The following is a 55771-nucleotide window of genomic DNA, read 5'->3' as shown; positions in this document are numbered from 1 at the left end:
ATCGATGTTCGGGGAGTAACTCTGCCCCCGGCATTGCCGGGGGAGAATGGTGCGGTCGAGAAGACTCGAACTTCCACGGCCTTTCGGCCACAACGACCTCAACGTTGCGCGTCTACCAGTTCCGCCACGACCGCACGTGAACACCTTGGGGCTGGCCCCTTGGCTGGCAGGAGCGTGCCCCTAGCAGCGCGTTTGCGGTCGTGCAAACGCTTTTATCGATTATTTGCCGCGGGCCGCCGCGCGGGCGATGGCGATGGCTTCGGCGGCGGTCATCACCTCGCCCAGACCGCTGCCCGACAATGCCGCCCGCTCGGCATCGCGGACCCGTTCGAGCGCGCGGGCAAGCCGGGTTGCGTCCCAGCGGCGCAGCGCGGTCGCAATCGCCGCCTGTTCCTTGAAGAACACGCGATGACGCTCCATCACCCGGTCGACGCTCTCGCCATCGTCGATATCGGCGCGCATTTCGGCCAGCGACAGCAGCCGCCGGGCGACCGCGCGCAGCACGGGGATCGCGCCGCCGGGCATTTCGGGCAAGGCAGCCGCCGCCGCATCGCCAGCGATCATCGCGCTGACGATCCCGCCCAGTTCGGCATCGGCGATCGACGCGCCGATCGCATCGAACGCATCCCCATCGGCATCGCGCGGCCGGTCGGGCGCGGCGTCGAGATACAGCGCCAGCTTCTCGATCTCGCTGGTCAGCACCGCGCGGTCGCCCGCCGTCACCGCCGCCAGCCGGTCGGGCACGTCGCCCAGAAGCCGCAAGCCCTGCTCGCGCGCCATGGCCACCGCCAGCTTCGCCGCCTGTGCCGCGTCGGGCACGTAGCAGGCGACGGCTACGGCGTTGAGCGACGCGGTGACCAGCTTCACCAGCTTCGACGTGCCCTTGACCGTGGGTGCAATCGCGGCGACCGGATTGCCGGCGCGTTCAGCAGCGAGCAACAGCGTCACCGCCTCGACCGATTCCTCGCCCATGGCGGTCACGCGGATGCAGCGGGCATCGCCGAACAGCGACATCGACGCGGCTTCGTCAGCCAGCACCCCCGGCCGGCCCTTGAGCGTCGCACCGTCCAAGTCGACGCGCTCGGCTCCCTCGCCCACCCCCTTTGCCAGCCGCGCGGCCAGCGCCATCGCGCCCGCCGTATCAGGGCCGTGGAAGAGATAGAGGCGGATATCCGGGCCGGGCCGGTCGAGCTTGGCCGCGACCTGCTCGGGCCGGAGCTTCACGATCCCGACTTGGGAAGGGTAATTGCGATCCGGGTGACGATCTGGTCGGCGACGATCAGCGACAGCCGTTCGAGCGCGGTACGCTCGGCAGCGATGGTCGCATATTCGGAGCGGACCACGTCGATGCCCGCGTCCGATCCGGCGGTCGCGTCGAGCGTCACCGCGCCGTTGGCGAGATCGATCAACTGATAGCGCGCGCGCAGCGTCCGCCGCTCCCGCGTGATCGAATCGTCACGGCGCACGCCCAGACCGGTAATGTCGTCGTCGAGCTTGATTTCCAGCCGGTAGCGCGCCGGCCCTTCCGCCCGCAGCCGATCACGCAGCGCGTTGGCGACCAGCCAGCCATTCTGCCCGGCGATCGGCGCGACCTCGACCCCGGCCAGCGTCTGGCGCACCACGCCGCCCTCACCGCCGGCATAGAGCGGACGCAGGCCGCACCCGCCCAGCAACAGCGCGGCGCCAAGGACGGCGGCGCGGATCATGCGACGATGTTCACGAGGCGGTCGGGCACGACGATGACCTTGCGCGGCGCCTTGCCCTCCAGCGCGCGGACGATCTTCTCGCTCGCCAGTGCCGCCGCTTCGGCGTCCTCCTTGGAGATCCCCTTGGGCAGGACGATCGTATCGCGCAGCTTGCCGTTGACCTGCACCGCGATCGTCGCTTCGGCATCGACCAGCATTGCCGGATCGACTACCGGCCATGGTGCATCGGCGATCAGACCGCTGCGCCCCAGCTGCGACCACGCCTCCTCGGCAAGATGCGGAATCATCGGGCTGACCAGCAGCAGCAGCGCGTCCATGTCGGCGTCCGACATGCCTTTGGCCTTCTCCGCCTCGCCCAGCAGCGTGTAGAGCTTGGCCACCGCCTTGTTGAACTGTAGCGCGGTGATGTCGTCGGCGACGCCGGCGATGGTGCGATGGACGGCGCGGGTCAGGCTTTCCGGGCTGGTGCCGCCCGCTACATGCGCCGCTACCAGCTTCCACACCCGCTTGACGAAGCGTTCGGCGCCTTCGATGCCGGCTTCGCTCCATGGCAGGTCGCGCTCGGGCGGGCTGTCGGACAGCATGAACCAGCGCGCAGCATCGGCACCGTAGCGATCGAGAATCGGTTCGGGATCGACCGTATTCTTCTTCGACTTCGACATCTTTTCGATGCGGCCGACGGTGATCGCGTCACCGGTCGCAGTTTCGATGCCGTCGGTCACTTCGGACGGGGCAAGCCAGCGGCCATCCGCCGACTTGTACGTCTCGTGCGTGACCATGCCTTGCGTGAAGAGGCCCGCGAACGGCTCCTTCAGGTCGATCAGCCCGACATGGTTGAGCGCCCGCGTCCAGAAGCGCGCATAGAGCAGGTGCAGGATCGCATGTTCGACCCCGCCGATATATTGCCCGACCGGCAGCCAGCTTTCGGCGACCGCCCGGTCGAAGGGCTTGTCGTCGGGCTGACTGGCGAAGCGGATGAAATACCATGACGAATCGACGAAGGTGTCGAGCGTGTCGGTCTCGCGCCGCGCCGGTGCGCCGCATGCCGGGCAATCGACATGCTTCCATGTCGGATGGCGGTCGAGCGGATTGCCCGGAATGTCGAACGACACGTCCTCGGGCAGTTTTACCGGCAACTGGTCGGTCGGGACCGGCACCACGCCGCATGCCTCGCAATGCACGATTGGGATCGGTGTGCCCCAATAACGCTGGCGGCTCACCCCCCAGTCACGCAGGCGCCAGACGGTCGTGCCCTTGCCCCAGTCACCCGCCTCGGCCCGTTCGATCACCGCGCGCTTGGCGGCGGCGACGTCCATGTCGTTCAGGAAGTCGGAGTTCACGAGGCGACCCGGACCGGTATAGGCTTCGGCCCCTTCGAATACCGGATCGGTCAGGTCGCCATCGGCAACGACGCGGCGGACCTGCAACCCATATTTCCGCGCGAAATCGAGGTCGCGCTGATCGTGCGCCGGCACGCCCATCACCGCGCCGGTACCGTAGTCCATCAGCACGAAGTTCGCGATATAGACCGGCAGTTCGACCGCCGCGTCGAACGGATGCCGCATCCGATAACCGGTGTCGAAACCCAGCTTCTCGGCAGTCTCCAGTTCGGCGGCGGTGGTCCCGCCCTGCTTGCACAGGTCGATGAATGCCGCCGCGTCGTGGGTCGCGTCCGCCAGCGCCCGCGCGATCGGATGATCGGCGGCGATCGCGACGAAACTCGCGCCGAAGATCGTGTCGGGCCGGGTCGAATAGACCTCGATCGACTGGTCGAACGGGGCGACCGGCGCAAAGGCGAATTGCAGCCCTTCCGACTTGCCGATCCAGTTCTCCTGCATCAACCGGACCTTGTCGGGCCATTGATCGAGGCTGCCCAGCCCGGCGAGCAAATTGTCGGCGAAATCGGTGATCTTCAGGAACCACTGGCTGAGCTTGCGCTTCTCGACCAGCGCGCCCGACCGCCATCCGCGCCCGTCGATCACCTGTTCGTTGGCCAGCACCGTCATGTCGACCGGGTCCCAGTTGACCGCCGATTCCTTGCGATAGACCAGACCGCCCTTCAGCAACTCAAGGAACAGCGCCTGTTCATGGCCATAATATTCGGGATCGCAGGTCGCAAATTCTCGCGACCAGTCGAAGGCGAGGCCGAGGCGCTTCAACTGCGCCTTCATCGCCGCGATATTGGCATAGGTCCACGAACCTGGATGGACCTTCTTTTCCATCGCGGCATTTTCGGCGGGCATGCCGAATGCGTCCCATCCCATCGGGTGGAGCACTTCGTGACCGGTCATCCGCAGGAAGCGGGCGAGCACATCGCCCATCGTATAGTTGCGGACATGGCCCATATGGATGCGCCCCGATGGATAGGGGAACATCTCAAGGACATAGCGCTTGGGCTTGGTCGACGCGTCGTCGGCGACGAAGGTCCGGGCATCGTCCCATGCCGTCTGCCAGCGTGCGTCGGCCTCGGCGGGCGAAAAGCGAGGGGTCATCGGCGCGTCGCTCAGCCCGTCACCGCCCCGCGGCGCAGGTCGCGCGCCCGCGTCAGGATGATATCCTCCAGCTTCTGCACCGTTGCCGCCTCGACCGGGGCCTCGACCCATTGACCGCCGCGATTGATCTGGCGCAGCGCCGCGACGCGCAGCGCATCTGCGCGCAGGTCCTGGTCGAGGATCGTGACCGTCACCTTGGTCCGCTCGGTCGGCGTGGCCGGATTGACGTACCAATCGGTGACGATGACGCCGCCATTCGAATCGGTCTGGGTCAGCGGCATGAACGACAGCGTGTCGAGGCTGGCGCGCCACAGATAGCTGTTGACGCCGATCGTCGTGACCTTCGACGCGGCGAGATCACCGGCGACGCGCCCCTTGCCGCCGCTGCACGCGGCCATCGGCAGGGCAAAAGTTGCCAGCAACGCGATCAGCAGCGGGCGGTTCATTGGCGGTTCCTTGACTACAGGCCATTAAGGCAGTTCGCGCCGCTTCTATAGGAGGTGGCGCGGACGCGGCAAGCGGGTTGGTGATCGGGCGCGGAACCGGACGGACGCGATCGATTGCCGTTCCGATTTGATGCGGATCAGCGTCTGGTCGGACAAATATGTGGGTTCGATGCAACAGGTCGCCGGAAAGCGACCGGAGCCGGTGGTGCCACGCAACCGAATCGTGATAGCGCCATTGGCGGGGAGTGAGGGACATGATGACGGGCAGCAGGATCTGGGCTGGCATAGGATTGGGGGCGATGATCGCCGCCGGTCTCGGTGCGTCCCCTGCACTCTTCGCGCAGGAACAGCGCGCGCCGCGCGTCCTGAAGCGGATCAATCCCGAATCGATGCCGCTGGTCGCCTTCGGTTCGTTCACCCCGGCATCGGCCGACCCGCGGCTTGCCGCCGCGTTGTCGCGCACCGCGCTGAACGCGCCGGGCTTTCAGTTCACGCCGTCCGAAGGCGCGGTGATCGGCAACCGTTCGGTCAAGGTCGCGGTGCGCACCCGTACGCTGCAGCCGAACCGCCTGCCCGATCGCGTCGCCGCGGCGGCGCCGGTGCAGACGCTGAACCCGGTCGCCTATAATCTCGGCATGTCGGTCGGCTGGAAGCGGCTGGCGGTATCGGGCGACGTGACCCGCCTCGACCTTGCCGGACAGCCGGGCAGCCGCGAACAGATGGGCGTCGGCGTCAGCTATTCTGGCCGCAAGTTCACCGGCCGCGTCGGCGCGAGCAGCGACCGTCCGCTCGCCGATCAGCCCGCGCTGATCGCCGATCCGTCGGGCTATTCGCTCGACATGGGCGGGTCGTACAAGCTGACCCGCAACCTTGATGTGACCGCCGGCGTCCGCTACCGCTCGGAGCGCGAACGCATGCTGCGTATCGCTCCCGATCGTCGCGACAGCCAGGCGATCTACGTCGGAACCGCCTTCCGCTTCTAAACCGATCGAGATGCAGACAGAGATGTCCCTCTCCCCCCTGGAAGGGAGGGGTCGGGGGTGGGTAGGCCGGTTGCGGCGCGCTTTCGTTCCCTCGTAGGCCGACCCAGCCCCAGTCCATCCCTGGTCAGGGAGGGGAGCCGAACGGTCACGCCGCCGAATGTCGATCGGCTTCAACGCAATGCAAATCCTCCCCGCTCGCGGGGAGAGGGACCGTTCGCGAAGCGAATGGTGGAGGGGGATCGCCGCAAGCGCACCCGTTCCGTTTGCCGACACCCACCCTCCCCCAGCTTCGCTGGTCCCCCTCCCCGTGCCGGGGAGGATTTCATGCGCTCCATGCCGGGACTACCCCAACCGCCGCTACCGCACCCAAGGTTGCACCGCCCACCGATGCGCGTAAGCCGTTGCGATACATGGGAGAGATCATGGCGGCGGTCGACATTGCAGGACTTGGAAAGCGCTTCGGCGATACGACTGCCCTATCGCCCAGCGATCTGCGGATAGCCGATGGCGAGTTCGTCGTGCTGGTGGGGCCATCGGGCTGCGGCAAATCGACGCTGCTGCGGATGATCGCCGGGCTGGAAACCGCCAGCGAAGGCCGCATCCTGATCGGCGGGCACGACGTCACCAACGTGCCCCCCGCTGAACGCGGCGTGGCGATGGTGTTCCAGTCCTATGCCCTCTACCCCCATCTGACCGTCGCCGGGAACATCGCCTTCCCCCTGAAGGTCGCCGGCCTGCCGAAGCAGGAGATCGCCGAGCGCGTGGCCGAGACGGCGGCGATGCTCGACCTGACCGACCTGCTCGATCGTCGGCCGCGTGCGCTGTCGGGGGGACAGCGGCAGCGCGTATCGATCGCCCGCGCGGTCGTTCGCCGGCCGCAGGTGCTGCTGCTCGACGAACCGCTCTCCAACCTCGACACGTCGTTGCGGGCGCGGATGCGGCATGAATTCGCACGCCTCCATCAACAACTTGCCGCAACGATGATCTATGTCACGCACGACCAGCTGGAGGCGATGACGCTCGCCAACCGCATCGTCGTGATGAGCGCGGGGCGGATCGAACAGGTCGGCGCCCCAATCGACGTCTATCGCCGTCCGGCCAGCATCGCCGTCGCCGCCGCGATCGGATCGCCGGGCATGAACCTGTTGCCGGCGATGCTGGCCGCCCTGACCCCGACCGGCGCGACGCTGCGCCTGACCGACGGCGCGCTGGTCGAGACCGCGGCACGGGCGGGCATCGACGATATCGGCACCGCCGTCACGCTGGGCATACGGCCCGAACATCTGGTCGCCGATGAAGACGGTCCGTTCGCGGGCGCGGTCGAGCTGTTCGAACGGCTGGGGCCGCTGTCGTTCGCGCATCTGGGCGCGCGTGGCGATGCCGACACCATCGTCGCGCAACTGCCCGGCGATCGTTCGGTGACGTTGGGCGAGGTGCTGCACTTCTCGATCGCGCCGCACGACGCGCATGTCTTTGCCGCCGATGGCCGCGCCTATCCCTTGACCCCGCCACCGAGTAGCCCGGTCAGGTAATAACGCTGGAGCAGGAGGAAGATCAGCAGCACCGGCATCGTCGTCACCACCGATGCCGCCATCATCAATTCGCCATCGGCGGCGTGTTCGCGGGCGATCGCCGCGACCGCGACCGGCAGGGTGTAGCGCTGCTGATCGGCGAGGATCACCAGCGGCCACATGAAATCGTTCCAGCTGGCAAGGAAGGTGAACAGCGCCAGCGTCACCACCACCGGGGTCAGCAGCGGCAGGACGATCGTGCGGAAGATGCGCAGCTCACTGGCCCCGTCCATCCGCGCCGCATCGATCAGTTCGTCGGGGATCGCCAATGTCGCCTGTCGCACGAACAGCACGCCGAAAATCCCGGCCAGCCCCGGCAGGATCACCCCGGCATAGCTGTTGACCAGCCCCAGATGGCGGAAGATCAGGAACAGCGGCAGCATGGCGACCTGTCCCGGCACGACCAGCGCCGCGATCAGCAGTTTCAGCAACCGTTCGCGCCCGCGAAAGCGTAATTTGGCAAAGGCATAGCCCGCCGGCACGGTCAGCAGCAGCCCGAACAGCGTCGATAGCATCGCGACGCCGATACTGTTCCTGAGCGCCGGCAGGATGCGATAATCGAACCACGCCCCGTCGATCTGCCGCCGGACCAGCAGTTCGTGATAATTTTCCAGCGACCAGCGCGACGGCCAGAGCGGGATCGGCAGCGTGCCCGATTCCCCGCGCGGCATGAACGACACGATCACCATATAGACGAGCGGCGCGACCGTCAGCGCGACCAGCGCGACGACCGCGGCATTGGCTATGAGCGCGCGCAGTTTCCCTACAGCCATTCGTTCCTCCTGCCGATGCGGGTCTGGACCCAAGTGAGCAGCAGGATCATGACGAACAGGACGAAGGCGACCGCGCTCGCCTGTCCCAGGTTCCACCATTTGAACCCTTCCTCAAACATGAAATACAGCACCGTCGTCGTGCTCTGCGCCGGGCCTCCGAGCGTCATCACATAGGGTTCGGCAAAGATCTGCAGGAACCCGGCGACGCTCATCACCGCCGCCAGCAGCAACGTCGGCCCGATCGCCGGCAGCGTCACATGGCGGAAACGCAGCCAACGCCCCGCCCCGTCGAGCCGTGCCGCCTCCATCAGATCCTGCGGCACCCCCGACAGCGCGGCGGTGAAGACGATCATGTTGTAGCCGAAGATCTTCCACGTCACGAAGATCAGGATCGCGGGGATCGAACTGTCGGGATTGCCCAGCCAGTCGACAGGCGGGATGCCGAACAGCGCCAGCCCCCGATTGAGCAGGCCGAAGCGTTCGTTGAACAGGAACCGCCACACGACGGCGGTCGCGACCACGCTGGTGACATAGGGCGCGAACAGCGCGACGCGCCACAGCGGCTTCCACCGCACTATCGCGTCGTTCAGCAACAGCGCGGCGAACAGCGACGTCCCGATCGCCATCGGCACGCCCAGCACCGCAAAGATCACCGTGTTCTTCAGCGATCGCCAGAACAGCGGTGTCGCCAGCAGTTCGACGAAATTGTCGATGCCGACGAAACGCACATTGGCGGAATCCGCCAGTGCATAGACCGAATAGTCGGTGACCGACAGCGCCAGCGCCGCGATCGTGGGGATTACCAGCACGATCAGGATGATGGTCAGCACCGGCGCGGTGAACAGCCATGCGGCACGCGACTGGCGGGTCATGCGATCCGTCCCGCATCGACCAGCGCGCGCCGCTTCGCCAGTAACTGGTCGACCCGTTCGTCGAGCGCGGTCAGCGCCTGTTCGATCGTCTGAAGCCCACGCACCACCCGTTCGGCGGCAAGCTGGATCTCCCCCTGAATGCGTTCCCATTCGACGACCGGCGGGATCGGTGCCGGCTGGTCCATCTGTTCGCGAAACGCGCGCAGCACCGGCAGCGCCAGTTGCGGCGAATCCCATGCGTCCAGTCGCGCGGGCAAATTGCCGATCATCCGTTGAAACGTCAGTTCGCTGTCGCGCGACGTCATGTGCCGGACCAGCGCCCATGCCTCGGTCGGGCGGTCGGTCGTGGTCGACACGCACAGGCTGGCGCTGTCGCCCGATACCGGTCCCGGCCCGTTCGGTCCGGCCAGCCGCGCCGTCGACCAGCGATCGGGCGGAATGTCGGCGGCGCGGCGGCGCAGGTCGAGCAGCGTCGTCGGCGAACTTGGCCAGATCGCGAAATAGCCTTGCGCGAACGCCGCCAGCGGGTCCTGTACCTCGGTCGATGCCGCGCGCGGGGCGAGGCCCTCGGCGAACAGACTGGCGTAATAGGCAAAGGCTTCGCGCACCGGATCGGACCGGAAATTGCCGCGTGTCGCATGGTCGCGCAGCATCGTCGCCCCCGCCTGCGTCATCATCGTCAGCAGCGCGCCGGGCCAGTTGAGCAGCATCAGGAACACATAGTTGTCGGGTCGACGCCGTTTGATCGCACGCGCCATGGTCAACCACCCGTCCCAGTCGAGCGGCGGCGTCGCATAGCCCGCCTCATGCACGATATCGGTGCGATAATATTGGACCTGCGGCGCGACCGACCACGGTACCGCATAATCGCGCCCGCCGATGCGCAGCGCGTCGCGGATGCCGGGGAACAGCCCGGCGGTCAGCGCCGGCGACGGCACCGGCGCCACCGCGCGGATCATCGCGAATTCGCGGATCCACCCGTTGAACAACATCAGGACGTCGGGAAGCGCTCCGCCGGCATGTGCCGTCAGCAGCTTTTCGTGCGAAGCGGTGGAGGGCAGCGACTGCACCTCGACCGGAATGCCGGTCGCGGCGGTGAAGCCGGGCATCAAATGCGGCGAATAATCGCCCTCATAGCTCATCGCCCAGACGCGCAGCGGCGGGACGCCGGTCGGCCGCGCACAGGCGCCGATCGCCAATCCGGGGAGCATGCCGAGCATCGCCCTGCGGGTCGGCCCGCTTCGTTCGTCCCGGCTTTGCATCGCGCGACGATGCCGGATCGCGGCGGCGCACACCAGCGACCCGGTCAGTAAATACTGGCGGAACCGCCATTTATTACGGTCCAATACGTACGCACCCGAACCCTTTCGGGCGTCGGACCGTTTTGACGTTCGACCGGAATCGACGTCGAACGGGCGCGCTGGTCAGGGGGAACTTACATCATGCCGATCGTCATCCGTCGTCGCCTGCTCGCTGGAGCGGCGCTGTTCGCCGCCGCGTCCGCGCAGGCCCAGACCGCCCCCGAGACGCCGCCGGCGAGCGACGAAGGCGGCGAAATCGTCGTCACCGGATCGCGCATCGCCCGCCCGGACTATGCCGCGCCCAATCCGGTCGTGTCGCTGGGTGCCGAGGAACTGCGCCAGTCGGGAACGACCAACGTCACCAGCTTCCTGCAACGCGTCCCCGCGCTCACCAACTCGCTCGACAGCACCCGCACCGCCGGCCGCAACCAGGCTGATGGTGCGCTGGGGCAGGTCGGGCTGAACCTGCTCGACCTGCGCGGCCTTGGCCCCAACCGGACGCTGGTGCTGGTCAACGGCCGTCGCCACGTCGCCGGGCAGCCCGATACCGCCGCCGTCGATATCAACGCGATCCCGACCGACCTGATCGAACGCGTCGACGTGCTGACCGGCGCCGCCTCCGCCATCTATGGTGCCGATGGCGTGTCGGGCGTCGTCAATTTTGTGCTGCGCCGCGATTTCGACGGGATCGCCGCGCGGGCGCAGGCGGGCATTTCGGAACGCGGCGATGCCGGCAACCGATTTGCCTCACTGATTGCCGGGCGCAATTTCTCGGACGGGCGCGGCAATCTGACCCTCGCCTATGAATATAACGCCGACGATCCGCTGGCGAACGACGATCGCGACTATCTGACGCTCGCCCAGCGGCAATATTTCGTGAACCTTGACGGGTACGACCCGACCCGCCCGGGCAGCTACAAGATCGGCCCGGTCGGCGACCTGCGCTATCCTTATGGGTCGAACCAGGGGTATGTCGTCATCGGCGATCAGGTGTTTCGCGGCGACGGCGCGCTCTATACCCCCGGCCGCTTCCTGCAGAATGACGGCTATTCGATCGGCGGGGACGATACGCCGGTCGCTGGCTATGTCGGCGATATCCTGCCGCGTACCGAACGCCACGCCGTCAACGCGCTGGCCCATTTCGACTTCTCCGACGCGTTCAAGCTTGCGGTAGAAGGCAAGTTCGTCCAGAGCGAAGTGACCAGCTTCAGCGGCTATGGCGGCAATTATCCAGCGACCATCGCGCTCGACAATCCGTTCATTCCGGCATCGATCCTGACGGCGGCGCGTGCCGCCGGCCTCACCTCGGTCGATATCAGCCGCAACAATTTCGACATTCCCCGCCGGGGCGAACGCGACCGGCGGCGGACGTGGCGCGGCGTTGTCGACGTCAGCGGGCGGCTGACCGATCATGCCAGCTACGACGCCTCCTACACCTATGGCCGTACGGACGTACGCGCGACCAAGCTGAACGACCGGCTGAACACCCAATTCCTGAACGCACTGGATGCGGTGCGCGACGGCAGCGGCGCGATCGTGTGCCGTTCGGCCGAGGCGCGCGCGGCGGGATGCGTGCCGGTCAACACCTTTGGCGGCAACACCGTCGATGGCCGCTCGTTCGGCTATTATCTCAGCAACCCGGTCAGCAATGCGCGCATCGAACAGCATGTCGCGACCGCATCGCTGACCGGCGATTTCGGCCAGTTCTTCGAACTGCCCGGCGGCCCGATCGCCTTTGCCACCGGTGGCGAATATCGCCGCGAATCGAGCCGCTTCCGTCCGGCACAGGCGCTGATCGACAATGCCTTCTACCAATATGACGAATATATCATCCCGACCCCGTCGGACGGCAGTTTCGACGTCTGGGAAGCATTTGGCGAGGTCAATGCCCCGTTGCTGAAGGAGGTCCCCTTCGCCCATCTGCTTTCGGTCGGCGCGGCGGGTCGCCTGTCCGATTATTCGACGATCGGATCGACTCGCGCCTATCAGTTCAACGCGATCTATGCGCCGATCGCGGCGATCAGCGTCCGGGGATCATACGGCCGATCGGTCCGCGCGCCCAATATCGGTGAGATCTTCCGGGCGCAGACCGGCACCAGCAATTTCTTCTCCGACCCATGCTATGTCGCCAATCGCAGCCTCGGCACGTCGTTCCGCGCCGAGAATTGCCGGACGCTGATCGCGGCTGCCGGCGGCGATTTCGCGAACTTCACCGCCGCCAACAATCCTGATGCGACGATCTTCATTCCGGGCACGCAGGAGGGCAATCGCAACCTGCGCCCCGAAGTCGCCCGGACCTGGACCGCCGGCCTGGTTCTGCGTCCCGATTTCGTGCCGGGCCTCTCGATCGCGCTCGACTGGTACGATATCGACCTGCGCGATGCGATCAATACCCCCGACGCCAATACCATCGCCGAATTGTGCGTCGATCAGCCGAGCCTCGACAACGCCTATTGCGGGTCGATCACCCGCCGCGCCGGCAGCGGCTTCATCAACGGCTTCATCGTCCAGCCGCAGAATGTCGCCGCCTTCCGAACCGCTGGCGCCGAGTTGAACCTGACCTATCGCTTCGCGACCGCATCGGCGGGCGATTTCGACCTGCGGCTGGTCGGCGGCTATCTCGACCGGCTCGAACAGGTGGCGACGCCGGGTGCCGTGACCGAGAACAATGTCGATCAGCTGTTCCGCCCGCGCTACACACTCGCCTTCTCGCCGACATGGAACAGCGGGGTGTTGACGCTCAGCTATAATCTGCGCTGGCAGAACGGCGTGCGCCGCTTCACCCGGATCGACACCGACAGCAACCCCAGCCTCGTCGATCCGCGCTATTTCCGGTACAAGGAATTGTGGAGCCACGACGTGCAGGCGCAGGTCGCGGTCAACGACGATTTCTCCTTTTATGGCGGCGTCAACAATCTGGGCGACCAGCGGCCCGATATCGGGTTCGAAACCAACGTGCCGATCTCGCCGGTCGGGCGTTATTTCTACGCTGGCGCAAGGCTGCGGTACGGCGGCGGGCGCTGAGCGGGTACGGTTGCGGCGCTTGATCGTGGGCGCAGTTCTGGCATGGGGCGGGGATGCTGCAATCCGCCGATCCGTTCGTCGCGTCGTACGACGTCGTCATCCCATGCCATAATCGCGCGCACGTCGTCGCCGATGCGGTGGCGAGCGTGCTGGCACAGGTGCCGGCACCCGAGCGGGTGATCGTGGTTGATGACGGATCGAGCGACGACAGCGCCGCCGTCATCCGCGCCCTCGCCGCCAGCGACCCCCGTGTCGTAGCAATGATCCTGCCGCGCAATGTCGGCGCATCGCAGGCGCGCAACAGCGGTGTCTCGCTCGCTACAGCCGACTGGATCGCGTTCCTCGACAGCGACGATGTGTGGCTGCCCGGTGCGGCGCGGGCATTGCTGGGCAGCGTGCCGAGCGCCGCCCACGACATCGTCGTCGGCTATTTCGCGCGGGTCGAGGGCGATGCCGATCCGACCGATCCCGAGTGCGGCTGGGACGGCGACTGCATCCGCGCCGGTCTGGCCAGCGGCGGCGTGATCGGGCCGAGCTGGTCGGTGGTCCGCCGGGCGATGGTCGAGCGGGTCGGCGGGTTCGATCCCAGCTTCCACAATTGCAACGACTGGGACTTCTATACCCGCGCCGGGGCGGCAGGTGCGCGCTTCGCCCGGATCGATGCCTGCGTCGCGCAATATCGGACCGTGGCCGGCAGCCGCCTGGTCAACGACACCGCGATCGGCGAACGCAATGCGCGCCGCGTGCTGGCGCACCCCTATCTGGCTGGCTTCGCGTCTGTCGAAGCGGAACCCGTCGCCGCCGCCGGCTGATCGGGCCGCGCCGGGTCGATCACCAGCACCAGCCGCCGCGCGCCGGTGCCCACAATCGGCGGCGATCGGTGGACGATCGGCGTATCCGACCGGTCGCGCCCCTTGAACAGCGCGACGTCGCCGGTCGCGATCGAGCGGATCGTCGCGGCTGGCGGCTCGGCACCGGGCGCCAGTGCCGCCGCATCGTCGTTCGCCAGCCACTGGGTTCCCGGTCCGGCATAGGTGCAGATCAGCCGCACCGCGACGTAATCGGCATGGAAGCGGCGACAGGCATCGGTTTCGACCACCTCGAGCCGGATCGCCACCCGTTCGATCCGCAGCAGCGCGGCAAAACGCCCGGCCAGTTCGCCGATATCATGCGCCAGCAGCACCGCCAGCGCATCGTCATACCCCGCCGCCGCCAGCGCGTCCGATATCGCCGCCCCTGCCCCGGCGGGCACGACGACCGCGATATCCTCCACGGTATCGAGACCGCCGACATCGATCACCGGCGCATCGCTGCGTTGCCAGACGGCGAGGTTGACCGGATCAGCAAGGATCGCGTCGAGCGCCTGCCCCCGAGCCGCTATCCGGGCGTGGCCGGGCCACGCCAGATCGGCGAGGAACGGGGCGGGCGGCGGGGACGGATTCAATCCTGCTATCTGCAACATACGTCATGTGATAACATATCTCTTTACGACGTCCAGTCCCTCGCGACGTTGCGCGGCGAATGCGATCGGCTCGTACCCGTGCCGGCCGTGGTGTCGTGTGCCGGTCCGGTGCGGCGGGCGTTGGCGACGATCGCCACCGGCGGGCTTGTCGTCGCTCCGCTGCTGCCGTCGTACATGCTGTCGGCGCTACCTGCCCGCTGCGGCGAACGATGGACGACCCGCAGCATGGTCGCGGTGGTATGAATCGTCCTGTTTTGGGAACTTTTTCGCAAGTAGCAGTTGGCAACTTAATTTGCGGTTGCGAGTTTGCACGCCATGACGACGGTTTCCTCCGATAGCGCCGACGTAGCTTCGACGTCACGCGCACTTCCGCTGGTCTGCGCGGTGGCGCAAATCCTGACGCCGTTCCTGCCGATGATCGGCTTCGGACGCACCATCGGCGAACAGTCGAATGCGGTGCGGACGCTGGTCACCCCGGCGGGCTGGGCGTTCGCCATCTGGGGCGCGCTCTATATCGGCGCGCTGGTGTTCGCGCTGTATCAGGCATTGCCGTCGCAGCGCGACAATCCGCTACTCGCCCGGCTGCGCGGCCCCGCTGCCGGTGCGTTCTTCGGCAACGCGCTATGGGCCGCCTATACCCAGATCGCGGGGCTGGGCGTGCCCTCGGTCGCTATCATCCTGTTCACGCTGCTGTGCCTGCTCAAAAGCTATCGCATCCTGGCGACATGGCCGATCGCCTTCACCGCGGGCGAACGCTGGTGCGCGGTCCTGCCGCTGACTGCGCTGGCCAGTTGGCTGACGGTCGCATCGATCGTCAACATCGCCGCGACGCTGCGCGCGCACGGCGTCTATTTCGGCGGGGAAACGCCGATCATCGCGGCAGCGGTCGTGGTGCTGGGCGGCATGATCGCGGCGGCGACGCTGGTCGCCGGTCGCGGTTGCCCGCCTTATGCGCTGGTGTTCTTCTGGGCATTGTCGGCGATCTGGTCGTCGGGCGGACAGCGTTCGGCGCTGGTCGCGATCGGGGTCGTCGTCGCCGCGCTGCTGGTGCTGATCGGTACCATCACCGGCCTGCGCCACGGTGGTTTCACCCATTGGTTCGGGCGCGGCGTCCCGCGCCCGACGGACGGAAGCCGAAGCCAAGCCCGAGCCTGAACTGCGCCCGGCCCGCCCCGCCGCTCCAGAGTGGTGAACAGCGTGATCGAAAGACCTGCCCCAAGCGGTCCCTCGATACACGACTTCAATACCCGTCCCGAGCGAAGTCGAAACGGCTACCTGGCACGAACGGACGAGTTATCGCTCAACGCGCTTCGTAGTCCGGGTACCGTCATCCCCCCGCGCGCAACGGCCCCAGATCGCCCAGCCCCACCGTCCCGCTCGCCATCGCCAGCATCCGGTCGAGCGACACCTTCGCCCGCTGGCGCAGCCCTTCCTCGATCTCGATCCGTGGGCTGAGGTCGCGCAGCGCGATGTAGAGCTTTTCTAGCGTGTTGAGCGCCATATACGGGCAGATATTGCAGTTGCAGTTGCCGTCCGCCCCCGGCGCGCCGATGAACGTCTTTTCCGGCACCGCCTTTTCCATCTGGTGAATGATGTGCGGTTCGGTCGCGACGATCAGCGTGTCGCCGGCCATCGCCTTGGCATAATCGAGGATGCCGCTGGTCGACCCGACATAATCGGCATGGTCGAGGATGATCGCCGGGCATTCGGGGTGCGCCGCGACCGGGGCGCCGGGATGCTGCGCCTTCAGCTTCAGCAACTCTGTCTCGCTGAACGCCTCGTGCACGATGCACACGCCCGGCCACAACAGCATGTCGCGCCCGGTCTTGCGCATCAGATACCCGCCCAGATTGCGGTCGGGACCGAAGATCACCTTCTGATCGGCGGGCAGTTGCGCCAGGATCTTTTCGGCCGACGACGACGTCACGATGATGTCGGACAGCGCCTTCACCTCGGTCGAACAATTGATGTAGGTCAGCGCGATGTGATCGGGATGCTGCGCGCGGAACGCGGCGAACTGTTCGGGCGGACAGCTGTCCTCCAACGAGCAGCCGGCATCCATGTCGGGCAGGATCACCGTCTTGTCGGGCGACAGGATTTTCGCTGTCTCCGCCATGAAGCGCACGCCGCAGAATGCAATGACATCGGCATCGGTCGCCGCCGCCTTCCGGCTGAGGTCGAGGCTGTCGCCGACGAAATCGGCCAGATCCTGGATCTCCGGCTTCTGGTAATAATGGCCGAGGATGACGGCGTTGCGCTCACGGCGCAGCCGGTCGATCTCGGCCAGCAAATCGGTGCCGGTGGGCAATTCGGTGCGCGCGTTCATCATCGTCTCCTGTGCCCCCGCCCCTAGGTGGGTCCCGACTGTACCGCAAGCGGCACGTCCGCCCCTCCCTGACAAGGGAGGGGAGGAATGTCTCACCGCCGATTGGCGATCACCTCGGCCGGGTCCGCCGAAACATCCCAGCGCTCGCCATTTCGTGCCCCCCGTTCGGCCGGAAAAGTCACCACGACCCGCACATTCCCCTCATCCGCCGCCGCCAGCGGTGCCGCCAGCAACCGCGCCAGTCCGGCCCGCGCCATTTCGCGCGCCTGCGCCAGCCGTTCGGGACTACGCGCCTCCCGCTCGGCGCGTGCCTGCGCCACCGACGACACACGCTGCGACAGGGCCGCCGCCGCCTCGCGCGTGACATACAACCCGTTGGTCTGCACCAGCGTTCGCGCCGCTTCGTCGACATTCGGTCGCGCCACCGTCACATCGGGCGCATCGACCACCAGTGTCCGCGTATCCGCCGACCAGCTCAACTGCCCCTCGCCGATTCCGCCGACATCGACAAAATAATCGACCGAATAGGGCATCTTGACCACCTGGTCCGATCGCAGCCAGCCGAAGCCGCGAACGTCGCTGGCCGTCGCCTGCAACGTGCCCGACAGCGCCGCGACCTTCAGCGCGCTCGCGCCCGACAGGCGCGCGGAGATGATCCGCGTCACCGCCTGCCCGCTCTCCGTCTCGGTGGTAACGGTATATTGCTCTTCGTACCGCTGCCACAGCACCCAGCCGCCGACCGCCAGCGCCAGCAGTACGACGACCGCCACCGCCAGCCGCATCGCCTGCGGCCTCACATGCGATGCCATGTGTCCCCCTCCTGTCGCACGATGCCGCGCCGTTCCATATCGATCAGATGCGCCAGTACCGACCGCCGCGCCGCGCCGACCAGCCCCGCCGCCAGCCCGACATACATGCCATCGACCATCGTCGGCACGTCATGCGTGCCGCGCTCGATCGCCCGTGCAATCTGTCCCTCGCGCTGCTTGCGATGGCCGAGCATGCTGCGCACCAGCCGCTGCGGCGTCGCGATCAGATCGCCATGCGCCGGATAATAGATCCGGTCATCGCGATCGAGCAGCTTCGACAGGCTCGCCATATAGTCGCCCATGTCGCCATCGGGCGGCGACACGATCGTCGTCGACCAGCCCATGACATGGTCGCCGCTGAACAACGCCCCGCTCTCGGGCAGCGCAAAGGCCAAGTGGTTCGACGTATGCCCCGGCGTCGCCACCGCGACCAGCGTCCAGCCATCGCCCGCCACCGCTTCGCCATCGCCCAGCACCCGGTCGGGCCTATAATCGACATCGAACGCCGCGTCGGATCGCGGGCCGGCGTCGTCCATCGTCAGCGGCGCACAACCGATGATCGCCGCCCCGGTCCTCGCCGCCAGCGGGGCCGCGCCCGGACTGTGATCGCGGTGAGTGTGAGTGCACAGGATCGCCGCGACCTCGCGCCCGCCGACCGCCGTCATGATCGCATCCAGGTGCACGTCGTCGACCGGCCCCGGATCGATCACCGCTACCGCGCCCTCGCCGCCAACGATGAAGCTCTGCGTGCCGCTATGCGTATAGGGGGAGGCATTGCGCGCCAGCACGCGCGTCACCAGCGGTTCGAGCGGCTGGGCGATGCCGGTTGGATAGTCTGCCATCGCTGTAAAACATGGCCGCTGGCGGCGTCCGATACAAGCGGACCGGCCGGCGCGAAGCCGACCGGCCCTGCCACGAACGAACGGGGCAGAACGTCCGTGGACCCCGGATCAGTCCTCGCCGTCGAGCTGGGACTGGAGTTCGCGAATGCTTTCGTCGATGCCGGCAAGCGCGCTGGTGCGTCCGGCGGCCGGCATGTCGCGGTCCGCCGCGATCGATGCGCGGGTCGAACGCAGGCTGGACAGCGCGGTCCGCAAGCCCTGCCGCGCATAGATCCGGCCCTGTGCTGCCTGTGCCTCTCCGCGTGCCGCCGCAGCCTCGCCCCGTGCCGCCGCCGCTGCGCCCAGCGCCGCCAGCCGGGCACCGTCCTGCGCACGGGCGGCGGCCTGTCGGGTGATGATGCGGATGCGGTCGGAACAGATGGTCGTGACCTGCTTGCCGCCGTCGTTGCGGGTGATGGTGGTCTGGCTGCCCGGACCGCAATTGCCGCTGACGACATTCACCTCGGGAATGTCGCTCACGCTCTGGCCGAGCAGCTTGCCCTCGCCGTCATAGCGCTGGACGACGATCTTGCGGACCTTGCCTTCGGGCGACTTGGCGAGGTTCGCCGGCAGGGCGGGCATTGCCGGCATCACGACGGTGATGGGCATCGGCACCTTCGGCGCACCCGCCGGGATCGCCGGCTTGGGCAACGGTGCGGGGGTTGCCGGCTCGGCAGGCACCACCGGCAGCGTCGCCGCCTGTGCCGGCACGATCGCCGCGACCGGGGCCAGCACTGCCGCCGCCTTCGCCTCGACCGATGCGATCTCGACGCCGGTCGCATCCTCGACCTTGCCGCGGAATGTCTCGGCCGCTTGCGTCCCCGACGCGGTGATCCCCAGCCCCAATACCGCCAGCGCCAGCGTCGCGCCCCCGGCGACCCGCTTCGTCATGGGCGACATCACCCGGTGCTTCGACAACATGATCAGCCTCCCTTTGAGTTCATGGACGCCGTGCAGGTGGCAGGCGGCCGACAGCCTCTGACCATGCGCGGACTTGACGATGGCAGTGGCATAGGCGTGGCGGACGCCCGGCGTGGCACGGGCCAGCACCATCGCATCGCACGCCATCTCCTGATCCGCCCGGAATGCCCGGAACGCGCGCCATGCGACCGGATTGAACCAGTGGCATCCCAGCACGACCAGCGCGAACCAGTTGGCAAGCAGGTCGCCGCGGGCATGGTGGCCCAGCTCGTGCGCCAGCGCCAACGCCTGTTCGCGTTCGTCATAGCGTTCGCGAAAATCGATCGGCATCGCGACGTAGCGGCGCACCACGCCAAAGGCGAGCGGCCCGGCGGCATGGCGCGATTCGATCATCTTGACGTGCCCCCCGGCCACGCCCTTCGCCCGGCCCGACGCCAGCACCTTCGCGCAGAAACGGCGATGCTGGACGATATGCCACGTCACGAACGCGACCGCGCCTAGCAGCCACAGCGCCATTACCACCAGAGGTACGTCGGCCATGCCCCACCCTTCGGGCAGCGCAGGGACTTCGGCCACCGGCACGCCCAGCATGATGACGCCCGGCTCGGTCGCGGCACCGATCGGCGCGATATCGACCGGGCGCCACGCATCGGGAATGGGCGGCAGGATCATGCGCAGCGCCGGCAGCGCCCATAGCGCATAGGCCGCCTGCGGACCGAAGCGTCGCGCGACGGGGCCGCGCAACATCAGCACCAGCAGCATCAGCAGCGTCGCCGCCGCGATCGTCTCCACCGCCCATCCGATCATTGTTTCAGCGCCTTTAACAGAGCCTCGATCTCGTCGATTTCACGCGCGCTCAACTGGTCGCGTTCGGCCAGATGCGCGACCAGCGGGGTCAGGCTGCCACCGAACAGACGATCGATGAACTTCTGCGATTCCCCGGCGACATATTCCTCGCGCGCGACCAGCGGGCGATAGCGGTAGCGCCGCCCATCCTCCTCCGCGCCGATCACGTCCTTGGCCAGCAGCCGGCCGAGCAGCGTCTTGACGGTATTCGCGCTCCAGTCGCGCGACGGGGCGACGCGTTCGACCACCTCCTGCGCGGTGAGCGGGTTCTTGTCCCAGAGCACTTCCATCACGGCATGCTCGGCATCGCTGATTCGTTCGGCCATGGACGATGACTACACCCGTGGTCGTTACGTTTACAAGTGTAATTTACAGGCCGCCCGGAAACTGTCGGAACGGCTTACAACTCGCCTGCGTGGTGAAGACCGGTTAACCGCAATCCGGCTAGGAAACCCGCAATTCCTGGAACTGGCACGCGATCTGCAATGTTAGAGATGCCCGACGCGTTCGCGCTTCAATCGGGCGGACCGGCATCCTTGCCGGTCCGCCCACCCGGGCCTTCCGAGATCGCCGCAATTATCTTGGACCGCTGCCAACGCACGCCGTACCGCCGCGTAGGCGGGGGTACGCCACGAGGCCGGTCATCCCCAACGCCTTGGGGCAGATGGACCTTCAGTACCTTAGGCGTGGGACGACACCTCTATCTGCTATCGTCACTCCCGCGCAGGCGGGAGCCCATATGCGCCAGCCTCGCAAAACCAGCGGAGGCGTCAGCGGTTATGGATTCCCGCCTGCGCGGGAATGACGGAAATTCGCGATCGTCGCTCAATATCGATCCGCCCTAACAAAAAACCCGGCCACACCATCGTGCAGCCGGGCTTTCCCAGTACCAATGCAGGCCGAAATCAGGCGGCCTCGTCGCCACCCAGCAACTCCGCCAACTCACCGCTCTCGTACATCTCCATCATGATGTCCGATCCGCCGACGAACTCGCCATTCACATAGAGCTGCGGGATGGTCGGCCAATCGGAATAGGCCTTGATGCCCTGGCGAATGCCCTGATCCTGCAGCACGTCGACGCTTTCGAACTGGGTGTTCAGGTGGTTCAGGATCGCCACCGCCCGGCTCGAAAAGCCGCATTGCGGGAACAACGGGCTGCCCTTCATGAACAGCACCACCGGGTTGCTCTTCACCACCGCGTCGATGCGGGCGTTGGTATCGTCGGTCATCGTCATATCCTTGATCGTTCGCCCGGCGGGCGCCTTATGCCTGTGGAGTGGGGACGCCGGTCGTCAGTTGCAATGCGTGGAGTTCGCCGCCCATCCGACCGCCCAGCGCCGCATAGACAGCGCGCTGCTGCGCGATGCGCGGCTTGCCCCGGAAGCTTTCCGACACGACCCGCGCCGAATAATGATCGCCATCGCCCGCCAGATCGGTGATCTCAACCACCGCATCGGGGATTGCGGCGACGATCAGCGCCTCGATCGCCTGTGCCTCCATCGGCATCACATGCTCTCCAGCAACTGCCGGCGTGCTTCGACCTCGCAATCGGCCATCGCCTGGCGGATATCAGCCTCGCCGCAATCGACGCCGGCGGCGGCCAGATCGGACAGCAGCTTGCGGATCACGTCCTCGTCGCCGACCTCTTCGAAATCGGCCTGCACCACCGACGTCGCATAGGCATCGGTTTCGGCCGGGGTCAGTTCCATGCGTTCGGCGGCCCAATGGCCCAGCAGCTTGTTGCGCCGCGCGGTCACGCGGAACGCCATTTCCCCGTCGCGGGCGAATTTGGCTTCGAAAGCGCGCTCCCGGTCGTCGAACGTCGTCATGGCAATCCCCTAATGGTCCCTCCCGTGCGAGATAGGGCGACCGCGGGTTTCGCGCAACGGCGTCTATATTCTGGGCGATTCCTGGCCGGAGGAAGAAGGGGTTCACGCGGAGGCGCGAAGGCGCGGAGGACGCAAAGGGGTCATGCCTGCGGCAATCGTCCGCCGCGTCAGCGGCCTTCTGCTCTCGCAGCAACAAGAAGAAAGTCTTCGCCGAGCAGGCTGCGATTACCCCGCGCCCCAACCCCTCTGCGTCCTCTGCGCCTCTGCGCGAAAAAACCTTCTTCGCGCCTTCGCGCCTTCGCGTGAACCCAAATCTACGGCACCACCACGAGCTTCCCGACAACCCGACGCGCCGCCAGCGCCGCAATCGCCTCGCCCCCACGCTCCAGCGGAAACACGCCCGTAACCCTCGGTGCGATCGCGCCTTCGTCCCACAACCGGAACAGCGTCGCGACATGCGCCGCATTCGCCACCGGATCGCGCATCGCGAACGCGCCCCAGAACACGCCGCACACGTCGCAACTCTTGAGCAGCGTCAGGTTGAGCGGCAGCTTCGGTATCCCCGCCGGAAATCCGACCACCAGATAGCGCCCTTCCCACCCGACGCTACGCAGCGCCGGTTCGGCATAGTCGCCGCCGACCGGATCGAACACGATGTCCGCCCCCGCCGGCCCGACCGCCGCCTTGAACGCATCCGCCAGCGCCTTCGACGCGTCCTTGTCGAGCGGCGCATAGGGGTAGACGACGACGTCATCCGCCCCCGCACTCCGCGCCGCGTCCGCCTTCTCCTGCGAAGACACCGCCGCCACGACCCGCGCGCCGAACGCCTTGCCCAGCTCGATCGTCGCCAGCCCGACCCCGCCCGCGGCACCCAGCACCAACAGCGTCCGTCCTGCCGCGATCCGCCCGCGATCGACCAGCGCATGGATCGCCGTGGCATAGGTCAGCAGCAGCGCCGCACCATCTTCGAAACTGCGGTTCGGTGGCAGGCGGTGGAGCACGGCGGCGGGCAGCGCCAGCTTTTCGACCATGCCGCCATGGCCGGTGACCGCGATCACCCGGTCGCCGACCGCCCAGCCCTCAACGCCTTCGCCGACGCTCTCGATCACGCCCGCCACCTCGCCGCCCGGCGCGAACGGGCGCGGCGGGCGGAATTGGTAGCGATCCTCGATGATCAGCACATCAGGGTAATTGACCGCACAGGCGCGGAGGGCGACGACCACCTGTCCCTTGTTCGCCACCGGATCGGGCAATTCCCCGATCGCGAGGGTGTCAGGCCCGCCCGGCTCCGTCGACAGCAACGCCCGCATCACCGCTTCTCCCATTGAGCCACGGTCGCGCCGAAGCGACGCCGGACTCATATTTCGAAATCGCGGTATCTTGTGCCAGCGTCATGCCGATCTCGTCCAGCCCTTCCATCAGGCACTGGCGACGAAACGGATCGAGTTCGAAGGGGAAGCGATCCTGATAGGGGGTGGTGACGGTCATCGTCTCCAGATCGACCGCGATCGGCTGATCCTTCGCCACCTCGACCAGCCGGTCGACCGCCGCCTGCGGCAGCACGACCGTGACGATCCCGTTCTTGATCGCGTTGCCGGAGAAAATGTCCGAAAAGCTCGGCGCGATCACCGCCTTGACGCCCATGTCGCCCAGCGCCCATGCGGCATGTTCGCGGCTGGAGCCACAGCCGAAATTCTCGCCCGCGATCAGCACCGGCGCGCCTGCATAGCGCGGATCGTCGAAGATATTGTCCGGCTCGGCCCGCACGCTCTCGAACGCACCCTTGCCCAACCCTTCGCGCGTCGTGGTCTTCAGCCAGTGCGCCGGGATGATGATGTCGGTGTCGATATTCTTGGCGCCCCATGGATAGGCGCGCCCCTCGACCTGCGTGATCGCTTCCATGTTACGCCCCGCTACGCGGCACGACCGGCTTGGCCACCGCCGGCCGCACGCTCGACGCATAGGCCGCCGCCACGCCGCTCAGCACCGCGCCCGCGATCAGCGCCATCAACACCTTCTTCATTACGCTTGCTCCGTCACCAGTTCGCGGACATCGGCCAGCCGCCCGGTCACCGCCGCCGCCGCCGCCATCGCCGGGGACAGCAGATGCGTCCGCGCCCCCGGCCCCTGCCGCCCTACGAAATTACGGTTGCTGGTGGAAGCACAGCGTTCGCCCGGCGGCACCTTGTCCGGGTTCATCGCCAGGCACATCGAACAGCCCGGCTCGCGCCATTCGAAGCCCGCCTCGGTGAAGATGCGGTCGAGCCCTTCCGCCTCGGCCTGGCGCTTGACCAGCCCCGATCCGGGCACGACCAGCGCCTGCTTGATCCCGTCGGCAACGTGCCGCCCCTTCACCACGCTGGCGGCGGCGCGCAGATCCTCGATCCGGCTGTTGGTGCAGCTGCCGATGAAGATATAGCTGACCGGCACATCCTGCATCCGCGTGCCCGGCGTCAGCCCCATATAATCGAGCGACTTTTGCGCGGCGACGCGCTTCGACGGATCGTCGAAACTGTCGGGCGACGGCACCACGCCGGTGATCGGCACCACGTCCTCGGGGCTGGTGCCCCAGGTCAGCGACGGCGCGATATCACTGGCGTACAACTGCACCACCCGGTCGTACCGGGCATCCGCATCGGTCGGCAGCGTCCGCCAATAATCGACCGCGCGGTCCCAATCGGCCCCGGTCGGCGCCATCGGCCGCCCCTTCAGATAAGCGAAGGTCGTCTCGTCGGGCGCGATCAACCCGGCGCGCGCCCCGCCCTCGATCGACATGTTGCTGATCGTCAGCCGCCCCTCGATCGACAGGCCGCGAATGACCTCGCCGGTATATTCGACGACATAGCCGGTGCCGCCCGCCGCGCCGATCTTGCCGATGATCGCCAGCACGACGTCCTTGGCCGACACGCCATAGCCCAGCGTCCCGTCGACGCGGATTTCCATCGTCTTCGATTGCTGCAGCAACAGCGTCTGCGTGGCCAGCACATGCTCGACCTCGCTGGTGCCGATCCCGAACGCCAGCGCGCCCAGCGCCCCATGCGCGCTGGTATGGCTGTCGCCGCACACCAGTGTCGTGCCCGGCAGCGTAAAGCCCTGTTCCGGGCCGACGACATGGACGATCCCCTGCGCCGCCGCCGTCGCGTCGATATAGCGGATGCCGAAATCGGGCGCGTTCTTCTCCAGCGCCGCCAGCTGGCTGGCGCTGGCCGGATCGGCGATCGGCAGGCGGTTGCCCTGCGCATCCACCCGGCGCGTCGTCGGCAGGTTATGGTCGGGCACCGCCAGCGTCAGGTCGGGCCGCCGCACCTGCCGCCCGGCGGCGCGAAGCCCGGCAAAGGCCTGCGGGCTGGTGACTTCGTGGACGAGATGGCGGTCGATATAGATCAGGCAGGTGCCGTCGTCGCGGCGTTCGACGACATGGTCGTCCCAGATCTTTTCGTACAGCGTGCGGGCAGGCTTGGTCATCGCGCGGCGTTAACCGAAAATGCGTGCGCCGGGAAGGGTCGACGACATTATATTACGTTCACGTGGTGCGGGAGCCTTTGTCGCCGCGCCGCGTTCGGCGGCTTCATACATCATATACAGAGGCCGGCGATGCGCGAGCGAACTTCCGAACGGCCCGTTTCCCCACGCAATACGCGCGCGCTCGACTGGATGAACGCGTTCCTCGCCGACGTCCGCGACGGGCTCGGCCCCTATCTCGCCATCTATCTGGTTGCGGTACGCGGTCCCACCCATGGCTGGGACGAGGCCACCGCCGGCATGGTGATGACCATCGCCGGTATCGCCGGGCTGCTGGCGACGACCCCGGCCGGCGCGCTGGTCGACAAGAGCCGGGCCAAGCGCGCGCTACTGGTCGCCGCAGCGCTGATCGTCACCCTCGCTTCGCTGTCGCTGCCGATCGTGTCGGGCTTCACCGCCGTCGCCGTTACCCAGTCGCTCGCCGCCGTAGCCGGCGCGATCTTCGCCCCCGGCATCGCCGCGATCACGCTCGGCATCGTCGGCCCACACGCCTTCACCCGCCGCGTCGGCCGCAACGAAGCATTCAACCATGGCGGCAACGCCGTCTCCGCCGCACTCGCCGGGGCGCTGGCGTGGAAGTTCGGGCCGCAGGTCGTCTTCTACTTGATGGCGGGCCTCGCCGCGTGCAGCATCGTCGCCATCCTCATGGTCGACGACAAGGCGATCGACCACGACGTCGCGCGCGGCTGTACCGATGGCGAGGAACCCTGCACCCCGCCGCCGACCCTGCTCCAGACGTTCAAAGCCTCTCCCGCCCTCGCCGTCTTTGCCGGCGCCTGCTTCCTCTTCCACCTCGCCAATGCGGCGATGCTGCCCTCGGTCGGGCAGCTGCTGGGGCGCGAGGTCGGCGCGGGTGCCGCCACCTCGCTGGTCGCCGCCTGCATCGTCGGCGCGCAGCTGGTGATGGTCCCGGTCGCGATCGTCGTCGGCCGCAATGCCGATCGCTGGGGCCACCGCCCGATCCTGCTGGTGGGCATGGCCGTACTGATCGCGCGCGGGGTGCTCTACACCTTTGCCGACGCCCCGGCATGGCTGCTCGGCGTACAGCTGCTCGACGGCATCGGCGCAGGGATCTTCGGCGCGCTGCTCCCCGTCGTTGTCGCCGCGATCATGCGCGGCACCGGCCGCTTCAACGTCGCACAAGGCGCGGTGGCGACGGTACAGGGGCTGGGCGGCGCGCTCAGCACGACGCTGGCAGGCGTCATGATCGTGCAGGGCGGCTACAACGCGGCGTTCCTGCTGCTGGCGGCGATCGCGGCGATCGGGTTCGCGCTGCTGTGGTGGAAGATGCCGGAAACGGCTTCGCAGTAGATTCTTGTTCACGCGAAGGCACGAAAACGCGGAGGAAGAAAGTAGAAGAATAGGTCGCGCAGAGGCGCGGAGGCGCAGAGGGGTTGCGTCTGTTGCGATCGTCCGCCGCGTCAGCGGCCTTCACGCTCTTGGCTGCAGGGAGAGAGGCTTCGCCGGACAAGCTGCACTCGCCGCGTTCCGAACCTCTCTGCGCCTCTGCGCCTCTGCGCGAAAATCACTTCTTCTTCGCGTCTTCGCGCCTTCGCGTGAACCCAACTTACCCCTCGAACTTCGCCGTAGTCTTCGCCCGAACCTCTTCCACAGTAACCCCCGGAGCGCACTCGACCAGCCGAAACGGGCTGTCATGGTCCGCCCGCTGGAATACCGCCAGATCGGTGACGATCATGTCGACCACATTGCGCCCGGTTAGCGGCAGCGTGCATTCGGGAATGAACTTCGGATCGCCGTTCTTCGACGTATGCTCCATCACGACGATGATCTTCTTGACCCCGGCGACCAGATCCATGGCCCCGCCCATGCCCTTCACCATCTTGCCCGGGATCATCCAGTTGGCGATGTCGCCGCCTTCCGACACCTCCATCGCGCCCAGCACGGTCAGGTCGATATGCCCGCCGCGGATCATCGCGAAGCTGTCGGCGCTGCTGAAATACACCGATTGCGGCAGTTCGCTGATCGTCTGCTTGCCGGCGTTGATCAGGTCGGGGTCTTCCTCGCCGGCAAACGGAAACGGTCCGATGCCCAGCATCCCGTTTTCCGACTGCAACGTCACCTCGACGCCTTGCGGAATGTGGTTCGCCACCAGCGTCGGGATACCGATGCCCAGATTGACGTAGAATCCGTCCTTCAGCTCGCGCGCGGCACGCGCCGCCATTTCGTCGCGGGTCCAGGCCATCAGTTACTCCTTGCGCGCGCCGGGATCGGTCCAGCGCAGATCATTGGGGAAAACATCGTCGAAATCGCCGGCCAGCGCGGTGCCATAGACCGGGTTGGGCAGCACGAACCAGCCATTGCCCCACAGATTGGCGATGGCCGGCGCATCCGCCGCCGTCCGCCGCTCGGCAGGCTTGAGGCCGGCATTGAACAGGTCGCTGAAATCGCCCAGCTGATCGCCGACCAGCGCCACGACACAGAACCGGCTGGCGATCAGCGCGCGGCGCGCATCCTTGCCCGACCCGCCCGGCGCATCGCCCTTCAGAAACAGCGTGTCGCCATGCTTGGCCGGACCAAGTCCCGCACGGTTCAGTACCGCTTCGGTGAATTCGGCGGTCGCGGCATTGCGGTTCGAATTGAACACCACGGTCACGCCCGCCGCGCGCAGCGCCGCCAGCCCCTCGACCGCCCCCGGCACGGCCCGCGTCGCGCGCCCGTCCGACCGCTCCCACCGTTCCCAGCGCGCGGCGTCATAGCCCATGCCGCCCCGCGCATCGGAATATTCATAGCCGGTATTGAGCAGCACCGTCTCGTCGACGTCGAACACGACGGCGGGCTTGCCGGCGCACGGCAACTGCGTCGGTTGCGTAAGCGTCGCGCCCGGCGCCAGCACCGCCGACAGCGGCATCCGGCGCAGCGTCGTGCGGTCGCGCAGATACTGGTTCACATAGCGGACCAGCCCGGCATAGGCCTGCCGGCTCGCCGCCCCGGCCTCGCCCGATCCATAGAGATACTGCATCCCCGCCGGCACGCCCGCCACCGTCGCCGGCGCGACCGGTGCGGCGGACTGATTGCCCACCGCCACGACGCAACCCGACAGCGCGAAGGCGCCGACGCCGCCGGCCAAGAACCGAACCATTCGCCCCAAAAGGCTGGACGTACCCCGGCGAAGACCCGAGCCTAGTCGGGGAACGCCTGCGAACGACGACCAGCGCCCCGCAACTGGACCCCGGCCTTCGCCGAGGTCCGGCGCGCGCCGGGAAGCCACACCGCGCAAAAAACCCATCAAACCCGCTCCCGCACCGTGCGGAATTCGATCTGCTTGTCATAGGGCGCGCCGACGATCATCCGCTTCACATAGATGCCGGGCAAATGGATCGAGTCGGGATCGAGGCTGCCGACCGGCACCACTTCCTCGACCTCCGCCACGCAGAAATTGGCGGCGGTCGCCATCGGCTGGTTGAAGTTGCGCGCGGTCTTGCGGAAGATCAGGTTGCCCGCCTCATCGGCCTTCCACCCCTTGATGATCGACAGGTCGGCGCGGATGCCGCGTTCGAGGATATAGTCCTCTCCGTCGAACTGCTTCACTTCCTTGCCTTCCGCGATCAGCGTGCCGACCCCGGTCTTGGTATAGAAGCCCGGAATGCCCGCCCCGCCCGCGCGGCAGCGTTCGGCCAGCGTCCCCTGCGGGCAGAATTCGACCTCCAGCTCGCCCGACAGATATTGCCGCTCGAACTCCTTGTTCTCACCGACATAGCTGGAGATCATCTTGGCGACCTGTCGGCTGCGGAGCAGCTTGCCCAGCCCCTGCCCGTCGATCCCGGCATTGTTGCTGGCGATGGTCAGTTTCTGGACGCCCGACGCCTGGATCGCGTCGATCAGCCGTTCGGGAATGCCGCACAGGCCGAACCCGCCCGCGCAGATCGTCATCCCGTCGTGGAGCAATCCCTCCAGCGCCGTTTCGGCATTCGGGTACAGCTTGTTCACGCCTCTCTCCCAACTGATCGCGTCGCCGATGTCGCAGGGTCGGTCGGGTCGGTCAAGAAGGTGAACCAACCTTCAACTTCGCCCCGCTCTGGCGTCGACGCATGACCCGCGATAGCGTGCGCCCATGACAACTCCACGTTCCGGCGGCCGCATCCTCGTCGATGCCCTGATCACCCATGGCTGCGACCGCATCTTCCACGTCCCCGGCGAAAGTTTCCTCGCGGTGCTCGACGCGCTGCATGACACGCCTGCGATCGATCTGGTCACCTGTCGGCAGGAGGGCGGGGTCGGCTTCATGGCCTGCGCCGATGCGGTGCTGACCGGCCGCCCCGGCGTCGCCTTCGTCACGCGCGGCCCGGGTGCCACCAACGCGTCGATCGGCGTGCATGTCGCGATGCAGGATTCGATTCCGATGCTGTTGTTCATCGGCGATGTCGATCGCGGGAATCGCGACCGCGAAGGATTTCAGGAGGTCGATTTCCTGACGATGTTTGCACCGCTCGCCAAACTGGTGCTGCGCATCGACGATCCGGCCCGCATCCCCGAATATATCGCGCGAGCGTGGCGCACCGCCACCTCCGGCCGCCCCGGCCCGGTCGTGATCGCGCTGCCCGAGGATATGCTGGTCGAGGAAGCGGTGGCAGTCGACCGCCCGCCGCTCGCGAAACTCGAAACGGTGCTCGCTCCTGCGGATTTTGGCGATCTGTTCGACCGCCTGCGACGCGCCGAACGCCCGGTCGCCATCGTCGGCGGGGCGGGCTGGGACAAGGCAGCCGGTGCGGCGTTCAGCGCTTTCGCCAAAAGCTGGGGCATCCCCGTCGCCGGAGCCTTCCGCCGACAGGACGCCATCGCCAACGACTGCCCGGCATGGGCCGGCAATCTCGGCTACGGCCCCTCGCCCCGGCTGGTCCAGCGCATCAAGTCCGCCGACCTGCTGCTGGTGATCGGCGCGCGGCTCGGCGAAGCGACCACCGATGGCTACACCCTCGTCACCCCCGACCACCCCGGCCAAACCCTCATCCACGTCCACCCCGACCCGTCCGAACTCGATCGTGTCTACCATGCCGACCTCGCCGTCGCCGCCAATCCGTTCGCCTTCGCCCAGATGCTCGCCCAGGCCGAACCGCCGGCGCAACCCTCGCTAGCCGCTGCCGAAGCCCATGCCGAATGGCTGGCATGGTCGACCCCCGCCCCCCGCGACGTAACCCTCGACCTCGGAGCTTGCGTCGCCGCAATGCGCGAACGGCTGCACGGCCACGACACGATCATCTGCAACGGCGCGGGCAATTTCTCGGGCTGGTGGCACCGCTACTGGCATTATGGCTGGACCGGCACGCAACTCGCCCCGACCTGCGGCGCGATGGGCTATGGCGTCCCCGCCGCCGTTGCCGCAGCGCTCCGCGAACCGGACAAACTCGCGGTCGCGGTCGCCGGCGACGGCGATTTCCTGATGAACGGACAGGAACTTGCCACCGCCGTCCAGCATGGCGCGAACCTGCTCGTCATCCTCGTCGACAATAGCGGCTACGGCACGATCCGCATGCATCAGGAACGCGAATATCCCGCGCGCCTGAGCGGCACCGCGCTCGCCAATCCCGACTTCGCCGCCCTCGCCCGCGCCTATGGCGGCTGGGCCGAAACCGTCGAAGCGACCGCCCAATTTGCCCCCGTCCTCGAACGTGCGCTGGCGCAGACCGGCGTCCGCCTGCTCCATTGCAGGACCGAGATAGAGATCATCACCCACAGCACCACGATCACCGCGATCCGCAATCGTTAGGGTCTGATGGATCAGCCGGTTCGCCCCCCTTCCCTGACAAGGGAGGGGCTGGGGGTGGGTAGGTTTGAAGCTGGCCTGACGTTCCCTCGCAGGCCGACCCACCCCCGACCCCTCTCTGATCAGGGAGGGGAGAGCGCGAGCCGTCAGTCCTCAGACGTTTTCAACCGCTCCAGCCAAGCCTGCGCCTGCTTACGCTCCCCAACCGCCTGCGGCCCGACCGGTCCGCGCGATCGCAGAAACTCTGCCTGCAGCGCGAAAGGCGGCATCGCCAGTTGCTCGCGCATCGCATCGATATCCTCCCCGATGCGGGTCAGTTCCTCGATCACCGGCGCAATCGCCGCACGGGTACGGCGATCGGCATTGTGATCGAAAAGCCCCTGTTTCCCCGACGCGGCCGCCGTCAGCGCCGCGATCAACGCCTCGCGATACTCTTCCTCGCGCTCGCTGCGCAGCACGTCGGTACGGGCAAGTCGGTCTGCTCTGGCCATCGCCGACCCTATCGCGCTGTCAGCCGTCTCGCAACGCACCCAACGGAAAAGGCCGCCCCGGTTTCCCGGAGCGGCCCTTCGATACCATCCGCCAACTACCCGGCGGTACGCGGTATCCTATGACATCAGATCTTGTCACCGAGCGCGCCCTTGACGCTGCCCTTCACGTCCTGACCCGTGCCCTTTGCCTGCTGGGCCTGGCCTTCGGCTTCCAGTCGCTCGTTGTCGGTCGCGTCGCCGATCGCTTCCTTCACGTTGCCGGCGATCTTGTTGCCTGCTGCGGCCAGCTTGTCGGTGAATTCACCCATGAAAGGCTCCTGTGGGTTGGCGAGGTTTCCCTCGCTGGATTACCCCCATACAAAGCGCAGCTTGGCCCACCGGTTCCATTAAACTTGATTCATATCAGACCCGCCAGCGGGCTGGACGGATCGGCATAACGTCGCCGCTGCATACGGCCGGCCAGATAGCCCATCCGCCCTGCCTCGACCGCCGCCTTCATCGCCCGCGCCATCAGGATCGGATCCTTGGCTTCGGCGATCGCGGTGTTCATCAGCACCCCGTCGCAGCCCAGTTCCATCGCCACCGCCGCGTCGCTCGCTTGGCCCACGCCCGCATCGACCAGCACCGGCACCTTCGCCCCCTCGACGATCAGGCGGATCGTCACGAGGTTCTGGATGCCGAGGCCCGACCCGATCGGCGCGCCCAGCGGCATGATCGCCACCGCGCCGGCATCCTCCAACCGCCTGGCCGCGATCGGATCGTCGACGCAATAGACCATCGGCTTGAAGCCTTCGTTCGCCAGCACCTCGGTCGCGCGCAGCGTCTCCACCATGTCGGGATACAGCGTCCGCGCCTCGCCCAGCACCTCCAGCTTCACCAGATCCCAGCCACCCGCCTCGCGCGCCAGCCGCAGCGTTCGGATCGCGCTGTCTGCATCGAAACAGCCGGCGGTGTTGGGCAGATAGGTGACTTTTTTCGGGTCGATATAGTCGGTCAGCATCGGCGCATTGGGGTCGCTGACGTTCACGCGGCGCACCGCGACGGTCACGATCTCCGCGCCCGATGCCGCGACGGCGGCGGCATTCTGTTCGAAATCCTTATACTTGCCGGTGCCGACGATCAACCGCGAGCGAAAGGTCTTGCCCGCGACGCTCCATGTATCGGCGTCCTTCGGCGCGACATGGTCGCCCCCACCGACGAAGTGCACGATCTCCAGCTCGTCGCCATCCTCGACCTTCACCTCGGCCAGCGTCGAGCGCGGCACGACCTCCAGATTGCGCTCGACCGCGACCTTTTCCGGCACCAGCCCGATCTGCGCCGCCAGTTCGGCCAGCGTGATGCCGTCGCGGACGCGCATGTGATCGCCATTGACCATGATGCTGATGGTACCGTCGGTATGCATGTCGTCTCCTGTCGGGGCGCCCTTGTCTCGACTTCGGGCACCCGCTCCGGCTATGGTGCACCGCATATAGGGTCCGCCGCTACACGCCCGCAACCGAAAGCCTGCCTGCTTGACCGACACCATCTTCGTCCTCAACGGCCCGAACCTGAACCTGCTGGGCCTGCGCGAGCCGGAAATCTACGGGTCGGACACGCTCGACGACATTGCCGGCATGCTGGAGGACCGCGCCCGCGAACTGGGCCTTTCCATCGATCTGCGCCAATCGAACCATGAAGGCCATCTGGTCGACTGGCTGCACGAGGCGCAGGCGGAGGGGGCCAAGGCGGTACTCCTCAACGCCGGCGCCTATACCCATACGTCGATTGCGCTCCACGACGCGATCAAGGCGGTGAAGACCCCGGTGATCGAGGTCCATCTGTCCAATCCGCACAAGCGCGAGGAATTCCGCCACACCAGCTATGTCGGGCGTGCCGCCCGCGGCACGGTGACGGGGTTCGGCGCGCTTTCCTATCTGGTCGCGCTTGAAGCGGCCGCCCGCATCTGACAAGGGCGCGGTTTTTTATAATTAGCGATACCATTGGGGGTTACCATGGCAGACGACAATCAGGGCGAAGGAACGCCGTTCACCAGCCACGCGATGCGCGTCGACATCGACCTCGTCCGCGCGCTGGCACAGGTGCTCGATGAAACCGATCTGACCGAGGTCGAGGTCGAGGACGGCGCGCGCAAGGTCCGCGTGGTGCGCAAGCCAGCGCCGGTACAGGCGGCGGCGACCTATGCCCCCGCCCCGGCCTATTCGCCTGCGCCCCAGCCGCAACTCGCCAGCGCCGCGACGACCACGATCGAGGCCGGCGCCGCCGTCGCCCCGGTGAGCAGCGTGCCCCCGGTCACCTCGCCGATGGTCGGCACCGTCTATCTAGCCGCCAATCCCGATGCGAAGCCGTTCATCTCGGTTGGTCAAAAGGTCGCGGCGGGCGACACGCTGGTCATCATCGAAGCGATGAAGGTCATGAACCCGATTGTCGCGCCGGCCGCCGGCACCGTCACCCAGATCCTGGTGTCGAACAGCCAGCCGGTCGAATTCGACCAGCCGCTGGTGGTGGTAGAGTAACGACGGTCTCCCGCCTGCGCCCCACTCCGTCCGTTCGTGCTGAGTAGGGATTGAGCGCAGTCGAAAGCCCGTATCGAAGCATCGCTGCCACCGTCCTTCGATACGCCGCTTCGACTTCGCTCAGCGGCTACTCAGGACGAACGGAGTGGCCGGTGCAGACAGGATTGAAGATATGCCCGAAATCAAGAAACTACTGATCGCCAACCGCGGTGAGATCGCGCTCCGCATCCACCGCGCGTGCCACGAAATGGGGATCAAGACGGTCGCGGTCCATTCGACCGCCGATGCCGAAGCCATGCACGTCCGCCTTGCCGACGAAGCGATCTGCATCGGCCCGCCGCCTGCGACCGACAGCTATCTCAACATCCCCAACATCATCTCGGCCGCCGAGATCAGCGGCGCCGACGCGATCCATCCGGGCTATGGCTTCCTGTCGGAAAACGCCAAGTTCGCCGAGATCGTCGAGCTGCACAACCTGATCTTCGTCGGGCCGAAGCCCGAACATATCCGCACGATGGGCGACAAGATCGAGGCGAAGCGCACCGCGGGTGCGCTCGGCCTGCCGCTCGTCCCCGGTAGCGACGGCGCGATCAGCGACATCGCCGAGGCGAAGGCGATCGCGGCCAAGGCTGGCTATCCGGTCATCATCAAGGCGGCATCGGGCGGCGGCGGCCGTGGCATGAAGGTGTGCCATTCCGAGGACGAACTCGAAACGCTGATGCAGCAAGCCGGCAGCGAGGCAAAGGCCGCGTTCGGCGACGCCACGGTGTACCTCGAAAAATATCTCGGCAACCCGCGCCACATCGAGATCCAGGTCTTCGGCGACGGCAACGGCAATGCGATCCATCTGGGCGAGCGCGACTGCTCGCTCCAGCGCCGCCACCAGAAGGTACTGGAGGAAGCGCCCTCCCCCGTGCTCGGCCAGGCCGATCGCGAACGGATCGGCGGCATCTGTGCGAAGGCGATGGCCGATATGGGCTATCGCGGTGCCGGCACGATCGAATTCCTGTGGGAAGACGGAGAGTTCTATTTCATCGAAATGAACACCCGCCTGCAGGTTGAACATCCGGTGACCGAGATGATCACCGGCCTCGACCTGGTCCGCGAACAGATCCGCGTCGCCGAAGGGCACGGCCTGACCTGCCAGCAGGAACAGATCCGCTTCACCGGCCACGCCATCGAATGCCGCATCAATGCCGAAGACCCGCGCACCTTCGCGCCGTCGCCCGGCACGGTGAAGCATTTCCATGCGCCCGGCGGCATGCACGTGCGCGTCGATAGCGGCCTGTATGCGGGCTACAAGGTCCCGCCCTATTACGACAGCATGATCGCCAAGCTGATCGTCTACGGCACCACCCGCGAACGCTGCCTGATGCGCCTGCGCCGCGCGCTGGAGGAATTCGTGATCGAGGGGATGAAGACCACCATCCCGCTCCATCAGGCCCTGCTCGACGACCCCGAATTCCAGACCGGCGACTATACGATCAAATGGCTGGAAGAATGGCTCGCCAAGAACGACTGACCCGAAATCCTCCCCGCTCCGCGGGGAGGGGGACCATCCGAAGGATGGTGGAGGGGGATCGCCCCAACCGCTACGGTCGTGGAGCAGGCCAACCCCCTCAACCACCGTTTTGCGCCGGTCCCCCTCCCCGTACCGGGGAGGAAAACATGAAAGCCACGATCTACCACAATCCCCGCTGCTCGAAGTCCCGCGCAACCCTCGCCCTGCTGACCGAAGCCGGCGCCGACGTGTCCATCGTCGAATATCTCAAAACCCCGCCGACCCGCGAGGAACTGGCCGCGCTGCTGACCCGCGCCAACCTCACCCCCCGCGATGCGCTGCGCACCGGCGAGGCCGAAGCCAAGCCGCTGAAATCCGCCGACGACGCGACGATCCTCGACGCGATGGCGCAGCACCCGATCCTGATCGAACGCCCGATCGTCGAAACCGCCAAAGGCGTCGTCATCGCCCGCCCCCCGGAGCGGGTCCACGAGGTTCTCTAAGGCAGAAGCGCCGCCCGCCCCCTCGTCATTCCCGCGCAGGCGGGAATCCATAAGCGCCGACGTTTCGACCGGAGTCACGACCGCTGTGCCTATGGGTCCCCGCCTGAGCGGGGACGACGAATGGAACGCTCCGACGCCCTTTCCTACACGCCGCAACCCTGCCAGCCTCGCCCTTCCGCTCTTTCCCATCGTCCGCCCGCCCCGGAACTGCCCTTGCGCCACCGCACCGACGCGACAAACAGCGCCCGAGTGTGAACTTCGTGAACTTTGGCCCGCCGAATCCGCCCAACCCACCGCAATCGCTTGGAACCGTAACGATACCCTGCCATTGCACGTCTATGGCGCGTCACACCCCTCCGCTCGAACCAGGTCGCAACTGCTGGCGGATCGAGCGCGCGACGCGCGCGACCGTGCTGGTCGATGCGGACAATTATTTCACCCATGCCCGTGATGCGATGCTGAAGGCGCAGAAGCAGATCCTGCTGATCGGCTGGGACTTCGACGCCCGTATCCGCTTCAAGACCGATCCGAACAGCGAAGGCCCGGAAAAGGTCGGCGAATTCATCTCGTGGCTGGTCCGCCGGACGCCGGGGCTACAGGTCCATATCCTGCGCTGGGACACCGGCGCGATCAAGACGCTGTTCCACGGCCGCACGCTGGTCCGCATCGCCAAATGGATCGCCGATCCGCAGGTGCACATGCGCCTCGACGGGCACCATCCGATCGCCGGATCGCATCATCAGAAGGTCGTGGTGATCGACGACGATGTCGCCTTTTGCGGCGGCATCGACATGACTGTCGACCGCTGGGACACGCGCGAACACCGCGATAACGATCCCCGCCGGCTCGAACCCGACGGCACCCCCTATCAGCCATGGCATGACGTCACGACCGCACTCGAAGGACCGGTCGCCGCGGCGCTCGGCGACATGTGCCGCCAACGATGGGCGGTGTCGGGCGGCGACGCCCTGCCGGCGCCGACCGACACCGGCGGCTGCTGGCCGACCGGGCTGGAGGCCGACTTCACCGAGATCGACGTCGCCATCGCCCGCACCGTCCCCGAAATGGCCGAGCAGGAACCGGTGCACGAGATCGAGACGCTGTATCTCGACCTGATCGCCCGCGCCGAACGCTTCATCTACGCCGAAAGCCAGTATTTCGCCTCGCGCAAGGTCGCCGAGGCGATCGCGAGGCGTCTCGAAGAAGCCGATGGCCCCGAGGTCGTGATCGTCAATCCGACGACCGCCGAAGGCTGGCTCGAACCCGTCGCGATGGATTCGGCTCGCGCCCGCATCTTTCAGGCGCTGAAGGAACGCGACCGCCACGATCGGCTGCGCATCTATCATCCCTTCACCGCCGGCGGCACCTCCATCTATGTCCATGCCAAGGTCACGGTGATCGACGACCAGTTGCTGCGCGTCGGCTCGTCCAACTTCAACAACCGCTCGCTGCGGCTCGACACCGAATGCGACGTGACCGTCGATGCCACGCGCCACGTCAATGCCGACGAACGCCGCACCATCGCCGGCATCCGCGATTCGCTGCTCGCCGAACATCTCGACGTGACGTGCGAGGAGGTGCAGGCGACGCTGACGCGCACCAACTCACTGATCGCCACGATCGAGGAACTGCGGGGCGAAGGCCGCTCGCTACGCCCTTACGAAGTGCCGGACCTCGGCGCGGTCACCGAATGGCTGGCCGACAACAAGATCCTCGATCCCGAGGGGCCGGGCGAGATGTTCGAGGCGCTGTCGCAGCGCACCCCGCTGCTCAAGAAACTGAAGAAGCACCGTCCCCATCTCCACCGCGCCGACAACACGCTGTCGCCGGTGGTTACCGCCGTCGCAGTCGGTGGCACCGTCGCCGGCGGCACGCTGATCGGCATGATGCTGTGGCAGGCATGGACGAAGCGCCAGGACTGATCGCGCGGAACATCGTCAAGATTCGGCCGCTGCCGTAAACACCGCAGCACCCCAGAAACATCAAAGGCGCCCCCCGATACCGGAAGGCGCCTTTAGCCGAAACGGGGGACCGAAACCGGCCCCCGCCCCCGATCGGACTTAGTTGCTGTCCGAATCGCCATCAGTGGCGATGATGACGCCGCCCGCAACGATCGCCGCTGCCAGCAGCGCGAACACGATGCCGCCGCCAGCCAGCTTCTGGCCCTTGGCCGGAGCCGACGCGCGGACCGACTTGGCAACCGACAGCGACTGCGCGTTCGACGCGGCATTGGCGGCGACCGGTGCCGCGACCAGCGTGGTGGCGGCGATCGCCGTCAGAAACTTCGAAACCATTCAGATTCTCCCTTGCTCGGCATGACGCCCTGCTACGCCAGAGACCGGCGACGCGGGTCACCGACGCCTGGCGATATGCAAGGTTCCCACAGCAAAAGGGTTAATCGAAGCATTTTAAACCGGAGCGGCCATATTTGTTCCGCCACTGTACCTATTTTGCAACGCAGCACGGTGGCGGGAAACGCGGCGACGACGATCACAAACCGGCTGGCACCACCCGCGCCCGCGCGCTAGAGGCACGGCCATGACCCAGATCACGCCCGAGATCGTCGCCGAACACGGCCTGAGCCCCGAAGAATATGAGCGCGTCCTGCACGCGATGGGGCGTGAGCCGAACCTGACCGAACTCGGCATCTTCTCGGTCATGTGGTCGGAACATTGCAGCTATAAGTCCAGCCGCATCCACCTGAAGAAGCTGCCGACCACCGGACGTCAGGTCATTTGCGGTCCCGGCGAGAATGCCGGCGTGATCGATATCGGCGATGGGCAGGCGGCGATCTTCAAGATGGAGAGCCACAACCACCCGTCCTACATCGAACCCTATCAGGGTGCGGCGACCGGTGTCGGCGGCATCCTGCGCGACGTGTTCACCATGGGTGCGCGTCCGATCGCGAACCTGAACGCCCTGCGCTTCGGCCGACCCGACCATCCCAAGATGCGCCACCTGATTTCGGGCGTGGTTCACGGCATCGGCGGTTACGGCAATTGCGTAGGCGTACCGACCGTTGGTGGCGAGGTGAATTTCCATCCCGCCTATGACGGCAACATCCTCGTCAATGCGATGACCGTCGGCATCGCCGACACCGACAAGATCTTCTATTCAGCGGCGTCGGGCGTCGGTAACCCGATCGTCTATGTCGGGTCGAAGACCGGCCGCGACGGCATTCACGGCGCGACCATGGCCTCGGCCGATTTCGGCGAGGATGCCGAGGAAAAGCGCCCGACCGTGCAGGTCGGCGACCCCTTCACCGAAAAGCTGCTGATCGAGGCATGCCTCGAACTGATGGCCTCCGACGCGATCGTCGCGATTCAGGACATGGGTGCCGCCGGCCTCACCTCGTCCTCGGTCGAGATGGCGTCGAAGGGCGGCGTCGGCATCGAACTGGTCATGGACGACGTGCCGCAGCGCGAGCGCGGCATGACGCCGTACGAGATGATGCTGTCGGAAAGCCAGGAGCGGATGCTCATGGTCCTCAAGCCCGGTCGCGAGGATTTCGCCAAGGCGATCTTCGACAAATGGGAACTCGATTTCGCCGTCATCGGCCATGTCACCGATACCGGCCGCATGGTGCTGACGTGGCAGGGTGACGTCGTCGCCGACATTCCCTTGGCACCGCTCGCCGACGAAGCCCCGCTCTACGACCGGCCGCATGTCCCTACGCCCAAGCCCGCCGAGCTGACGAACGTCCCCGAATGCACCGACCCGGCCGCCGACCTGCGCAAGCTGATGGGCTCACCTGACATCGCCAGCCGTCGCTGGATCTGGGAACAATATGACCACATGGTCGGCGCGAACACCGTGCAGCGCCCCGGTGGCGACGCGGCGGTGGTGCGAGTGCACGGCACGCAGAAGGCGTTGGCGATGACCACCGACTGCACCCCGCGCTACTGCTTCGCCGATCCGGTCGAGGGCGGGAAACAGGCGATCGCCGAGGCATATCGCAACCTGACCGCGGTCGGCGCGACGCCGTTGGCGGTCACCAACTGCCTGAACTTCGCCAATCCGCAGCGCCCTGAGATCATGGGCCAGATCGTCGGCTGCCTAGAGGGCATGAGCGAAGCCTGCCGCGCGCTCGACTTCCCGATCGTGTCGGGCAACGTGTCGCTCTACAATGAATCGAAGGCGACCGGCGGCGGTTCGGCGATCCTCCCGACCCCGGCGATCGGCGGCGTCGGGCTGCTGGCCGATTGGGAGAAGTCGGCGACGATCGCGTTCAAGCAGACCGGCGACATCATCCTGCGCGTCGGCGATCGCACCGGCTCGCTCGGCCAGTCGCTCTGGCTGCGCGAACTGCATGGCCGCGAGGAAGGCCCGCCGCCGCCGGTCGATCTCGACGCCGAACGCAGCACCGGCGGCTATATCCGGCAGGCGATCCTGTCGGGCAAGATCACCGCCTGTCACGACGTGTCGGACGGCGGCGTCGCGGTGACCGTCGCGGAGATGGCGCTGGCCGGCAATGTCGGCGCGATCCTCGACCGCAAACTGCCGTATGACGACATCGCCCGCTCGCTCTTCGCCGAGGATCAGGGCGTCTATATCGTCACCGTCCACGACCATGCGCTGCTCGAATTCCTGCAGGGCGCGGAAAAGGCCGGGGTCGATGCCGAACCGATCGGCCGCACGATCGGCAGCCGCATCATCTTCGAACTGACCGATGGCGACTTCGCCGTCTCGCTCGACGATCTGCGCAAGGCGCATGAAGGCTTTTTCCCCGCGCTGATGAATGGCGACGCCGCCCTTGCCTGACCCGGTCCCGACGGACCGTATCGCGACGATCGATACGGTCCGCGGGGTCGCGGTCATGGGGATATTGTTCCTCAACATCATTGCCTTCGCGATGCCTGAAGCGGCCTATATCAGCCCGCGCGCTTACGGCCTGAACGGCCCCGCCGACCGCTTCGTCTATTATGCCACGCTGATCCTGTTCGACGGGAAGATGCGCGGGCTGTTCTCCTTCCTGTTCGGCGCGTCGCTGTTGCTGGTCGTCGACCGGGCGGAGGCGGGCGGGCGCGATCCGGCGGCGGTGCATTACGCCCGCATGTTCTGGCTGTTCGTGCTGGGGATGGCCCATGCCGTCCTGCTGTGGCGCGGCGACATCCTCGTGCACTACGCGCTCATCGGCGCGCTCGCCTATGTCTTTCGCCATCAGTCGGTACGCGGACTGTTGTTGCTCGGCATCGTGCTCGCGCTGATCGACGCGCTGGTGCTGGGATCGATCCCGTTATCCTATCTGGCGATGCAGGCGAGCGGCGGCGCGCAGGCGGCGCAGGGCCTGCTCGATTTCCGGAACGGGTTCGGCGTGCCCGCCCCCGCCGTGATCGCGCGGGAACTGGCGCTCTACCGGGGCGGCTATGCCAGCATCCTTGCCCAGAACCTGTCCGATGCCGTCGACAGCCTCGGCGACACGATCATCATCGGGTTCGAAACCCTCGCCCATATGCTGTTCGGCATGGCGGCGCTGCGCAGCGGGATGCTGCACGGTCGCTGGTCGCGCGCACGGCTGTGGCGCTGGGTGATGGGAGGGATGGGCGTTGGCCTGATCGGCTATGGCGGGATCGCGATCTGGATCGCTTCCCGCAACCTCGACGTCTTCGCGATCATCGCCGGCCCGATCGCGCTCGCCACTCCGTTCCGTGCGATCATGATCCCCGGCTGGGCGGCAACGATCCTGTTGCTGGCCGGCACGAACGGCCCGATCGCCCGGCGGTTCGCGGCGGCGGGGCGAATGGCGCTCAGCAACTATCTAGCGACCAGCCTCGTGATGTGCTTCCTCTTCTATGGCTGGGGCCTCGGCCAGTTCGGCCATTGGTCACGCGCCGCCCTCTACGTGCCGGTCTTAGCGATGTGCGCGGCGATGCTGCTCTGGTCGCAGCCATGGTTGCGACACTTCCGCTATGGCCCGTTCGAATGGCTATGGCGCTCGCTGGCGCGCTGGGAGTGGCAGCCGATGCGCGTCGAACCGAAGCCGCGTTTGCGGTGAATTGATGCGAATGATCCGCAATACGGATTGCGAACGAGTTGCAGTACCAGTATAGATCGACCCAACGGAGCGAGGGTCGAACATGGTCGTATGCGTCTGTAATGCCATTCGGGAAAGCGCGGTACGGGAGGCGGCGCGCGGCGGGGCCAGCAGCGCCTGCCAGGCCTACAGGGCGCTCGGATGTCAGGCGAAATGCGGTCAGTGCGTTCCGTTCGCGCGAGCCATTATCGACGCCGAACGCGCGGCTGCGTAGCGTTCGCACCTTCGCAAACCCGCGGAAATCAGCCATTTTGATGCTGTCCCTGCCGCGTCAAACCGCGTAAGCGCCGTCCATCACAGTATAAGGACGAACGACGTGAAGGGCGACGCAAAGGTCATCGAATTCCTCAACGAGGCGCTCAAGAACGAGTTGACCGCAGTCAACCAATATTGGCTGCACTATCGCCTGCTCGACCATTGGGGCGTCTACAAGCTCGCCCAGTTCGAACGCCACGAATCGATCGACGAGATGAAGCACGCCGACCGTCTGGCGGAGCGCATCCTGTTCCTCGACGGCCTGCCCAATTTCCAGCTGCTCGGCCGCCTGCGCGTTGGCGAAACGGTTGAGGAAATCCTGAAGGCCGATCTCGCGATCGAGGTCGAGGCCGTTGCCCAGTTGCGCGAAGCCGTCGCCTATTGCGAAAGCATCCGCGATTTCGTCAGCCGCGATCTGTTCGCGGAAATCCTGATGAACGAGGAAGAGCATGTCGACACGCTCGAAACCCAGTTCGAAATGATCGAACGCATGGGCATCCAGAACTATATCCAGCTCAACGCCAAGTCGGAATACGACAAGCACGGGCTGTAATCCGGGTGGCCGGTCGCGTCATGACGCGACCGGCCTCTCTTTTTCCCCTGGGGCCAATCGACATTCAGCCTTTCCCCTCTTTGGAAGGGAGGGGGCAGGGGTGGGTTGGCCCGTTGGCGGGCGTGACCTTCCCTCGCAGGCAGCCCCACCCCCAGCCCCTCCCTTCCAGGGAGGGGAGCAATTTCGTCACGTTTCGCGTGAATGTCGATCCGGCCTCGAGGATCGGGAAACGCCGCTCCTACAGCGCTACCGGCCGCTTGCCGAACCCGTTCGCCTTACGCTGCGCCAGCGGGTTGCTGTCGCGGTCGAGCAGCGCAAGGGTCGCGTTGAAGATCGGGCGCAGCCGCGCCACATGCTCCAGCGCCTCGGTCGGCTCGTCGCGCGTCTCGACGCATTTGCGCGCGATCAGCTCGATCCCCTCCGCGATATCGGCCAGCATCTCCGCGCCGAACTGCCGCGATTCGCCCTTCAGCGTATGCGCCGGCAGGACCATCGCCACCGCATTCTGTTCGCGCATCGCCTTTTCGATCGCCAGCAGCGACTTCAGCCCGTCCTCGCGGAAATAGCCGAGGATGCGGACGAAATTCGCGCCGAGTTCCGCCCGCGCCTGCGCCAGTACCCGCTGATCGATCAGTCCGTCGTTCATGGTCGCCCCCGTCACTCAACTGCACGCCGCGTCCGGCATGATCGCGAGCGACCGTATTTGAAACGCCGTAAACAGACGGTTGACGTCGGCTTGTCAGCGACCGTTTTTCAAGCGAGTAGCAACCCCGCCAGCGCCGCCGACATCAGATTGGCGAGGCTGCCGGCGACCAGCGCGCGGATGCCGAGCTTCGCGATCATCGGCCGCTGGTTGGGGGCCAGGCTGCCGGTCACCGCCATCTGGATCGCGATCGACGAGAAATTGGCGAAACCGCACAGCGCGAACGTGATGATCGCCACCGTCCGCGTCGTCAATTGCGCGCCCGCCGCCTGCAACGAGATATATGCGACGAACTCGTTCAGCACGACCTTCTGCCCGAACAGCCCGCCGGCAACCCCTGCCTCGTTCCACGGCACGTTCAGCAGGAACATGACCGGCGCGAAGACATAGCCGAGCAGCCGCTGGAAACTAAGATCGGCCACGCCGAACCAGTTGCCGATGCCCGCCAGCAGGCCATTGGCGAGCGCCACCAGCGCAACGAACGCCAGCACCATCGCACCGACCGCCACCGCCAGCTTCACACCGGTCTGCGCGCCCTGTGCCGCCGCCATGATCAGGTTGGCGGGCCGTTCCTCGTCATGCGTCGCCTCGGCCAGCGCGATCGCGTGGGCCTCGCGCCCGGAACCGTCGGCATCGCCCAGCGGCAATTCGCCCGCGGGCGGCAGCGGCGTGTCGGGCATGATGATCTTTGCCATCAATATGCCGCCCGGTGCCGCCATGAAGCTGGCCGCCAGCAGGAAATCGATGCGGATGCCCATCGATGCGTAAGCCGCGAGGATCGTGCCGGCCACGCCGGCCATGCCGCTGGTCATCACCGTGAACAGCTGCGCCGGGGTCAGCCCCGCCAGATAGGGGCGGATGACCAGCGGCGATTCGCTTTGTCCCACGAAGATGTTGGCGGCGGCACACAGCGATTCCACCTTGCTGACGCCGATCACCTTTTCGATAGCGCCGCCGATCCAGCGCACCACCAGCTGCATGATGCCGAGATAATAGAGGATCGACACCAGCGAGGCGAAGAAGATGATGACCGGTAGCGCGGCGATGGCGAAGCTGGTTCCGCCAATCTCCGGCCGGGCCAGCGGCCCGAACAGGAACGACGTACCGGCATTGGCATAGGCGAGCAGATTGGCGACGCCACCCGACAGGAACCCCAGCACGCCCTTCCCCCATGGCGTGTAGAGCACCAGCACCGCGATCCCGACCTGCAAGGCAAAGGCCGCACCGACCACCCGCAGCCGGATCGCGCGGCGATTGGTCGATAGCGCAAAGGCGATGCCGAGAATCACGACGATGCCGGCGATGCCGATGAGGAAACGTGTCATGTTAAGCGAATTACCCTGCCCCGCCGCCCGTCCGGACGGCCCCAAACCGTCGCGATATGCCATGGCGGCGGCGTGGGGACCAGCGGTGACAAACGCTTTTGCCATCGGCCATTTTCGGGACTAGCAAGGGCCATGACGACACCCGTACCGCCCGCGCCCGCGCCCGCGACGATCACCATGCCGCGCGCGCTGTTCATCTTCTCGATCTTTTATGGCGGCATGGTCTGCATCGCCGGCGTGCTCGGCAACAAACAGGTCGCGATCGGCCCGTTGGCGGTGGAGGCGGGCATCTTCGCCTTCCTGCTGCTGGTCGTGGTGTCGAGCGCGGTCGCCGAACTCTATGGCGCGCAACGGGCCAAGCATCTGGTCTGGTTCGGCTTCCTGCCGCTGCTCGTGTCGATGTTGCTGGTCGCGATCGTCCTCGAACTGCCCGCCGCCGCTAGCATGGAGGCCGACCGGCTCACCGCGTTCGACCTTATCATGCGCTCCAATCTGCGCATCTGGATGGCCGGCATCGTCGCCTATGGCGTATCGCAGACGCTGAACGTCACCATCTTCGGCTGGCTGAAGCGTGGGCAGGGCAAGCTGCTGTGGCTGCGCGCGGCGATCGCCAGCGTCCTGTCGCAGATCGTCGACACGCTGATCTTCATCTCGGTCGCCTTTTACGGCGTATTCCCGATCGGCGAGTTGGTCGTCGGACAGATGCTCGCCAAGGTCGCGCTGTCGATCGTGCTGGTCCCACCGCTGATCTACGCCTTCGTTGGCTTGGGCCGCCGGCTGGATCGGACGCCATAAGAAGGATTCGGGTTCACGCGGAGGCGCGGAGGCGCGAAGAGAAGAAAAGGGTTTGATCGCGCAGAGGCGCAAAGGCGCAGAGCGGGTGCGCTCGCCGCGACTGCGGCTCTCCTTCATCGGGTTCAGCGGGAGAGAGGCTTCGCCGGAAGGAGAGCGGTCGGAGCGATCGCCCCCCCTCCGCGCCTCTGCGCCTCTGCGCGAAAAAGCCCTTTCTTCTTCTCCGCGCCTTCGCGCCTCCGCGTGAACCCAATTCTTTCTTCTTGAACGACACCCCGCTAAAGGCGCGGCCATGACCAACGCTCCCGATCCGAAGATGCTCGCCAAGGCGGAAACGCTGACCGAGGCGCTGCCCTATCTGCAACGCTATGCCGGTCGCACCTTCGTGGTGAAATATGGCGGCCACGCGATGGGCGATCCCGAACTGGCGCGCGATTTCGCCGAGGACGTGGTGCTGCTGAAACAGGTCGGCATCAACCCGGTCGTCGTCCATGGCGGCGGCCCGCAGATCGGGGCGATGCTTAAGCGCCTCGGCGTCGAATCGCGCTTCGTCGACGGTCTCCGCGTCACCGACGCCGCGACCGCCGAGGTCGCGGAAATGGTGCTGGCGGGCAAGATCAACAAGGAAATCGTCGCGTGGATCGCGCAGGCGGGCGGCAAGGCCGTCGGCATTTCGGGCAAGGACGCACGCCTCGTCACCGCCGAGAAGGTCGCCCGCAGCGAACCCGACCGCAGCCAGGGGATTGAGCGCCATGTCGATCTGGGCTTCGTCGGCACGCCGGTCGCGGTCGACCCGACCATCCTCCACAGCCTCGCACGCGACGGCTTCATACCCGTTGTGGCCCCCGTCGCGCTCGGCGCGGATGGCGAGACGTACAACATCAACGCCGACACCATGGCCGGGTCGATCGCCGGCGCGATGGGGGCATCGCGCTTCTTCCTGCTGACCGACGTCGCGGGCGTGCTCGACAAGACCGGCGAGTTGCTGACCGACCTCAATCCCGAGCGCATCGCCGAACTGAAGGCCGACGGCACGATCAAGGGCGGCATGATCCCGAAGGTCGAGACCTGCGTCAACGCGGTCGCGCAGGGCGTCGATGCGGCGGTGATCCTCGACGGGCGCGTGCCGCACGGGATGCTGCTCGAAATCTTTACCGAACAGGGTGCAGGCACGCTGGTCCGCGCGTGACGCGGGATCGGATCGCGCCAGCGTGTGTTGTTATCGCAACACGCCGCCCGCGATCCGACCGGCAAAGGCTTGGAGCCGGACCCGCGCGTCCCTATAGTCGAGAACCATTCGCGAAAGGCCCCATGCGTTGAACGTCCTGCTCGATATCATTCAGGTGCTGCTGAACGTCCTGTGGTGGATCATCATCGTGCAGGCGATCCTGTCGATCCTGATCTCGTTCAACGTCATCAACACCCATAACGACTTCGTCCGCTCGCTCTATCGCGCGCTGATGACGGTGACCGAGCCGATCTATCGGCCGGTGCGGCGAATCCTGCCCGATTTCGGCGCGCTCGACTTCGCGCCGTTCGTGGTGCTGATCCTGCTCGGCATCACGCAGAGCATCATCCTGCCGGCGATCTACCGCGCGACGGCCGCGACCTTCATCTAAGGTCCGAACCGGGGGAGACGCACCGCCTCCCCCGCCCATCCTTTACCGCGTGGGCACCGGCTCCTCGCCCGAATAGTCATAGAAGCCGCGCTTGACCTTGCGGCCGTACCAGCCGGCCTCGACATATTTGACCAGCAGCGGCGCCGGCCGGAACTTCGGATCGCCCGTCCCCTCGAACAGCACCCGCGTAATCTCCAGACAGGTGTCGAGCCCGATGAAGTCGGCCAGCGTGAACGGTCCCATCGGGTGGTTCAGCCCCAGCTGACACGCCGCATCGATATCGGCGATCGTCGCCACGCCCTCGCCCAGCGCGAAGCACGCCTCGTTCAGCATCGGCATCAGCACGCGGTTGACGATAAAGCCCGGCGCGTCATTGGCATGGACGATCCGCTTGTTCAGGCTCTGCCCGAACGCCTCGACCGCCGCGACCGTCGCGTCGCTGGTGGCAAGCCCGCGGATCAGCTCGATCAGGCCCATCACCGGCACCGGGTTGAAGAAATGCACCCCCATAAACCGCGCCGGATCGGGCGCGGCCTGTGCCAGCCGGGTGATCGGGATCGACGAGGTATTGCTGGCAAGGATCGCCGTATCCGACAGTGCCTTGCCGACACTCTCGAAGATCTGCCGCTTGACCGCCTCCCGCTCGGTCGCCGCCTCAATCACCAGATCGCACGGCCCCATCGCCGCCAGGTCGCCGACCGGCTCGATCTGCCCCAGCGCGGCATCGGCATCACCTTGCGCGATCTTCTCCTTGCTCACCGCGCGCGCCAATTGCTTGGCGATACCGTCCTTGCCCGCCTGCGCACGCTCGACCGACACGTCCGACAGCAGCACCCGATAGCCCGCCTGCGCCGATACCTGGGCGATCCCCGCCCCCATCTGGCCCGCGCCGATCACGCCAATCGTCTTCATACCAAAGGTCCTCTCGTTGCGCCTTCGCAGCCTAAACGCGGGAATAGCGGCTTTCGGTCAGCCGTCCATGCCGGTATCGCACCCCCATGCGCCGTTTCCTGCCCCTCGCCCTGCCGCTGCTGCTCCCCGCCTGCAACGACGAAGCGCCCGCACCCGAACCGACGCCGTCCGCCACCGCCTCGCCCGCGCCGCTGACCGACAGCGCGACGCCGCCCAAGCCGTTGCCGCTCAAGACCTTTGGCGACTGGGCGGCAGGCTGCGACAATGGCGCGACCTGTCAGGCGGGATCGCTGGTCCCCGACGACAGCGAACCGCCGGCGCTTACCCTGTCGATCGAACGCGCCTCCGGCCCCGACGCGGGCGTCACCCTGCGCCTGCGCGGGCCATCACCCGCCCTGCCGCTGACCTTCGCCGTCGATGGCGAAGCCGTCGCCCGCGGCGGCAAGCCGCATGGCGACTGGACCGAACTCTCCGGCGAGCCCGCCTTGGCCGTCACGCGGAAGCTGGCGAACGGCCGGACGATCACCATCGCCGACGCTGGCGGCAAGACCGTCGCCACCCTCCCCCTGACCGGCGCAGCGGCAGCACTCCGCTGGATCGACGCGCAACAGGGCCGAGGCGGCACCACCGGCGCGCTCGTCGCGCTCGGCAAGCGCCCCGACACCCGCCCCGCCGCCGCCCTGCCCGTGGTCTTCGCGCCAACGATCCGGGGAGAGGCGGCGCTGCTCGATCCGCTGCTCATCACCAATATGCGCCAAACCGCAACGTGCGACGCCGACGACCTGCCCGACGTCTCAACCAAGCCGCTCGGCAACGGTCGGACGCTGGCGATCGTGCCCTGCACCGTCGGTGCTTATAACGTCCTGTCCGCGCTGTTCGTAGTGACACGTGGCGCCGCCGTCCCGGCGACCTTCGACGCGCCCCCCGCCGGGGATGCGCCCGATGAACAGACATTGGTGTTCAACGCCGGGTTCGCCGACGGCATCCTCACCGCCGACGCGCGTGGGCGTGGGTTGGGCGATTGCGGCACGACCCAGCGCTACGCATGGGACGGCAAGCGCTTCCGCCTAATCGAACAGCGCCAGATGGACGAATGCCGCGGCAACATCGACTATATCCGGATATGGACGGTGCGCTTGGTTCGCTGAAGCGAACACCCTCACCCTTCCCACCCGGCTAAGCCGGGCGGACCCCTTCCCTCTCCCGCTGGGAGAGGGAGGGAGCGGCGCAGCCGCGGAAGGGTGAGGGCGAAGCCGCCCTACCGCCCCAACCTAACCACCACCGGATAGTGATCCGACGGAAACACATCCCCCCGCCGCGTATTGATCGTCGCCGCGCGCTTCACCGCGAACCCCTTGGTAAACACCCAGTCGATCCGCCGGTCCGCCTTGCCGGTAAAGCCATGGAACGTCGCCTCCGGCCCGGTCCGCACCGGCGCGGTAACCCACGCATCGCGCAACCCTTCCGCCATCCGCCGATAGGCCGGACTGTCGGGCACCGTATTGAAGTCCCCGGTCACCACGACCGGTAGATCGCCCGCGATCGCCGGAATACGCGCCGCCAGCAACGCCGCGCCCTTCTCGCGCGCCGCCTCGTCCTCGGCACGATAGGGCAGATGGGTGTTGAACATCGCGAACCGCTTGCCGTCCCGCTCCCGAAACACCGCCCATGTCACCATGCGCGGCAGCGGGTGGCCCCAGCTGATGCTGCCCGGCACCTCGGGCGTATCCGACAGCCAGAAATTGCCCCAGCGCTCCACCGTCAACCGATCGGCGCGGTAGAAGATGCCCATATACTCGTCATCGGCGCGCTCGGCGCCGCTACGCCCGACCCCGATCCAGCGATATTTCGGCAGGCGAGCGACGACATCGTCGCCCTGCCGCCTGAACAATTCCTGGCTACCGATCACATCGGGATCGGCCCGCCGGATCGTCGCCACGGTCAGGTCGTGCCGCAATTCCCAAAGGTTCGCGCCGTCGTCGGGCGATGGCATGCGGATGTTCAGGCTCATCACCGTCAGGTCGCGTGCCCCCGCCGGCGCAACTACTGCCAGCAGCGCCAATACTGTCGCGAACAGCCGGATCACGGCGCGATCGGCAGCCCCCGCGCCTCGGCGAGGATCACGCAGAATGCGCCATCGTCCCCGCACCATTGTTGTCTGGGTGTCCATCCGCCGCTGCGTAGCAGCAGCCGGGCATCGCGGTCGCCATATTTGTGGCTGTTCTCGGTATGGATCGTCTCGCCGGCCTTCATCGCGAAGGCCCGGCCATCGACCGCAAAGCTGACGTCACGCGTCGCGCGCAGGTGCATCTCGATCCGCGCGGCATCGTCGTTCCACCGTGCCTCGTGCGCGAACGCGTCGACCGGCGCGTCGCCCGCCAGTTCGCGATTGATCCGGTCGAGCAGGTTCAGGTTGAACGCCGCCGTCACCCCCGCCGCATCGTCATAGGCGGCGACCAGCGTGCCCTGATCCTTGATCCGGTCGATGCCGATCAACAGCATCGCCCCCTCGCCCAGCCAGTCGCGCATCGCGCGCAACAGGGTGCCGGCAGCCAGTGGCTCCATGTTGCCGATGGTCGATCCGGGAAAGAACCCCAGCTTCGGCATATCCGCGACTTCGTCCGGCAACGGCACCGGGTGCATGAAATCGGCCTCGACCGGCAGCACCGGCAACCCCGGGAATTGGCTGGCAAGCGTCGCCGACGACGACCGCAGGAAATCGCCCGAGATATCGATCGGCACATAGGCGGCGGGTTCGATGCAGTTGAGCAGGATCGGCGTCTTGACCGACGATCCCGATCCGAATTCGACCACCGCCACGCCGTCACCGACCGCGCCGACCAGTTCGGGGCAGATCGTCTTCAGGATCGCCGTCTCCGCCCGCGTCGGATAATATTCGGGCAGCGCAGTGATATCCTCGAACAGTTCCGACCCCTTGCGGTCATAGAACCAGCGCGCCGGGATCGCCTTTTGCGGCAACGCCAATCCGGCCAGCACGTCGGCACGGAAAGCGGGATCGGCGCGGCTCGCCATCGGCACGTCGTCGCTACGCAGCATCACAGGTCCTTTGCAAGGCGGACGCCGGTGAATTGCCAGCGCTGGTGGGGGTAGAAGAAATTGCGGTAGCAGGGGCGCGCATGGCCGCGCGGCGTGGCGCAGGAGCTCCCACGCAATACAAACTGCCCGCTCATGAACTTGCCATTATATTCGCCGACCGCGCCCTCGACCACGCGGAAGCGCGGATAGGGCCGATACGCACTGCCGGTCCATTGCCACACATCGCCGAAGAACGCCGGACCGCCGGTCGACGGGCGCGGTTCGACGGCATGGGCATGGTCGAGCTGGTTGCCGCCCGCCGGGTCGTGCGCCGCGGCGGCCGCCTCCCATTCGAACTCGGTTGGCAGGCGGGCGCCCGCCCAGCTGGCATAGGCATCGGCCTCGAAGAAGCTGACATGCGTCACCGGCGCGGCGGGATCGATCGCGCGCCGCCCGTCCAGCCCGAAGCGGGTCCACACCTCGCCCTTGCGTTCCCAATAGAGCGGCGCTTCGATCCGGTTGGCCTGCACCCATGCCCAGCCATCGGCCAGCCACAGCCGCGCGTCCGAATAACCGCCATCGGCGATGAACGCCGCCCATTCCCCATTGGTGACGGTGCGGTCGGCGATGGCATGCGGATGGAGCAGCACGTCGTGGCGCGGCCCTTCGCAATCGAAGGAAAAGCCGTTGCCGCCATGCCCGACCTGCACGATGCCACCGCCATGCTCGATCCAGCCGATCAGCGGCGGCACCGCTATCGGGCGCTTCGGTTCGGGCGCGAACATCGCCGGTTCCAGCGGGTTCTCGCTGAAATGATGGAGGATATCGGTCAGCAGCAATTCCTGATGCTGCTCCTCGTGATTGCAGCCAAGCCAGACCAATTGCTGCACATCGTCGGACAGGTCGGGCAAGGCCGCCAACAACGCGGCATCGACCGCCGCACGATAGGCGCGCACTTCGTCGAGGCTGGGGCGCGTCACCATGCCGCGCCGGCCGCGCGCATGGCGGCGACCCTCGGCCTCGTAATAGCTGTTGAACAGGAACGGGAAACGTTCGTCGTGCAGCGCATAGCCTGCGACATGATCGCGCAGGACGAAGGTTTCGAAGAACCATGTCGTATGCGCCAGATGCCATTTGGCCGGGGACGCGTCATCCATCGACTGGACCGTCGCATCGGCGTCGGACAGTGGCGCGGCGAGCGCGTCGGTCAGCGTCCGAACTTTACTATATCGGGTGGCGAGCGCCTGGTCGGGCAGGTTGACCGGTGTCGCTCGCATGGAATGCTCCTATGCCGGCTGGTGAACCCCGCCTGGCACCCACAAAACGTCTCCCCCCCCGCTTTTGTTCACCCAGCGGGCGTATACGAACAGGAAATCGGATAAACGATTGATGTAAGACAATAAATTTGAATTAAGGTCCGCCTCGTACGAAGCATGCACCACCGACCGCTCGGCGCGCCGGACGATCGCCCGCGCCAGATGCAGCGCCGCCCCCGCCGCCGTCCCGCCGGGCAGGATGAAGCTGGTCAGCGGCGACAGATCGGCGTTCATCCGGTCGATCGCTTCCTCCAGCGCGGTCACCTGCGCGGGCACGATGCGCAGCGCGCCCGCAATCGCCGGCGGGGTGGCGAGGTCGGCGCCATAATCGAACAGGTCGTTCTGCACCTTGCGCAGCAACGCGGTATCCTCGCCGTCGCCCAAAGCGACGACCGCGACGCCCAGCGCCGAATTGGCCTCGTCGACATCGCCGATCGCCTGCATCACCGCCGCATCCTTGGCGACGCGCGATCCGTCGACCAGCCCGGTGGTACCCGCGTCGCCAGTCCGCGTGTAGATCTTGTTCAGCCTGACCACCGCGTCAGGTGCGCCCGGCCATGAACAGGATGACGACGACGATCAGAATCGCGATCGCCTGAAACAACACCCGCGCCTGCATCATCTTGTTCGATTTCAGCGCCTGTTCGCTCGGCCCCTCGCCGCGCGCGGCGGCGGTTCCTTCGGCAAGGAAGGACACGATGCCGCGCACCAGCGCGACGACGACCGCGATCATCGCCGCGATCAGCAACAGGACCAGAAACGTGTTCATGCTCCCAAGCTAAGCATTCGCCAGCGCGAATCCAGTGGGAAGTCGCCGTGCTCGCAGATCGTCGGCCAGCGCGCGTCCGTCCACGCCCCCCGCCCGCAACGCCGCCAGCGTCGGCGCCCCGTTGCGCTTGGCCAGCCGTTGCCCGTCCGGCCCCAGCAACAGCGGATGGTGCCGCCACACCGGCACCGGCAGGTCGAGCAGCGCCTGCAACAATCGGTGGACATGCGTCGCCGCGAACAGGTCGATCCCGCGCACGACATGGGTCACGCCCTGCGCGGCGTCGTCGACGGTGACCGCAAGATGATAGCTGGTCCCGGCATCCTTGCGCGCCAACACCACGTCGCCTTGTGCCAGCGGATCGGCCACGACCCGCCCGGCCAGTTCATCGATCCAGTCGAGCGGCCCGGCCGACGCCGTCGCCCGCGCCATGTCGATCCGCCACGCATGGGGTTCGCCCAGCCGCGCCGCCGCGACGTCCGCCGGAATCGCGCGACAGGTGCCGGGATAAACGACGCCATCGACCCCATGCGGTGCCGACGCACTCGCCGCCACCTCGCGCGCGATATCGGCGCGCGTGCAGAAACAAGGATAGACCAGCCTCCGCGCCCGCAACCGGTCGAGCGCGGCACGGTACAGCGCCATCCGCGCCGACTGAAACACGACCTTCCCGTCCCAGCCCAGCCCCAGCCATTCCAGATCGGTCAGGATCCCCGCGACATGCTCGGGCCGGCTGCGCCCGCCATCGATATCCTCGATCCGCAGCAGCCACCGCCCGCCATCGCGGCGTGCGCGGTCGTGTGATTCGATCGCGGCCAGCGCGTGCCCGGCATGCAGCGCCCCGGTGGGACTCGGCGCAAAGCGGGTCACCACCACCCCGGTTTGACTTGGGGGCGCCGCCCGTGCTGTCATGTGCCCGTCATCGTTGCCGATCATATCGGCGGCGACGTTTACGCGAGGGGGACTTCATGTACCATCCCGATCGCCTCCGCCATCCCGATGGCTGTCCCGCGCTGGTGCTCAACGCGGACTATACGCCGTTGAGCTATTATCCGCTCAGCGTCTGGCCATGGCAGACTGCGGTAAAGGCCGTGTTTCTCGACCGGGTCGACATCGTCGCCCAATATGACCGCGAAGTGTGCAGCCCGACCGCGCGCATCAAATTGCCCTCGGTCATCGCGCTCAAGCAATATGTGAAGCCGTCCGAATTCCCGGCCTTCACCCGCTTCAACCTGTTCCTGCGCGACCGGTTCAGCTGCCAATATTGCGGCGCGACCCATGACCTGACGTTCGACCACGTCGTCCCGCGCGCACAGGGCGGACGGACGACCTGGGAGAATGTCGCCACCGCCTGCGCGCCATGCAACCTGCGCAAAGGGGGCCGGACGCCCAAACAGGCGGCGATGCCGCTCCACGTCCTGCCGATCCGCCCGACCAGCTGGCAGTTGCAGGAGCAGGGCCGCCGCTTCCCGCCGGGCCATCTCCACGAAACATGGCACGACTGGCTCTATTGGGACGTCGAGCTGGAGGCGTGACGTTCATCAGCATCACCCGGCTGCGCATCCGCTCGGCGCGCTTCCTGCCGGGGTTCCTGATCGACACATGGCTGTCGATGCGACAGGTGCAGCGCGCGAGCGGCTATCGCGGCGGCGCGCTGCTCGCCGATCGCGGCCGCGCCTATTGGACGATGACCGCGTGGGACGATGCCGCCGCGATGCGCGCCTACATGACCTCCGGCCCGCACCGCCGCGCCATGCCCAAGCTGATGCGCTGGTGCGATCAGGCCAGCATCGCCCACTGGACGCAGGACGGTGACACGCTGCCCGACTGGAATGAGGCCGATCGCCGCATGCGGGGCGAAGGGCGGGTGTCGAAGGTGCATCATGCCGCCGCCGGGCATGATCCGATGACGTTCGATGCGCCGCGTACGAGCAACGGGCTGTCATTGTCGCCGACCCGCAGCCTG

General features: G+C 66.6%; 59 protein-coding genes and 1 tRNA gene (1 of these 60 only partly in view). 24 read left to right on the top strand and 36 right to left on the bottom strand.

Annotated features, from left to right (window positions below; all coding sequences use genetic code 11):
* Positions 1-19 carry the 3' end of a hypothetical protein gene (locus tag ASE59_RS05760; protein WP_156359889.1) on the top strand. It extends 1283 nt beyond the left edge of the window, so 19 of the gene's 1302 nt are visible here — the last part of the coding sequence; the start codon falls outside the window, past its left edge; the stop codon is at positions 17-19.
* A 28-nt stretch (positions 20-47) separates the two neighbouring features.
* On the opposite strand, the gene ASE59_RS05755 is transcribed toward ASE59_RS05760, so the two are convergent.
* The 5 genes from ASE59_RS05755 to ASE59_RS05735 all read right to left on the bottom strand — a co-directional run bounded on the left by ASE59_RS05755 (position 48) and on the right by ASE59_RS05735 (position 4644).
* Positions 48-134 (bottom strand) — tRNA-Leu (locus tag ASE59_RS05755).
* Positions 135-219: 85 nt separating this feature from the next.
* A complete protein-coding gene (holA, locus tag ASE59_RS05750; RefSeq protein WP_056453468.1) occupies positions 220-1224 on the bottom strand; it encodes a DNA polymerase III subunit delta in 1005 nt (334 codons plus the stop codon).
* A complete protein-coding gene (lptE, locus tag ASE59_RS05745) occupies positions 1221-1706 on the bottom strand; it encodes an LPS assembly lipoprotein LptE (RefSeq protein ID WP_056453465.1) in 486 nt (161 codons plus the stop codon). Before lptE ends, holA begins: the two co-directional genes overlap by 4 nt.
* Positions 1703-4198 carry a leucine--tRNA ligase gene (gene leuS / locus ASE59_RS05740; RefSeq protein ID WP_056453463.1) on the bottom strand — a complete coding sequence of 832 codons (2496 nt, stop codon included), beginning with the start codon at positions 4196-4198 and terminating at the stop codon, positions 1703-1705. Before leuS ends, lptE begins: the two co-directional genes overlap by 4 nt.
* Positions 4199-4209: 11 nt before the next feature.
* A complete protein-coding gene (locus ASE59_RS05735) occupies positions 4210-4644 on the bottom strand; it encodes a DUF3576 domain-containing protein (protein WP_056453460.1) in 435 nt (144 codons plus the stop codon).
* 299 nt (positions 4645-4943) lie between these two features.
* On the opposite strand from ASE59_RS05735, the gene ASE59_RS05730 reads away from it, so the two are divergent.
* Positions 4944-5627 (top strand): hypothetical protein, encoded by a 684-nt coding sequence (locus ASE59_RS05730; RefSeq protein ID WP_235515654.1) that lies wholly within the window; start codon positions 4944-4946, stop codon positions 5625-5627.
* A 422-nt stretch (positions 5628-6049) separates the two neighbouring features.
* Positions 6050-7159: an ABC transporter ATP-binding protein gene (locus tag ASE59_RS05725; RefSeq protein WP_056453457.1), complete on the top strand. Its 1110-nt coding sequence runs from the start codon at positions 6050-6052 to the stop codon at positions 7157-7159.
* On the opposite strand, the gene ASE59_RS05720 is transcribed toward ASE59_RS05725, so the two are convergent.
* The 3 genes from ASE59_RS05720 to ASE59_RS05710 are packed head-to-tail and all read right to left on the bottom strand — an operon-like array spanning position 7120 to position 10189.
* Positions 7120-7971: a carbohydrate ABC transporter permease gene (locus tag ASE59_RS05720; protein WP_056453451.1), complete on the bottom strand. Its 852-nt coding sequence runs from the start codon at positions 7969-7971 to the stop codon at positions 7120-7122. The two genes, ASE59_RS05725 and ASE59_RS05720, sit on opposite strands and share 40 nt — an antisense overlap.
* The gene (locus ASE59_RS05715) at positions 7962-8843 is read right to left on the bottom strand and encodes a carbohydrate ABC transporter permease (protein WP_056453448.1); all 882 of its coding nucleotides are present in this window, start codon (positions 8841-8843) and stop codon (positions 7962-7964) included. The genes ASE59_RS05720 and ASE59_RS05715 overlap by 10 nt, the downstream gene beginning before the upstream one ends.
* Entirely contained in the window at positions 8840-10189 is a 1350-nt protein-coding gene (locus ASE59_RS05710; RefSeq protein ID WP_056453445.1) for an extracellular solute-binding protein, read from the bottom strand. Before ASE59_RS05710 ends, ASE59_RS05715 begins: the two co-directional genes overlap by 4 nt.
* A 96-nt stretch (positions 10190-10285) precedes the next feature.
* Between ASE59_RS05710 and ASE59_RS05705 the strand changes: the two genes are divergently transcribed.
* Together ASE59_RS05705 and ASE59_RS05700 are read left to right on the top strand one after the other, a co-directional pair.
* Positions 10286-13168 (top strand): TonB-dependent receptor plug domain-containing protein, encoded by a 2883-nt coding sequence (locus ASE59_RS05705; RefSeq protein WP_156359888.1) that lies wholly within the window; start codon positions 10286-10288, stop codon positions 13166-13168.
* Between the two features lie 53 nt (positions 13169-13221).
* Complete coding sequence (locus ASE59_RS05700) at positions 13222-13980, top strand: glycosyltransferase family 2 protein (RefSeq protein WP_056453442.1); 759 nt, start codon at positions 13222-13224, stop codon at positions 13978-13980.
* Here the strand turns inward: ASE59_RS05700 and ASE59_RS05695 are convergent.
* On the bottom strand, positions 13926-14630 hold the full coding sequence (locus tag ASE59_RS05695) for a DUF1826 domain-containing protein (RefSeq protein ID WP_082458119.1): 705 nt from the start codon (positions 14628-14630) through the stop codon (positions 13926-13928). The two genes, ASE59_RS05700 and ASE59_RS05695, sit on opposite strands and share 55 nt — an antisense overlap.
* A 78-nt stretch (positions 14631-14708) precedes the next feature.
* Here ASE59_RS05695 and ASE59_RS19505 point away from each other — a divergent pair, with 78 nt between their 5' ends.
* Both ASE59_RS19505 and ASE59_RS05685 read left to right on the top strand, forming a co-directional pair.
* The gene (locus ASE59_RS19505) at positions 14709-14873 is read left to right on the top strand and encodes a hypothetical protein (protein ID WP_156359887.1); all 165 of its coding nucleotides are present in this window, start codon (positions 14709-14711) and stop codon (positions 14871-14873) included.
* Between the two features lie 72 nt (positions 14874-14945).
* Complete coding sequence (locus ASE59_RS05685) at positions 14946-15785, top strand: hypothetical protein (RefSeq protein WP_056453433.1); 840 nt, start codon at positions 14946-14948, stop codon at positions 15783-15785.
* Between the two features lie 172 nt (positions 15786-15957).
* Here ASE59_RS05685 and nadA read toward each other — a convergent pair whose 3' ends face one another.
* The 11 genes from nadA to leuC form a co-directional block, all read right to left on the bottom strand.
* On the bottom strand, positions 15958-16956 hold the full coding sequence (nadA, locus tag ASE59_RS05680) for a quinolinate synthase NadA (RefSeq protein WP_056453430.1): 999 nt from the start codon (positions 16954-16956) through the stop codon (positions 15958-15960).
* 92 nt (positions 16957-17048) lie between these two features.
* Positions 17049-17765 carry a DUF4230 domain-containing protein gene (locus tag ASE59_RS05675; RefSeq protein WP_056453427.1) on the bottom strand — a complete coding sequence of 239 codons (717 nt, stop codon included), beginning with the start codon at positions 17763-17765 and terminating at the stop codon, positions 17049-17051.
* Positions 17750-18607 (bottom strand): MBL fold metallo-hydrolase, encoded by an 858-nt coding sequence (locus tag ASE59_RS05670; protein WP_056453424.1) that lies wholly within the window; start codon positions 18605-18607, stop codon positions 17750-17752. Before ASE59_RS05670 ends, ASE59_RS05675 begins: the two co-directional genes overlap by 16 nt.
* Positions 18608-18715: 108 nt before the next feature.
* The gene (locus ASE59_RS05665; RefSeq protein ID WP_056453422.1) at positions 18716-20374 is read right to left on the bottom strand and encodes a M56 family metallopeptidase; all 1659 of its coding nucleotides are present in this window, start codon (positions 20372-20374) and stop codon (positions 18716-18718) included.
* Complete coding sequence (locus ASE59_RS05660) at positions 20371-20739, bottom strand: BlaI/MecI/CopY family transcriptional regulator (RefSeq protein ID WP_056453419.1); 369 nt, start codon at positions 20737-20739, stop codon at positions 20371-20373. The genes ASE59_RS05665 and ASE59_RS05660 overlap by 4 nt, the downstream gene beginning before the upstream one ends.
* 579 nt (positions 20740-21318) lie before the next feature.
* A complete protein-coding gene (grxD, locus tag ASE59_RS05655) occupies positions 21319-21642 on the bottom strand; it encodes a Grx4 family monothiol glutaredoxin (protein ID WP_056453561.1) in 324 nt (107 codons plus the stop codon).
* 34 nt (positions 21643-21676) lie between these two features.
* Positions 21677-21919 carry a BolA/IbaG family iron-sulfur metabolism protein gene (locus ASE59_RS05650; RefSeq protein ID WP_056453416.1) on the bottom strand — a complete coding sequence of 81 codons (243 nt, stop codon included), beginning with the start codon at positions 21917-21919 and terminating at the stop codon, positions 21677-21679.
* Positions 21919-22242, bottom strand: coding sequence for a DUF1476 domain-containing protein (locus tag ASE59_RS05645; protein WP_056453414.1), 324 nt, complete (start codon positions 22240-22242; stop codon positions 21919-21921). Before ASE59_RS05645 ends, ASE59_RS05650 begins: the two co-directional genes overlap by 1 nt.
* Positions 22243-22556: 314 nt before the next feature.
* Positions 22557-23552, bottom strand: a complete 996-nt coding sequence (locus ASE59_RS05640) for an NADPH:quinone oxidoreductase family protein (protein WP_200913161.1) — start codon at positions 23550-23552, stop codon at positions 22557-22559.
* The gene (leuD, locus tag ASE59_RS05635; RefSeq protein WP_056453411.1) at positions 23515-24144 is read right to left on the bottom strand and encodes a 3-isopropylmalate dehydratase small subunit; all 630 of its coding nucleotides are present in this window, start codon (positions 24142-24144) and stop codon (positions 23515-23517) included. Before leuD ends, ASE59_RS05640 begins: the two co-directional genes overlap by 38 nt.
* A gap of 120 nt (positions 24145-24264) precedes the next feature.
* The gene (leuC, locus tag ASE59_RS05630; protein WP_056453408.1) at positions 24265-25707 is read right to left on the bottom strand and encodes a 3-isopropylmalate dehydratase large subunit; all 1443 of its coding nucleotides are present in this window, start codon (positions 25705-25707) and stop codon (positions 24265-24267) included.
* 129 nt (positions 25708-25836) lie between these two features.
* On the opposite strand from leuC, the gene ASE59_RS05625 reads away from it, so the two are divergent.
* Positions 25837-27075, top strand: coding sequence for an MFS transporter (locus ASE59_RS05625; RefSeq protein ID WP_082458118.1), 1239 nt, complete (start codon positions 25837-25839; stop codon positions 27073-27075).
* Between the two features lie 256 nt (positions 27076-27331).
* On the opposite strand, the gene ASE59_RS05620 is transcribed toward ASE59_RS05625, so the two are convergent.
* The 3 genes from ASE59_RS05620 to ASE59_RS05610 form a co-directional block, all read right to left on the bottom strand.
* Positions 27332-27967, bottom strand: a complete 636-nt coding sequence (locus ASE59_RS05620) for a CoA transferase subunit B (RefSeq protein ID WP_056453402.1) — start codon at positions 27965-27967, stop codon at positions 27332-27334.
* Between the two features lie 3 nt (positions 27968-27970).
* Positions 27971-28864: a 5'-nucleotidase, lipoprotein e(P4) family gene (locus ASE59_RS05615; protein ID WP_056453399.1), complete on the bottom strand. Its 894-nt coding sequence runs from the start codon at positions 28862-28864 to the stop codon at positions 27971-27973.
* A gap of 146 nt (positions 28865-29010) precedes the next feature.
* Complete coding sequence (locus ASE59_RS05610; protein WP_056453396.1) at positions 29011-29712, bottom strand: CoA transferase subunit A; 702 nt, start codon at positions 29710-29712, stop codon at positions 29011-29013.
* A 124-nt stretch (positions 29713-29836) separates the two neighbouring features.
* On the opposite strand from ASE59_RS05610, the gene ASE59_RS05605 reads away from it, so the two are divergent.
* Entirely contained in the window at positions 29837-31489 is a 1653-nt protein-coding gene (locus ASE59_RS05605) for a thiamine pyrophosphate-binding protein (protein ID WP_056453393.1), read from the top strand.
* A gap of 143 nt (positions 31490-31632) precedes the next feature.
* Here ASE59_RS05605 and ASE59_RS05600 read toward each other — a convergent pair whose 3' ends face one another.
* From ASE59_RS05600 to thiS, 3 genes are all read right to left on the bottom strand, one after another.
* On the bottom strand, positions 31633-31977 hold the full coding sequence (locus ASE59_RS05600; RefSeq protein WP_056453389.1) for a hypothetical protein: 345 nt from the start codon (positions 31975-31977) through the stop codon (positions 31633-31635).
* Between the two features lie 125 nt (positions 31978-32102).
* Entirely contained in the window at positions 32103-32285 is a 183-nt protein-coding gene (locus tag ASE59_RS05595; protein ID WP_056453386.1) for a CsbD family protein, read from the bottom strand.
* A gap of 89 nt (positions 32286-32374) precedes the next feature.
* The gene (gene thiS, locus ASE59_RS05590; RefSeq protein ID WP_082458117.1) at positions 32375-33379 is read right to left on the bottom strand and encodes a sulfur carrier protein ThiS; all 1005 of its coding nucleotides are present in this window, start codon (positions 33377-33379) and stop codon (positions 32375-32377) included.
* A 109-nt stretch (positions 33380-33488) separates the two neighbouring features.
* On the opposite strand from thiS, the gene aroQ reads away from it, so the two are divergent.
* The 5 genes from aroQ to ASE59_RS05565 all read left to right on the top strand — a co-directional run bounded on the left by aroQ (position 33489) and on the right by ASE59_RS05565 (position 38416).
* Complete coding sequence (aroQ, locus tag ASE59_RS05585; protein ID WP_056453383.1) at positions 33489-33923, top strand: type II 3-dehydroquinate dehydratase; 435 nt, start codon at positions 33489-33491, stop codon at positions 33921-33923.
* A 45-nt stretch (positions 33924-33968) separates the two neighbouring features.
* A complete protein-coding gene (gene accB / locus ASE59_RS05580; RefSeq protein WP_056453379.1) occupies positions 33969-34490 on the top strand; it encodes an acetyl-CoA carboxylase biotin carboxyl carrier protein in 522 nt (173 codons plus the stop codon).
* A 172-nt stretch (positions 34491-34662) separates the two neighbouring features.
* Positions 34663-36012, top strand: a complete 1350-nt coding sequence (accC, locus tag ASE59_RS05575) for an acetyl-CoA carboxylase biotin carboxylase subunit (RefSeq protein ID WP_056453377.1) — start codon at positions 34663-34665, stop codon at positions 36010-36012.
* A 146-nt stretch (positions 36013-36158) separates the two neighbouring features.
* The gene (gene arsC / locus ASE59_RS05570; protein ID WP_056453374.1) at positions 36159-36494 is read left to right on the top strand and encodes an arsenate reductase (glutaredoxin); all 336 of its coding nucleotides are present in this window, start codon (positions 36159-36161) and stop codon (positions 36492-36494) included.
* Between the two features lie 338 nt (positions 36495-36832).
* Entirely contained in the window at positions 36833-38416 is a 1584-nt protein-coding gene (locus ASE59_RS05565; RefSeq protein ID WP_056453371.1) for a phospholipase D-like domain-containing protein, read from the top strand.
* Positions 38417-38554: 138 nt separating this feature from the next.
* Here ASE59_RS05565 and ASE59_RS05560 read toward each other — a convergent pair whose 3' ends face one another.
* A complete protein-coding gene (locus tag ASE59_RS05560; protein WP_056453368.1) occupies positions 38555-38788 on the bottom strand; it encodes a hypothetical protein in 234 nt (77 codons plus the stop codon).
* A 244-nt stretch (positions 38789-39032) separates the two neighbouring features.
* Between ASE59_RS05560 and purL the strand changes: the two genes are divergently transcribed.
* The 4 genes from purL to bfr all read left to right on the top strand — a co-directional run bounded on the left by purL (position 39033) and on the right by bfr (position 43336).
* Positions 39033-41255 carry a phosphoribosylformylglycinamidine synthase subunit PurL gene (purL, locus tag ASE59_RS05555; protein WP_056453365.1) on the top strand — a complete coding sequence of 741 codons (2223 nt, stop codon included), beginning with the start codon at positions 39033-39035 and terminating at the stop codon, positions 41253-41255.
* Positions 41248-42489, top strand: a complete 1242-nt coding sequence (locus ASE59_RS05550) for a DUF418 domain-containing protein (protein WP_156359886.1) — start codon at positions 41248-41250, stop codon at positions 42487-42489. The genes purL and ASE59_RS05550 overlap by 8 nt, the downstream gene beginning before the upstream one ends.
* 82 nt (positions 42490-42571) lie before the next feature.
* Entirely contained in the window at positions 42572-42742 is a 171-nt protein-coding gene (locus tag ASE59_RS19015) for a bacterioferritin-associated ferredoxin (RefSeq protein ID WP_082458116.1), read from the top strand.
* Between the two features lie 102 nt (positions 42743-42844).
* Entirely contained in the window at positions 42845-43336 is a 492-nt protein-coding gene (gene bfr, locus ASE59_RS05545) for a bacterioferritin (protein ID WP_056453358.1), read from the top strand.
* A 238-nt stretch (positions 43337-43574) separates the two neighbouring features.
* On the opposite strand, the gene ASE59_RS05540 is transcribed toward bfr, so the two are convergent.
* A complete protein-coding gene (locus ASE59_RS05540) occupies positions 43575-43982 on the bottom strand; it encodes an Hpt domain-containing protein (RefSeq protein ID WP_082458125.1) in 408 nt (135 codons plus the stop codon).
* Between the two features lie 107 nt (positions 43983-44089).
* Positions 44090-45364, bottom strand: coding sequence for a NupC/NupG family nucleoside CNT transporter (locus tag ASE59_RS05535; RefSeq protein ID WP_056453549.1), 1275 nt, complete (start codon positions 45362-45364; stop codon positions 44090-44092).
* Between the two features lie 132 nt (positions 45365-45496).
* Here ASE59_RS05535 and ASE59_RS05530 point away from each other — a divergent pair, with 132 nt between their 5' ends.
* The 3 genes from ASE59_RS05530 (at position 45497) to ASE59_RS05520 (ending at position 47775) form a co-directional block, all read left to right on the top strand.
* Positions 45497-46159: a queuosine precursor transporter gene (locus ASE59_RS05530; protein ID WP_056453355.1), complete on the top strand. Its 663-nt coding sequence runs from the start codon at positions 45497-45499 to the stop codon at positions 46157-46159.
* A gap of 289 nt (positions 46160-46448) precedes the next feature.
* Complete coding sequence (gene argB, locus ASE59_RS05525) at positions 46449-47345, top strand: acetylglutamate kinase (protein ID WP_056453353.1); 897 nt, start codon at positions 46449-46451, stop codon at positions 47343-47345.
* 127 nt (positions 47346-47472) lie between these two features.
* Complete coding sequence (locus ASE59_RS05520; protein ID WP_082458115.1) at positions 47473-47775, top strand: YggT family protein; 303 nt, start codon at positions 47473-47475, stop codon at positions 47773-47775.
* Between the two features lie 42 nt (positions 47776-47817).
* Here ASE59_RS05520 and ASE59_RS05515 read toward each other — a convergent pair whose 3' ends face one another.
* Complete coding sequence (locus ASE59_RS05515) at positions 47818-48687, bottom strand: 3-hydroxyacyl-CoA dehydrogenase NAD-binding domain-containing protein (RefSeq protein ID WP_056453347.1); 870 nt, start codon at positions 48685-48687, stop codon at positions 47818-47820.
* 86 nt (positions 48688-48773) lie between these two features.
* Here ASE59_RS05515 and ASE59_RS05510 point away from each other — a divergent pair, with 86 nt between their 5' ends.
* Entirely contained in the window at positions 48774-49835 is a 1062-nt protein-coding gene (locus ASE59_RS05510; protein ID WP_056453344.1) for a DUF1176 domain-containing protein, read from the top strand.
* A 110-nt stretch (positions 49836-49945) separates the two neighbouring features.
* On the opposite strand, the gene ASE59_RS05505 is transcribed toward ASE59_RS05510, so the two are convergent.
* Genes ASE59_RS05505 through gluQRS form a run of 6 tightly spaced genes read right to left on the bottom strand, consistent with a single transcriptional unit; the run spans position 49946 to position 54717 of the window.
* Complete coding sequence (locus tag ASE59_RS05505; protein WP_235515653.1) at positions 49946-50773, bottom strand: endonuclease/exonuclease/phosphatase family protein; 828 nt, start codon at positions 50771-50773, stop codon at positions 49946-49948.
* Positions 50770-51744 carry an L-histidine N(alpha)-methyltransferase gene (gene egtD / locus ASE59_RS05500; protein ID WP_056453341.1) on the bottom strand — a complete coding sequence of 325 codons (975 nt, stop codon included), beginning with the start codon at positions 51742-51744 and terminating at the stop codon, positions 50770-50772. The genes ASE59_RS05505 and egtD overlap by 4 nt, the downstream gene beginning before the upstream one ends.
* A complete protein-coding gene (gene egtB / locus ASE59_RS05495; protein WP_056453338.1) occupies positions 51744-53000 on the bottom strand; it encodes an ergothioneine biosynthesis protein EgtB in 1257 nt (418 codons plus the stop codon). Before egtB ends, egtD begins: the two co-directional genes overlap by 1 nt.
* 9 nt (positions 53001-53009) lie before the next feature.
* Complete coding sequence (locus tag ASE59_RS05490) at positions 53010-53576, bottom strand: cob(I)yrinic acid a,c-diamide adenosyltransferase (protein WP_056453335.1); 567 nt, start codon at positions 53574-53576, stop codon at positions 53010-53012.
* 4 nt (positions 53577-53580) lie between these two features.
* Entirely contained in the window at positions 53581-53808 is a 228-nt protein-coding gene (locus ASE59_RS05485) for a twin transmembrane helix small protein (RefSeq protein WP_056453332.1), read from the bottom strand.
* A gap of 9 nt (positions 53809-53817) precedes the next feature.
* Positions 53818-54717 carry a tRNA glutamyl-Q(34) synthetase GluQRS gene (gene gluQRS / locus ASE59_RS05480; protein ID WP_056453544.1) on the bottom strand — a complete coding sequence of 300 codons (900 nt, stop codon included), beginning with the start codon at positions 54715-54717 and terminating at the stop codon, positions 53818-53820.
* Between the two features lie 56 nt (positions 54718-54773).
* Here gluQRS and ASE59_RS05475 point away from each other — a divergent pair, with 56 nt between their 5' ends.
* Together ASE59_RS05475 and ASE59_RS05470 are read left to right on the top strand one after the other, a co-directional pair.
* Positions 54774-55340: an HNH endonuclease gene (locus ASE59_RS05475; protein ID WP_056453329.1), complete on the top strand. Its 567-nt coding sequence runs from the start codon at positions 54774-54776 to the stop codon at positions 55338-55340.
* Positions 55337-55771: DUF3291 domain-containing protein (locus tag ASE59_RS05470; RefSeq protein WP_156359894.1), on the top strand; the 435-nt coding region annotated here is incomplete at its 3' end. The genes ASE59_RS05475 and ASE59_RS05470, both read left to right, overlap by 4 nt.

The sequence above is a fragment of the Sphingomonas sp. Leaf10 genome (assembly GCF_001421245.1).
GTDB lineage: Bacteria > Pseudomonadota > Alphaproteobacteria > Sphingomonadales > Sphingomonadaceae > Sphingomonas.
The sequence above is the reverse complement of the archived record's forward strand: the minus strand, read 5'-3'. Positions and strand labels throughout refer to the sequence as shown.

What these genes read in the sequence shown, in the direction of transcription:
- lptE (WP_056453465.1), bottom strand. Translation starts at nt 1,706, where the DNA reads ATGATCCGCGCCGCCGTCCTTGGCGCCGCGCTGTTGCTGGGCGGGTGC.
- leuS (WP_056453463.1), bottom strand. Translation starts at nt 4,198, where the DNA reads ATGACCCCTCGCTTTTCGCCCGCCGAGGCCGACGCACGCTGGCAGACG.
- ASE59_RS05735 (WP_056453460.1), bottom strand. Translation starts at nt 4,644, where the DNA reads ATGAACCGCCCGCTGCTGATCGCGTTGCTGGCAACTTTTGCCCTGCCG.
- ASE59_RS05730 (WP_235515654.1), top strand. Translation starts at nt 4,944, where the DNA reads ATGATCGCCGCCGGTCTCGGTGCGTCCCCTGCACTCTTCGCGCAGGAA.
- ASE59_RS05725 (WP_056453457.1), top strand. Translation starts at nt 6,050, where the DNA reads ATGGCGGCGGTCGACATTGCAGGACTTGGAAAGCGCTTCGGCGATACG.
- ASE59_RS05720 (WP_056453451.1), bottom strand. Translation starts at nt 7,971, where the DNA reads ATGGCTGTAGGGAAACTGCGCGCGCTCATAGCCAATGCCGCGGTCGTC.
- ASE59_RS05715 (WP_056453448.1), bottom strand. Translation starts at nt 8,843, where the DNA reads ATGACCCGCCAGTCGCGTGCCGCATGGCTGTTCACCGCGCCGGTGCTG.
- ASE59_RS05705 (WP_156359888.1), top strand. Translation starts at nt 10,286, where the DNA reads ATGCCGATCGTCATCCGTCGTCGCCTGCTCGCTGGAGCGGCGCTGTTC.
- ASE59_RS05700 (WP_056453442.1), top strand. Translation starts at nt 13,222, where the DNA reads ATGCTGCAATCCGCCGATCCGTTCGTCGCGTCGTACGACGTCGTCATC.
- ASE59_RS05695 (WP_082458119.1), bottom strand. Translation starts at nt 14,630, where the DNA reads ATGTTGCAGATAGCAGGATTGAATCCGTCCCCGCCGCCCGCCCCGTTC.
- ASE59_RS05685 (WP_056453433.1), top strand. Translation starts at nt 14,946, where the DNA reads ATGACGACGGTTTCCTCCGATAGCGCCGACGTAGCTTCGACGTCACGC.
- nadA (WP_056453430.1), bottom strand. Translation starts at nt 16,956, where the DNA reads ATGAACGCGCGCACCGAATTGCCCACCGGCACCGATTTGCTGGCCGAG.
- ASE59_RS05675 (WP_056453427.1), bottom strand. Translation starts at nt 17,765, where the DNA reads ATGGCATCGCATGTGAGGCCGCAGGCGATGCGGCTGGCGGTGGCGGTC.
- ASE59_RS05670 (WP_056453424.1), bottom strand. Translation starts at nt 18,607, where the DNA reads ATGGCAGACTATCCAACCGGCATCGCCCAGCCGCTCGAACCGCTGGTG.
- ASE59_RS05665 (WP_056453422.1), bottom strand. Translation starts at nt 20,374, where the DNA reads ATGATCGGATGGGCGGTGGAGACGATCGCGGCGGCGACGCTGCTGATG.
- ASE59_RS05660 (WP_056453419.1), bottom strand. Translation starts at nt 20,739, where the DNA reads ATGGCCGAACGAATCAGCGATGCCGAGCATGCCGTGATGGAAGTGCTC.
- grxD (WP_056453561.1), bottom strand. Translation starts at nt 21,642, where the DNA reads ATGACCGACGATACCAACGCCCGCATCGACGCGGTGGTGAAGAGCAAC.
- ASE59_RS05650 (WP_056453416.1), bottom strand. Translation starts at nt 21,919, where the DNA reads ATGCCGATGGAGGCACAGGCGATCGAGGCGCTGATCGTCGCCGCAATC.
- ASE59_RS05645 (WP_056453414.1), bottom strand. Translation starts at nt 22,242, where the DNA reads ATGACGACGTTCGACGACCGGGAGCGCGCTTTCGAAGCCAAATTCGCC.
- ASE59_RS05640 (WP_200913161.1), bottom strand. Translation starts at nt 23,552, where the DNA reads ATGCGGGCGTTGCTGTCGACGGAGCCGGGCGGGCCTGACACCCTCGCG.
- leuD (WP_056453411.1), bottom strand. Translation starts at nt 24,144, where the DNA reads ATGGAAGCGATCACGCAGGTCGAGGGGCGCGCCTATCCATGGGGCGCC.
- leuC (WP_056453408.1), bottom strand. Translation starts at nt 25,707, where the DNA reads ATGACCAAGCCTGCCCGCACGCTGTACGAAAAGATCTGGGACGACCAT.
- ASE59_RS05625 (WP_082458118.1), top strand. Translation starts at nt 25,837, where the DNA reads ATGCGCGAGCGAACTTCCGAACGGCCCGTTTCCCCACGCAATACGCGC.
- ASE59_RS05620 (WP_056453402.1), bottom strand. Translation starts at nt 27,967, where the DNA reads ATGGCCTGGACCCGCGACGAAATGGCGGCGCGTGCCGCGCGCGAGCTG.
- ASE59_RS05615 (WP_056453399.1), bottom strand. Translation starts at nt 28,864, where the DNA reads ATGGTTCGGTTCTTGGCCGGCGGCGTCGGCGCCTTCGCGCTGTCGGGT.
- ASE59_RS05605 (WP_056453393.1), top strand. Translation starts at nt 29,837, where the DNA reads ATGACAACTCCACGTTCCGGCGGCCGCATCCTCGTCGATGCCCTGATC.
- ASE59_RS05600 (WP_056453389.1), bottom strand. Translation starts at nt 31,977, where the DNA reads ATGGCCAGAGCAGACCGACTTGCCCGTACCGACGTGCTGCGCAGCGAG.
- ASE59_RS05595 (WP_056453386.1), bottom strand. Translation starts at nt 32,285, where the DNA reads ATGGGTGAATTCACCGACAAGCTGGCCGCAGCAGGCAACAAGATCGCC.
- thiS (WP_082458117.1), bottom strand. Translation starts at nt 33,379, where the DNA reads ATGCATACCGACGGTACCATCAGCATCATGGTCAATGGCGATCACATG.
- accB (WP_056453379.1), top strand. Translation starts at nt 33,969, where the DNA reads ATGGCAGACGACAATCAGGGCGAAGGAACGCCGTTCACCAGCCACGCG.
- accC (WP_056453377.1), top strand. Translation starts at nt 34,663, where the DNA reads ATGCCCGAAATCAAGAAACTACTGATCGCCAACCGCGGTGAGATCGCG.
- arsC (WP_056453374.1), top strand. Translation starts at nt 36,159, where the DNA reads ATGAAAGCCACGATCTACCACAATCCCCGCTGCTCGAAGTCCCGCGCA.
- ASE59_RS05565 (WP_056453371.1), top strand. Translation starts at nt 36,833, where the DNA reads ATGGCGCGTCACACCCCTCCGCTCGAACCAGGTCGCAACTGCTGGCGG.
- ASE59_RS05560 (WP_056453368.1), bottom strand. Translation starts at nt 38,788, where the DNA reads ATGGTTTCGAAGTTTCTGACGGCGATCGCCGCCACCACGCTGGTCGCG.
- purL (WP_056453365.1), top strand. Translation starts at nt 39,033, where the DNA reads ATGACCCAGATCACGCCCGAGATCGTCGCCGAACACGGCCTGAGCCCC.
- ASE59_RS19015 (WP_082458116.1), top strand. Translation starts at nt 42,572, where the DNA reads ATGGTCGTATGCGTCTGTAATGCCATTCGGGAAAGCGCGGTACGGGAG.
- ASE59_RS05540 (WP_082458125.1), bottom strand. Translation starts at nt 43,982, where the DNA reads ATGAACGACGGACTGATCGATCAGCGGGTACTGGCGCAGGCGCGGGCG.
- ASE59_RS05535 (WP_056453549.1), bottom strand. Translation starts at nt 45,364, where the DNA reads ATGACACGTTTCCTCATCGGCATCGCCGGCATCGTCGTGATTCTCGGC.
- ASE59_RS05530 (WP_056453355.1), top strand. Translation starts at nt 45,497, where the DNA reads ATGACGACACCCGTACCGCCCGCGCCCGCGCCCGCGACGATCACCATG.
- argB (WP_056453353.1), top strand. Translation starts at nt 46,449, where the DNA reads ATGACCAACGCTCCCGATCCGAAGATGCTCGCCAAGGCGGAAACGCTG.
- ASE59_RS05515 (WP_056453347.1), bottom strand. Translation starts at nt 48,687, where the DNA reads ATGAAGACGATTGGCGTGATCGGCGCGGGCCAGATGGGGGCGGGGATC.
- ASE59_RS05510 (WP_056453344.1), top strand. Translation starts at nt 48,774, where the DNA reads ATGCGCCGTTTCCTGCCCCTCGCCCTGCCGCTGCTGCTCCCCGCCTGC.
- egtD (WP_056453341.1), bottom strand. Translation starts at nt 51,744, where the DNA reads ATGCTGCGTAGCGACGACGTGCCGATGGCGAGCCGCGCCGATCCCGCT.
- egtB (WP_056453338.1), bottom strand. Translation starts at nt 53,000, where the DNA reads ATGCGAGCGACACCGGTCAACCTGCCCGACCAGGCGCTCGCCACCCGA.
- ASE59_RS05485 (WP_056453332.1), bottom strand. Translation starts at nt 53,808, where the DNA reads ATGAACACGTTTCTGGTCCTGTTGCTGATCGCGGCGATGATCGCGGTC.
- gluQRS (WP_056453544.1), bottom strand. Translation starts at nt 54,717, where the DNA reads ATGACAGCACGGGCGGCGCCCCCAAGTCAAACCGGGGTGGTGGTGACC.
- ASE59_RS05475 (WP_056453329.1), top strand. Translation starts at nt 54,774, where the DNA reads ATGTACCATCCCGATCGCCTCCGCCATCCCGATGGCTGTCCCGCGCTG.